This is a genomic window from Streptomyces sp. NPDC029014 (assembly GCF_055564695.1).
Genome location: NZ_JBVHVT010000009.1, coordinates 57,370 through 113,421, shown reverse-complemented (window position 1 = coordinate 113,421; position 56,052 = coordinate 57,370). Strand labels below are relative to the sequence as shown.

Genomic DNA, 56,052 nt, shown 5'->3' with positions numbered 1-56,052 from the left:
CACGTCCACCTCTCCTTCGTCGACGAAGGTGGCCCCCGTCAGGTCATCCCGCACGTCCCCGTTGTTGAGCAGCACACATCGGGCACCGGGGAAATGCTCGCGCAGGTAGGCCGCCGTGGCGGCCGGAGCGGTCAGGACGTCCTGCTCGGCGATGGGAAATCCCAGGTCGGACAGGCGCGCGGCGATGGAGGCGCGGGTCCGGGAGGTGGTGTTCGTCAGCAACACCAAGTCGATACCGGATGCGCGCAGCCTCTCCATGGCCGCCACCGCGCCGGGCAGAGCCTTCCAGGACACGGTGAGGACCCCGTCGATGTCGATGAGAACGGCTCGGATTCGCTTCATGGAGCCGACGGTAGCCCGGGGAACGGCCCGACAGGCCGCACTGCCCGCGGGTCCCGTCGTGCTCGATCACATGGAAGGTCACCGTCTGTCCCGTCAGCGGTGTGCCCGTCGCGGGGTTCTGTGTGCACACCCGCCGGTTGGACTCCTGCGGCATCATCCGCTCCTGCAACACGTCCTTGACGATGATGCTCCCGTTGCCGGGTAGGCCTGGCGTGCCACCTTCATGCCCTTGCCGATGAAGGCGCCACGCCCGATCGGGCACTGTGATGCACGTGGCGCACGGCACCCGTGCCGGACGGTGCCGGTGCCTTCGGGGTGCGGCCTCCTGGGGCTGCGGGCGCCCAGCGTGCCAGTACGAGACCGCGCCGCCGGGGCGGAGGGGTAGGCGAGATGCCCAACTCCCGCAGGCGGTCGCCGAGCCGGAACTCGATGTGGTCGGGTCGTCCGAACTTCCGTCGTACGCGTACGGCCACGGGCAACTTCCCCGCGTCTGCCCTGTACGGCCGGGCGGCGCGAGGCCGCATGTGCACCTGACGTGCCCGACGCGCCCCCGCGGTACTCCGCAGTCCCGGCCCGCTACGACAGTCGGCTGGTCCGCGGCCGACTCGGTGGCGCGGGCCGGGCGGTCCCGAGCGTGAGCTGGTAAGCCGTCACTTGTCACTCTCCTGTCACTCACCACAAGGAGGATGCTCCATGCCGGGCACGCCGACGTCCCGACGACTCAACCGCCTGTTCGCCGCCTGCCTGGGCGCGCTGCTCGCGGTCGCGATGCAGGCCGCTCCCGCCCGGGCCGACGTGGGGGACGTGACGGAGTACCCGATCACGACGCCCGAGAGCTTTCCCGCCGGGATCACGGCGGGTCCGGACCGGGCGATGTGGTTCACCGAGTCCGGTACCGACAAGATCGGACGTATCACGACGGGCGGCATTGTCACCGAGTACGCCGTTCCCACCGAGGCGAGCTTCCCCTTCGACATCACGCAGGGCCCCGACCGCGCGCTGTGGTTCACCGAGGGTGCTGCCGACAAGATCGGGCGGATCACGACCGCGGGCGCGGTCACGGAGTTCCCCTTGCCCGTACCGGGCAGCTTTCCCACAGGCATCACACTCGGTGCCGACCGTGCCCTGTGGTTCACCGAGAACGGTACGAACAAGATCGGGCGGATGCGGCCTGATGGCACCGTCACCGAGTACGCCATCCCCACACCGGACAGCTTCCCGTACCACATCGCGGCCGGCCCCGGCGGCGTGTGGTTCACGGAGTTGATCGCCGGCAAGATCGGCCGTGTCGACTCCTTCGGCAACGTGACCGAGTACCCGCTGCCCACCGGGTTCGAGTTCCCGTCCGACATCGCGGCCGGCCCCGGCGGGATGTGGTTCACCGCGTCCGACCAGATCGGGCGGATCACCCCATCGGGCTCCCTCACGCTCTTCCCCCGGCCGAACCCGGGCGGAGGCGCCGACGGAATCACCCGCGGCCCCGATGGGAACATGTGGTACGCCGACCAGTTCGGCCACATCGGGCGGATCACCCCGACGGGGGCCATCACCGAGTTCCCGGTACCGGGCGGCCCGGACAAAGTGCCCTTCAACATCGCGACCGGCCCTGACCGGAACGTCTGGTTCACCGAACTCCTCGGCAACGCCATCGGCCGCCTCGAAGCCCTCCCGGGCCGGGAGGGCAGACCGAACGCCGCCGCCCCGCAGTCGACCCCGACCGGTACGCGCCACGAGCGCCCCCGCCGCTTGTTGCCCTGCGGCACTGCGACACCCCCCAGGGCGGCCTCGTTCTGCCGCTGACGACACATCCGGGCCCGGCCCTCAGAACAGCCGTGCCGGGCCCGGAGGCCAGCGGCCCCAACGTAACGGTGAGAGTCCTTCTGCGGACCAGGACGGGTTGCCGCCAGGCTCGACGCCGGTGATCCGGCATGACTCGCACCACAACTGGCGCCCCGTCAGGGGCTGCCGTTCCCCCGGGACGTCTGCCGGACATCGGCACCGACCCGGCCCACCCACCGGTGTTCCGGACCGTCGAGGGCGGCGCCGACACCGTGGACCGAGCGTCCCTGTGGCCACGTCCCCATGGGTAGCCTGCACCGGTGCCCCGCCTCCACGCCGCGCGCGCCGCCCGAACCCCTACGGGCGCCGAGTGCTCAGCGCAACCGCGGTGTACGCGACCCGCGCGTCCCGATCGGTGTCGACGAGCGACACCATCACCGGATTGCTCCCGACCGGCGCCGAGGCCGTGGCCCGGACACGAAGTCGCTCCACCCACACCGCGTCCCGTGCGAGCCCGGTACCCCCACGTACGAGCGAGTAGGGCAGCACATCATTGGCCACCCGCAGCTCCGCGGCCCGCCACACCCCACTCCGCGCATCCCACCGCTCAAGCACGTACGCCGGCCCCGAACCGCCATCGGGCTCGCCCGGCACGGACTCCACCTGAAACACCAGCGCCAGGTGCCGATAGGCCACGGCGTTCCCATTACGCACCGTCACCGTGAACTCCTGGGCGCCGCCACCGCGAACCAACCGCACCCGACCCCCGTCGGCACCCACCCACATCCCCAGCCGCGTACCCGCCATCACCGCGGGGGAGGGATCAGCCGGCCGCCCGCCGCTCACAGAGGCCGGAGCCGAGCCCGCACCACCAGCTCCGCCGGCTCCTCCAGACGGCGTAGCCGAGGCGCCTCCACCCCCCGACGGAGCGGTGCCGGACGGCGTGACCTCCGGTGACGCTGCCCCCTGCGAGGCGACGACCCCCGTCGGCCCGTCCGCAGCCCCACCCGAAGCGGCACCCACCCCGGACGGCGACGGCCCACACCCCGCTACTACGGCGGCGATCACCGGCCCTGCGAGGGCACCACACCACCGCGACACACGGGACCGCAACGACGCGGCGTCTCTCTCCGACATGACGTGGGACCGTATCGACCCCCAGCCACCCTCCGGACGCGATCCGGTAACACTCGGGCATCACCTCCGCGCACGGTCGTCGAGGCCGACCGGCTCTTCGGCAGGGGGATGATGCCGGCCCAGGGGCGAACTGGTACCAGCAAGTCGAGTGCAAGTTTGCTGCAACTGGGCTTCGCAGACTGGGTGTCGTGTTGCCCTTACCGCTCTCGGAGAATCCATGCTGAACTGTTTCCTGGCCCCTCGCCGGGCCCTGGGCGTGCTCGCCGCGGTCCTCGCCGCTGGTATTGCCCTCACGGCGTCGCCGGCCCGGGCCCATCCCATCCCAAACCGCGACTACGTGAGCGAGATACGGCCGCTGCACACGTCTGGCAAGTGCCTGGAGATTGCCGACCGGCGCACCGACAACGCGGCGCCCGCCCGGCTCTGGGAGTGCACCGGGCAGCCGAACCAGCAGTGGCGGATGTCCGTGGACCGCACGTACCCGACCCGCTATTTCATCAAGAACGTCCACAGCGGCAAGTGTCTTCAGATCGGGAACCTGGCCAGAATCAACGGCGCGGGTGTCAATCAGTGGGACTGTAATGGCAGCCCGAACCAGCGTTGGGCCCGTACCGACCGCAACCCCGACGTGGTGGTCGGGGAACGGTTCGACGGCGGACCGCTCCTCTGCCTCGACGTCACCGACTGGCAGACCCACAACGGCGCGCGCGTACAGGTCTGGGACTGCAACCCCGCCGCCGCCAACCAGAGATGGATGTGGCATCTCAAGTTGTGACTCCGGGGTGACCTGTGCCCGCACTCGGCGTTCACGCCGCGGCAGCAACGGCTCCAGGCCACAACTGATCCGACACGATCGACGGTGACGCTCCCACGCAGGACCGAACGCTCAACTCGTGCCCCGGACAAGGCGACCGGGACCGATCCACCTCATTGTGTCAGCCGTTGTGAAACGTGGCCGGGACCTTGGCCCGCCGACCGTCCCCGGCGGACACCGAGATCACCGTGGTCAACGCAGAGCCGGACTTCGTCCAGCGGCTGCGTTTCGCCGCAGCTCTCGCGTGCGCCGAGGTCCGTGGGGTCGTGAGGGCCGCCCGGAGCGGGTGGTGACGTTCCGGCCGGCCTCTGGGGCTTCAGGCCGTCGGGCACTTGGCGCGGGCGGTGAGGCGTTCCCAGTTGCGGTGGCCGATGTCGGCCTTCTGCTCGTCGGTGAAGGGCGAGTTCTCCAGGAAGGAGCGGGCTTCGCCGTTGCTGGTGTCGACGTAGGAGAATCCGCCGGGGCGGAAGCCGTAGGTGAAGGGGTAGTCGGTGGAGTACAGCATGCGGTCGGTGCCCATCACTTCGGCGGTCCAGCGCAGGTACCGGGGGCTGTTGGTGCCGCTCCCAGCGACCCAGAAGTTCTGCTTGAAGTAGTCCGCCAGGGGCTGGCGCAGGCGGCCTGCTTCGCCGAAGAAGCCGGTGTGGTCGAGGTAGAACAGCGCCACCTCGCCCCAGTGCCCGGCGATCACCTGCAGGTCGGGGAACCGGTCGAAGACTCCCGAGAAGATCATGCGCAGGTACTGGACGCCGAGGTCGTAGTACCAGCCGAGCCCGGCTCCGGCCAGGACGGGGCCCATGGGCTCGGGGAGGTCGGAGTAGTAGGCGTCGATGACGGGCTGGACCGGTGTCTGCGGGTGGAAGTGCAGCGGCACGGCAAGACGCTCGGCCATCGCGTACAGCTCGTCGTTGTCCGGGTGGTCGGCCAGCTTGTCCCCGGTGCGGCCGTACAGCATGGCGCCGGGGAAGCCCAGCTCGCACACGGCGCGCTCCAGTTCGGCCGCGGCCGCGGCCGGCGACTGGGTGGGAATCGCGGCGAACGCCTGGAAGCGGTCGGGTCGGGAGGCGACGATGTCGGCGAGCTGGTCATTGGCCTCGCGCGCCACCGCGACGGCGTCGGCCTCGGGCAGGTCCTGCACGCCCGGAGACGACAGGGACAGCACGGCGACGTCGATGCCCTGGTCGTCCATGTGGGCCAGCCGCTGCTCGCCGACCTCGTGCAGGTTCTTCGCGATCGGGCTGTCCCCGAAGCCGCGCGAGAAGATCTGCGGCGATCCGGCCCGCTGGTACGCGTCGTAGACGGCCGGTACGACGACGGTCTCTTCCACCCCGATGATCCGCAAACGGTCGGACATGACGGTTCTCCTCGCACACCGATGTTTCCAGTGGAACTCATCCAACGTTACCACCGATAATTTCGACGGCAACATGAAATCGATAACAGCGATAGCGTCTCGGTCCCGATGACGCTACCGTTGCTTCCATGCCTGTTGAACCGAACCTCGCCCGGCGCGCCGCGGAGCCCGGCACTGCCGCGCGAGAGCAGACGCGCCGCCGGATCATCGAGGCCGCGACCGGCCTGCTGGAGCGCGGGGGCCGCGACGCGGTCACCACCCGGGCGGTCGCCGACGCCGCCGGACTGCAGCCGCCAGCCCTCTACCGGCTGTTCGGCGACAAGGAGGGGCTGCTGGACGCAGTGGCCGAGCACGGCTTCACCCGGTTCCTGGCAGCCAAGCAGCAGATCGAACCCGCACCGCATGATCCGGTCAAGGAACTACGCGACGGCTGGGACACCGTGGTCGAGTTCGGCCTGGCCAACCCCGCGCTGTACGCACTGATGTACGGCGAACCCGCCCGGTCCACGACCGTGTTCCGGATCGGCCTCGAACATCTCATGGACCGAATCCGCCGCATCGCCGCCGCGGGGCTCCTGCGCATGGAAGAGGGACTCGCCGCCCAGATCGTCCACGCCACCGCCAGCGGCGCCGTCCTGACCTGGCAGTCGGTCCCCGAGCCCGAGCGAGACCCCGCGCTCCTTGTCGCCCTGCGCGAATCGATGATCACCACCATCACCACCCAGGAGCCGGCTGTGGAGGAACCGGGGCCGGGCGGCGCTGCCCGTGCCCTGCGTGCAGCACTGCCCGGCCAGAACGCCCTCAGCCAGGCCGAACAGCAACTTCTGACGGAATGGCTCCGGCGACTGTCCGCATAACCGCCCCACGACCGGCCTCCAGTCCATGATCGTAGGCTTGGCATAGTGATTTTCAGCCATTTCCGAAATCAGGAACAGCAATGAGACTGCTGAGGTGAATCGGCACCGTTGCAGGGGCGACCTCCACTGACCTGTGCAGACTGGAGGTGTGCGCGAGATGCCCGTCGGTTGGACGGCGGAGCGCGAGCCCCTGCTCGCTGCAGCCGTCGTCGAGGCCGTCGATGCAACCGGCGCGTATGCGGCGAGTGTCTTCCTTCGCTCTCGCGACCGCCGGTCCATCGTGCTGACTGCGACGTACGGGACAACACCCTCCCTACTCGGTGGCTGGCGTCTCATTCCGGTGAGCAGTCCCATCCCCGTCGCCGTGGCATACAGCACCGGGCGCACCGTCCACCTGGCCGACGCGGACGAGACGATGCGCCGGTTTCCCCAGCTCGCCGTGGCGCTGCCGTACGCCTTCGGCTCCTGCTCCGTGCCGGTGGCCGCAGCAGGGGAGACTTTCGGATCGCTGGCGATCGTCTGGGCGACCTCACCCGGCAACGAGGGCGTTTCCAAGACTCGGCGCCGCAGGTTGCGCTCCATCGCCGGGCGGCTCGGCGACTCCCTGATGGCCCTGCGTGCCCGTACCGGCGATCCGGTGGAATGCGATCCGGGTACGGCTCCGGTCGAGATCCCGGCTCCCGTCGCCAGGGCTGTGCTGGTGGGCCTGTTCGACTGGGACCTGGCCTCCGGCACGTTCACCGTGGACGACGAGTTCTGCGCGGCCTTCGGTCTCGATCCCGGTGCATTCGACGGCCGAGCCGAAACGCTGGCTGCCTGCCTGCATCCCGGCGATTTCGCCGCGTTCCGGGCCCTTGCCCGGGAGGCATCCGGCGGAAGCCGGATCACGGCGCGCCGCCTTCGGATACGGGAGCGCGGGGGCAGCGAGCGCCACCACACGGTGGAGTTGTGGGCGCGCCGACTGGAGACCGATGACGCGGGGGCGCGCATCCACCTGATCGGTTCGGTCGTGGACGCCCGGGCGGGCCATGCGGCTCTGGTCGCGGTCGAGCGGTTGCGGGACGGGGTGTTCTCCCTCGCCCCTGACGGGCGGGTGACCTACGCCAACCCCAGCGCTCTGCGGCTGTTGGGCGTTTCCGGTGAGCAGGTGCTGGGCCGGGTTCTGTGGGACGTGGTGCCCTGGCTGTCGGACCTGGACGTCGAGTACCGGCACCGGTCCGCGATGATTTCCCAGACACCGTCGTCCTTCCTGGCACGCTGCTCGCCCGACCAGTGGCTCGCCTTCTCCCTCCACCCCCAGCGCGACGGGGTCACCGGGCGGGTGGTCCCCGACACCCGTCCCCCACCCGTGTCAGCAGTCGGCGTGGACGCGACCGCAGGGGCGCCGGGGCGGATGGGCGTCATGTACCACGTCCTGCAGTTGGGCAGTGCGCTGACTGAGGCGGTCACGGCACGGGAAGTCTGCCAAGTTCTGGCTGACCAGCTGCTGCCAGCGTTCGGGGGGCAGCAACTGGCGATCTACGTGGTCCGCGGCAAGACGATGCACCGGCTCTTTCACACCGGCCGCCATGAAGACTTCCTCGACTGGCTGGAGGGCGTGCCGCTGCATGCCCGCCTGCCCGGCACGGAGACGCTCACCTCCGGTGCGCCGCTCTTCATCGAGTCGCAGGAGGACCTCTCCCGGGGCTACCCCGGCATCCCCGTCGGAGAGGTGAGCTCCTGGGCGTATCTGCCACTGATCGCCTCCAGCCGCCCTGTCGGCACCTGCGTTCTGGGCTTCGACGAGGCCCACCGGTTCACGGAGAAGGACCGCGGCGTCCTCACCGCACTCGCCGGGCTGATTGCCCAGGCCCTGGAACGAGCGCGGCTCTACGACTCGGAGTTCGCCGTCGCGCGGGGCCTGCAGCAGACCCTCCTTCCCCACCGGCTGCCAGTGGTCCCGGGCATCCGTACCGTCGCGCGCTATCTGCCCGGCACCAGTGGAATGGACATCGGCGGCGACTGGTACGACGTCATCCCCGTCGAGAACGGGGTCGCTCTCGTCATCGGAGACGTGCAGGGGCACAGCATCGCCGCCGCGGCCACCATGGCCCAGCTGCGCAGCGCAGTAAGGGCTTTCACCGCTGTGGGCAACGCCCCCGGCGATGTGATGGCGGGCGTCAACCGGACCCTCATCGATCTCGACCCCGGGCTACTGGCCAGCTGCTGCTACGTGCGCCTCGAACCCCGCAGCCACCAAGCCCACGCCGTCACCGCCGGGCACCTTCCACCCCTGCTCCGCCGTCCCGACGGCCCGACCGGCGCCCTTGACCTCGACGTCGGCCCGCTCCTCGGTGTGGAGTCCACGAGCGCCTATCCCCCGACCCGGATCGCCCTACCACCGGGTTCTCTTTTCTGCCTCTACACCGACGGCCTGGTCGAGGAACCGGGAGCCGACATCGACGTGGGGATCGACCGCCTACGGACATCCCTGGCCCACGCCTACGCCGAATCCCTGGACGAACTTGCCGACCGGCTGCTGCACAACGCTCGGCGCTCCTCCTACCGTGCCGACGACATCGCTCTGCTCCTCACCGAGTACGGCTCCCGTCACGGCTAGTACTCCAGCACTAGTTTGTGCTTTGGCCTGGGGAAACGTCGAGCGGTGGGAGTGACAGGGCCTTCGAGCAGGCCCCCGACCAGGCACGGGAACGCCGTTCCCGTGGCGCCGATCTCCGCCTACTTCCCGTGGTCGCCGAGCAGGCCCGCAGCTTCCTGTGGGCTTCGACCATCTCTTCGGCCGCCTCAGCCAGCCTGACCAGCAGGGTGCGTCGGCCGGGCCGAGCGTGCTCCCCTGCACCGCGTGCGGACGGATCGTCCACGACCCGGTTCGGGGAGCAGCATGGAAGGGAACCCCGCGACTGGCCCGCCCGAGCCGGCCGCGCGGAGCAGGGAGCGTTGAGCCATGGCCGCACACGAGCCGCTGCATCACCAGGGCGATGGGACGGGGCCGTCGCCCCCGGGAGGGCTGCTCGATCTACTCAGCGTGGCCGCCATCGTGCTGGACACCCGAGGACGCATCGTGTTCTGGAGCCCCCAGGCCGAGGAGGTCTTCGGCTACACCGCCAAGGAGGCCCTGGGCCAGTACGCGGCCATGCTGGTCCGCGACGAACACAGGGACCTGGTGATCAGGTTGTTCGCCGAGGTGATGAGCACCGGGGCGAGCTGGGCCGGCGCCTTTCCCATCCGGCACAAGGACGGCAGCACACGCCTGGTGGAATTCCGCAACATGAGGCTGCTGGACGACCTCGGCGACACCTACGCCCTGGGCATCGCCGCCGACCGGAGCATGCTGCAGCAGGTCGAGACCGACCTGGCGCTCTCCCAGCGCCTGGTCTCGCAGGCCCCCATCGGCATCGCCCTCCTCGACACCGACCTGCGCTACCTGCTGATCAACCCGGCCCTGGAGCGCATCAACGGCATCCCGGCCGCCGATCACCTCGGCAAGCAACCCCACGACATCCTGACCTTCCTCGACGTCGGCACCATCGAGTCCGCGCTGCGCCAGGTGCTGCTCACCGGCACGCCCGTGATCGATCAGTACACCGTCGGCCGCACCCCCGCCGACGCCGACCACGATCACGCCTGGTCGGTGTCGTACTTTCGCATCGAAAGTTCAAGCGGCAGGGTGATCGGCGTGGCGAACTCGGTGGTCGACGTGAGCGAACGCCACCGGGCCACCACCGAAGCGGACCGGGCCCGGCGCCGCCTGGCCGTCATCGCAGACGCCTCCGCCCGCGTCGGCACCACCCTGGAGGTCGAGCACACCGCGAAGGAGCTGGTCGACGTCGCCGTGCCCGACCTCGCCGACATCGCGACGGTCGACGTCCTCGACGACGTCCTCGCCTTCCGCCCCACCACTCCCTCCCACGATCCGGGCCCGGAGATGTTCCGGGCTCTCGCGGTGGCCGCGGCCTACCCCACCCACGCCACCGCCGCCGCGCTGGCGGCCGGTGACCTCGCGGCGTACGGCGCCGACCGGCTGATCACCCGATGCGTCCACTCCGGAGCGCCCATCGTCGTCTCCCACGCCGACAGCGACGATCTGCAGCACATCGCCCGCGATGCCGAAGCTGCGGCCACCTTCGCCCAGGCCGGCGTCCACTCCTACCTCGCAGTGCCGCTGATCGCCCGCAACGAGGTCCTCGGCGTCCTCGACCTGCTCCGGGCACGAAACCCCCTGCCCTTTGACGAGGACGATGTCCTCCTCGCCGGGGAGATCGCCGCACGGGCCGCCGTCGCGATCGACAACGCTCGCTGGCACCAGAGCGTCCGCAATACCGCCGAAACCCTCCAGCGCAGCCTCCTGCCCGGCCATCCGCCCTCGCTCATCGGGCTGGACGTGGCCTCCCTCTACCAGGCCGCCGTGGCAACCCACGAGGTCGGAGGCGACTGGTACGACGTCATCCCACTCGCCGGTGACAAGACCGCCCTGGTGGTCGGCGACGTCATGGGCAACGGCATCGACGCCGCCGCCACCATGGGCCGCCTGCGCACCGCCACCTGCGCCTTCGCCGACCTCAACCTCGCACCCGACGAGGTCCTCCGCCATCTCGACAAGATCACCCAAGGGCTCGAGCACTACATCGCCACCTGCATCTACGCCGTCTACGACCCCCACGTTCACCGGTGCCACATCGCCAACGCCGGACACCTCCCGCCCGTCCTCGACGCGGCCGACGGCCGCCGCCGGCTGCTGGACCTCCCCACCGGCGCGCCGCTCGGCGTCGGCGGCGTCCCCTTCCACACCAACTTCTTCGAGCTACGGCCCGGCGACCGGCTCATCCTGTACACCGACGGCCTCGTCGAAACCCGCCAGCACTCCATCGACGATCGCCTGAACACGCTGCTGCGCACGCTCGACGAACCGCGCCGGCCCCTGGGAGACACCTGCCACTGGCTCCTGCACGCCCTGCGCCACCCCGACGACCACGACGACGTCGCCCTCCTCATCGCCGAAGCCACGCCCATGCCCGCCCGGCACAGGCCGCACGAGCACCCGGCCGAGTGAGCCGCTTGGCACGAGCCAAGTCCTTCCCACAGCTACCGGCGTCGGTAGGGCGACGCGTGCCTGGTCCGGCCCCCACGCCCGTCCAGTGCAGTCCACGTCTCCGGTACCCGCCCGACGTCGGAGCCGCGCAGGTCTCCCACAGGCCGGCACGGATTCCCACGAGGGTCCTTCCCGGGCCGTCAGGACCTTCGCCCTGCGGCCAGCTCGGTGTTCACGTCCAGACCCCAGCCGAGGCTGAAATGGCACCGGCCGCGAGATCGACCACAGGCCAGGTCGTCGGCGATGCGCGACCGTGCCGGCCCGCCGGTCGGCAAAGGCATCTGACCCTCACAGCGCGTGGAAATCCCGCGCGATCAGACCCGCCGCGGGCGGAAGGTCCGCTCCCGCCGCGGCCCCGTAGTGCGCGTACGACCGTGGCAGGCCCATGCAGCACTACTTCATCCGCTCCTCCCCGCTCGCAGCGCGAGATAGCGCTGCGCCCTGCCGCCGTTACTGACGATCAAGGCGCGTTGTCGTAGGGCTGACGATCGGTGATCGTCGCCGTATGCCGGGTGCATGACGTATCCGCAGGGTGGGGGACATCGCGAGGGCTACGGGGCAGCGTCCGGTCGGTCCAGCGGTGGCCGCAGGCTTGGAATGGGGCACCACCGGGTGGGTAGGCGTCGGACAAGCCGGCCGATCTGCCGGCTCGGCGGGCGCGAGGAGGTAGTCATGTCCGCACGTATTCCAGACCCAGAGCCGCGCAATGCCTTCCGACCCAACCCAGGGGTGCCGCCCGGCGAGACGCCGCCCGGTGAGTCGAGCACCGGGTCCGGCGCGGGCCCGTACCGTCCGCTCACGCGGGGCTGGGCCACGGGCCCCCTCGTGGTGATCTGCCTGGTGGCCTTGGCGTGCGCCCTGTTCTTCCTGGCCTACGCCGTCATGCTGAACGTCTGAGCGGGGCCGGCCCCGCGAAAGGGCTGAGAGCCCGGATCGCTGTGCTCCCGTGGGGAGGGGCAGGCCCGATGAGGCGCATCGCGACGATCGGCGTCTATGGTTTCACGGCCGATGCCTTCCTGGCGAAGCTCGCCGGTGGCGGGGTGGGGCTGCTGCTCGATCTCCGCCAGCGCCGCGGCGTTCGAGGCCACGACTATTCCTGGGCCAACTCGGCGCGCATCCAGCGCGCGCTCGCCGCCGCCGGCATCGACTACCGGCACGTGAGGGGGCTGGCACCGACGACGGAACTGCGTCAGCTCCAGTACCGCGAGGACGACCGCCAAGGCGTGGGCAAGCGCAACCGCATCGTCCTGGCGCCCGAGTACATCGAGCGCTACACCCGGGAAATCCTCGACCCCTTCGACCTGGACGCACTCGCGGCCGGTCTTCCGACCGGCGCGGTGACCGCCCTTTTCTGCGTCGAGCGCGATCCGGAGGCATGCCACCGTTCACTCGTGGCCGAGCGCCTGCGCGCCGAGCAGGGCCTGCTGGTCACGGACATCCGTCCGGAATGATGCGCTTTTCGCGCCGTGAGTCTTGGCTCCCGAGGATCCGACACCCGCGCCGACCTCGAGGGTGCCGCGGCGGCGCAGCACCCGCGCAGTTCGCCAGCCCGCCGAGCAGTTTCGCACCGGCAGACGCCCAGGATCCACGCGCTACGACGAGCGCGGCTACGTCTTCCTCGGCACCGCCACCGCGGCCGTCCTGGGCATCTGGCTCCGAACATGACCGACCGGACCTCCTAGGCTCTGCCCGTGTCCGACTACCAAGATCCTTTTGCCGCCTGCTACCCAGCCCTTCTGCCGTGGGCGCAGCCTTCCCGGCAGGACGGTCTTCACCGTGCTGTGAGGACTGCCGTGGAACGCTCGCTTGGAGTGCTGTGGGGAGACATCGACCCGGAGAAACCGGCGACTGATGCCGACGTCCATGCGATGGTCGCCGCCCGTGACGCCTATATCCAGGGTTGGTTCGATGCGGTGATCCGGCCCGCTGCCCACTATGCCCCGAACGCCTGGGGATGGCCGTCCTCGTTGGGTAAGTGGCTGGATGCCTCCAGCAGCCACGGCCGGGGCCGGGCCTTCCGTCACACCATCGCCGAGAACCTCGACTTCTTCGCCAGATTCGAGTTCTGGCCCACGCTGGAGATGGTGAGGTACGCCGAGTACGCCGCCCGGACGGCGACGGGAACCCCCCGGCAGCGGGCTGCCGATGCCACCGCTGAGGTTCTGCGGTGGGCGTGGGCCCGGCACGCCGACAGAACCGGCTGGGACGACGCCGAGTGGTATCAGTACATCGAGGTGAACGAGCTGATTGGCTGGACAACGGCAGCGCTGCAACTTCCCGGGGTGAGGCCGTCCAAGGCTGCCGACCGGGTGGAAGAGATCGCCGAGCAGGAGTGGGACGACTGGTCACAGTGGACGGCGGATGAACTGCCAGCACCGTTCATCGCCCAGGCGGCACAAGCCGTGGCGGACTGCGTGACGAGGGGTGCGGTTACGTCTTCCTCGGCACCACCACCGCAGCCGCCCTCGTCATCTGACTCCGAACATGATCGACCCGCCAAGTGTTAGGGCCTGTGTGATGTTGTGATCAGTCGGCGGTCTTCAGGAGGTCGTCGATCCAGATCATTGCGGCGCGGCAGTGGAGGCGCTGTGTCGGTACGGCGCGGAGTGGACGGCGACGAAGCTGCGGTGGGGCCTGGCCATGGACGAGCGGAGCGGGACCGGCTGCTGGACATCGCGGCCGGCTGCGGTGGCACCGAGGTGGAGTTCACGCCTGCCAGGTAGCCAGGGGCCGTGCGGAGGGCCGTCGCCGCGACCGGGTGGCGGCCCTCCGCTGTGGTCCGAGCAACGCAGATCAGGCGCCCTGCCGAAGCCAAGACGCTTCCGTAGCTGTTCCATTACAAACAGTTGCTATGTTCCGGGGATGATAGGGGAAGGTCCGTCTGTGGCGCCGATGGGTTGATGTCGCCGCTGCAGAGGGGCCGCTTCGGCGCTGGGGAATCAGGGGGGCCGGGATGAGTTCGATCAGAAGGTGGTGGAGCCGGCAGTCTGCGGTCATGCAGGCTACGCTCGTCAGCGTTGCGGGAACCCTCATCTTGGGGGTTCTCGGGCTGTGGTCCGGGGTCTTCAGTGGCAAGGACGAGCCCCACGATGCCAAGCCCGCGCCCTCGGCCTCGTCACCGCAGCCCAGCTCCTCCTCCAGCGTCCAGCCCACTGCAGGCCTGGAACAGGCCCTTCCCGAGTGCGGGGACAAGCCGGGTCATGATGTGACGATTGAGCCCAAGCAGCTGGAGGTCGCCTCGGACGGGTCCCTCGCTGCACGGGTCACCTGCAACCTTAGGGCGGGGTGGCATATGACCTGGATGGTGCAGCTCGACGGCGTCGGCAAGCCCGTGCCACACACCAACTACTACCCCAAGGATGATCTGGGGCGGCCCGGACCGTACACCTTCGACATTCACCTGTCGCAGTCCGACCCGGGCTCCGTTCGCACGATCTACGTCGTCCTCATGGACGACTTCTCCTACCGTCAGCTGAGTGAAAACCGGAACCCGGACGGATCGCTCCTGAAGCTGCCGAACGGCGCGCGCAAAGTCTCCAACTCTGTCCTGGTCAAGCGGTACTGACCTTCCCCCACACCTCAGCCGCCCGGCGCCGTCCACCGACACGGCATCCGGTGGTGGCCTGCGGGCGAACAGGGGGCAGTCACTCCTACTTGGGCGTCAGCGTGTCAGTCCGAACATCGACGCGGTAGTTTTCGGCCAGGTCCGTCAGGCGCTCGACTATCTGCTGAGGGGCGATTTCGGCGCTAACCTCCGGAAAATCCACCTCCGTAACGTGCTCGCCTGCCTGCGGCACGAGGCTCGCCACCGGTGCATCGGGCGGAGATGCTGCGAGGGCTGTGATAAACCCGTGGGCATCGTGAATTATGGAAATGCGCATGTCTATCCCTTCCGTGCTTGACTTCCCGTATGACCGCCCATACTGTCCACCTAGACTCGATCAAGGAATATTTCGGGTGAGGTAGACGGTGTAAGAATTCACATTCCCTTGGCCGGGCAGGCCGTCATTCCTCACCTTCGCCCAAAGGTAGGACTGGATGTTGGATATGTCGCCGAAGCCGATGTCTTTCTTGCCCATCGAAATGTCATCGACCGTGAGCCAGAAGAGGGTCTGTCGGAGAGTGGTGACTGGGTGTGCGGAAACGCTGAACGTTCCTTGGTTAAAATATGCATCGGGGCCCCATGTCAGCTCGGCCCGCGCCCCCACGGGTATGTTTTGGACAACGTAGTAGGAATTCGTCTGAGTTGCCATTGCTCCCTCCGGAATGTTTCGACCCTTCGCGTCGGGCGGCTGCCAGTGTGCGCCGGATCGCCTCAGAACCCCCATTTTTCCTTACTGCCGGACCTCGTGAGAATGAGCCGGGTGTGCAGATAATTCATTGCAATCTCGGCGTTCGCCCCCTTGCTTACGACGTTGATCCTGATCGGGTAATTCTGCAAGTCGATCACGCTGGCATAGTTTTCTTTACGATTCACCGACCGAGTCGTCGGACCGGTTTGCCCAAGGATTGCGTCGTAAATGATCGGCGGCAGGCTCGACGGGGACCGGGCGGACCGCGCTGAGACCCGCTTTGGATGTTCAGCCCCGAGGGCCTCCTCACCCCGCTCCGTCGACCTGGCGGAAATTAAACACCGGCATTGGCATGGCCGGCCGGCTTGCGACCGCTGCGGAGGCACCGGCGGGCGGGGTGGTACGAGGCGTCTGAGGGCCGGTGGCAGGGCGGGTCGGGGCAGCGGCCGTATTCCGCCCTCGTCGCTCCTTCACTGAAGGTTCAGGCGCACCGGGTGGTCCGGGTCCTCGGGACAGCGGAACACCCGGATTTCTCCGTACCGTCCTGCGTAGAGTCCAGGGTCTCCGCCGCTGTCCAGGGTGAGCAGCAGCCGCATCCGGGCCCCGCACCGGCACTCCAGCGGCGTGAAGTCGGTGAGGTGCCAGCTGGGCCAGCCGCCGGCCTTCCAGCCGGGCAGGCAGCCGAGCACCCGGTCGTAGTCGGCCCCTGAACCCGACCCATTGCTCGACGGACTCGTCCTGCTCCGGCAGGTCCAGAACCTCGACGGGGTCGAGCCGGCACGGCGCGGGCAGGTACACCTCCCCTTGGCTCCGTCGGGTACCGGCGGCACCCCGGCCGGGGTGCCGATCTCCGTCGAGGGCCGGTAGCGCAGCTCGGGCGGCGGTCGGCACCGACCAGGAGAACACCTGCGCCGGGGCCTCCCAGCCCAGCCACCGCACGTACCCGGGGCGGCCGTCCACAGCGTGGCGAGGACCGCGCCCTTGTCCAGTGAGGCGCGCACACGCTCGTGAACGAGGCGGGCCCGCGAGGCGACCGCCGCGCTCTTCTGGGGCGACGCAGCCGCAGCCCATGCTCGCGGCGGGCACCGGGCGGCCGCCGAACCACTGCGGCACCAGCGGACCCATGCCCCCGGTGACGACCCGGCCGCCGCGCTACCCGTCGGTCCGCGTACGGGCCCAGGCGCGCGATGTCGGGCACCGGCTGGCCGTAGGCGCGGCGGGCGAGAGCGTCGTACTCCTCACACCGGCTGTTGTCGGCCTCGGCGAACTCCACGTTCACAGTTCGGCTCCCCCTCTTCTAGTAGCAGGTGGCGCCGCGGACGACGGGTCGGCGGGGACGAAGAAGGTGCGGGGGTGCCGGTGGCGACCAGGTCGCCGCGCTGGTTGAACCCGTCGACCCGGAAGGCGACGTTGCCCTGGTCCGGGCGGCTGCCCGAGCGGCGGGCGGACAGGACAGTGCTGCGTGTGGACAGGGTGTCGCCGACGTGGACGGGCTTCTGCCAGCTGACCTTGTCCAGAGCGAGGTTGCCGGTGGTCATGCCGTTGGTGGAGCGGACCGTCGTGCCGAGCACGATGTTGAGGGTGAGCATCCCGCACACCAGGACCCGTGGGTGTCCGGTGCGGCGGCAGTACTCGGTGCGGAGCCGGGCGCGCGGGTCCCGCAAGGCATCCGCGCGCACCGGCGCCCACGAGCGTCCGGCGCGTCAGGACGTGATTGGCGGGCTGACCGGTGGCCGATCAGGCGGCGGATCTCCGGGACGGTCAGGTCGACCGGGTCTCCGCTTCGGGCCGGGCGGTTCGGATCCCCACCTCTGGTCGGCCTCGCGGCGTCGACTGCCGCGGCAAGGAACGCGTCGCGTCGGTGCATCGGTGCATCGCGTGCGGCGTTGCTCCGTTGGCTGTTGTGCGTCGCGCCCGTGTCACACCAGCGCCGCGCCGCCGTCTACCGCGAGCGTGGTGCCGGTGACGTAGGCGTTGGACAAGGCGAAGAGATAGGCCGCCGCGGCTTCCTCGGCAGTGCCGACGCGCCGCGTGAGCAGCTCGGCCCCGGCGTCCTGGAGGAAAGCCTCCGGGTCCGGGACACTGCCGTCCCACAGCTCGGTGCGGATCACACCGGGCTGGATCACGTTGACGCGCAGAGGGGCGAGTTCGACGGCGAGTGCCCGGGACAGGGCCTCGATGCCGCCGGTGATCCCTGCCGTGAGCGCGGTTCCGGACAGGGGCCGGATCGCGAGGACGCCGGAGCTGAAAGTGATCGAGCCGCCGTCGCGCAGTCGCGGTGCAGCGTACTTGGCGGAGAGGAACGCGCCCCAGAACCGGCGCTCGAAGACGGCCCTGGCCTCGTGCGGGGCGGTCTCGACCAACGGCTTGATCAGCAGAGATTCGCCCGCGGTGTAGACGAGATGGTCGAACTCCCCGACCTGCTCGAAGAACGCGGCGATGGCGTTGCCGTCGGCGACGTCCAGGCGGCGGCCTTCGGCCGGCTCGCCCAACCGCTTCGTCGCGGCGTCCACGCGGTCCTGATTGCTGGAGGCGACCACGACGTCCGCGCCAGCCGCCGCGGCCTGTCGGGCTACCGCGAAGCCGATGCCGGAGGTTCCACCGATGATCACGATCTTCTTGCCGGTCAGAGACATGGGATCCGTTCCTTCGTCGATGCAGTGCCGGGGCTCGGCAACCGCCATGGCAAGAACGTACGCCTCCACATCGAGACGGTGAATGACTTGAAGTCTCGATTCCCTGTCATATCGTCTCGCCTCGCAGGCGTTAGAGTGGCGCCATGGACATCCTGAGCGACACACTCGAAGTCCTGCGCACGGGACGCCCGATGGTGACTCGCACTGACGCGCACGCCCCGTGGGCCCTGAAGTTCCAACCCATCTCAGGAGCCGGATTCCACGTGGTCGTGGAAGGACACTGCCACCTGCTGCCACCGCACGGCCAACCGCTCGCGCTCGGACCCGGCGACATCGTGTTCCTCCTGCGCGGCAGCGGACACACCCTGTGCGACGTACCGGGCCGTGATCCGGTGGACTTCGTACCGGAGCGCGTGGACCGTTCCTCGCCGATCGGCCAGGTCACCGTGGACGGACCGGGGCCGCACACGGTGCTGGTGTGCGGCGCGTACGCAATCGACATCGATCGCCCGCACCCGCTGTTCAGCGATCTACCAGAGGTCATCCACCTTCCCGCGGTTCCGGGCCGCCACCCGGTGCTGCGCTCGGCGGTCGACCAACTGTGCGCCGAGTTCCACGCTCCGCAGCCGGGCTCGGACGCGGTCGTCACGGCGCTCATCGATCTGCTGCTGCTGTACATCCTCCGGTCGTGGTACGCCGAACTACCGAAGGAGCGGACCCGGGGTTGGACGGCCGCGCTGACCGACCCGGCAGTCGTCCCGGCCTTGAAGGCGATCCACGACGATCCCGGCCATCCCTGGACCGTGGAGTCGCTGGGCACCCGCGCCGGGCTGTCCCGCGCGGCGTTCGCCCGCCGCTTCGCCTCGGTGGTCGGCGAGCCGCCGTTGACCTACCTGACCAACTGGCGGATGGCCACCGCGGCGCGGTTGCTGCACCGATCAACGGCCCCGCTGAGCACCATCGCGCAGCGCACGGGGTACACGTCGGAGTTCGCCTTCGCCAAAGCCTTCAAACGACACTTCGGATCGCCGCCGGGGGCCTACCGCAAGCAGGTCAAGACGGCGGGTGACGAACCATGCGGACACAACTCACGGTGAGGGCGCGGACATCACCCGCAGCGGAGCGGGAAGCGGTGGCCGCTGCCGATCCCTCGCGGTGGCCCCGACACGGCGCCAGCGCAATCGCGGCGAGCGCCAGCGTGATGCCGTCGATCTTCAGCTCTGGCCTGGCGACGTGAACGATGCCGACCGCGACCGCGCCAAGCGAGAGGGCAAGGGCCATGGGCCGCTTGGCTCGTCGTGCAGGCGGGTCGACCGGGCTTCCGGCTCGGATTCCGACATGAGGGCCAGCATCCCAGAGCCCCGAACGACTCGGGCCGAATGGGTGGCGGCCCGCAGAAAGGCGGTGGCCTCCTGGGAAGAACGGAGCCGAACCGGGGGATCGGGGGCCGGATTCCGGAGATCCACTGCTCGAACCCGCCGATGCGGACGAAACCGCCTCCAGCTGAGGCCGCCCTGAGCGGAGGCCGCGCGAATTCATATGACAGCTGCGGCTCGCTTCGCGATCATTGGCCGATGGCCACCGAACCCGACCTTCTCAGCCTGAGCATCCTCTGCCCGCCACCCGGCGAGGGGTACCTGGAGGTCCGCCCGATCGTCGGTGGTCGGGATCTCCTGGCCGACCTGTCCCTCCGCAGCACGGAATCAGGCGGCCCCCGGTTCGTGGGATCAGCCCCCGGTATCTCCTGGGCCGGGGTGGGCCGTTGCATGCCACTGCAACGGCCCACGAGGTTCGGCTCGCTCGATCCGGGTGCGGCGAGGAGCGGTGCTGTCGTGCGTTGTACGTGACGGTCACGCGGGACGATGAACACGTCGTCTGGGCGGGCTGGCGCGACCCGGCGGAGCGGGGCTTCGACCTGCCGGAGTTTCGGTTCGCCGCGGATCAATACGAGGCCGAGGTCCTGCGCGCCGAAGAGGACCGCAGCTGGGAGTGGCCGGCCGCAGCGGTTGCGACGCTGCTCGAGGCGGCGCTGAGGGACGCGAGGACTGGCTCGCCAGGTGGGAGTGCGAGTGGGAAGCCGTCTGGGCCTCCCGCGGGGAACCCGACCGGATCGACGTCGTCCTGAGGCATCCCGCTGACCGGGACGAGACGGGTCTGCCCTGGGCCCAGTTCCTGATGCCCCTCCCGATCTCCGCAGACGACCCGTCGGACCAGGCCGAGCAGCTCGAAGCGCGGCTGACCGCAGGCGACCCCCGTGCCACCGCCGAGCTCTGCGGAGGGTTCGACCCCGAGCAACTGGGCTATCCGTGGCCGTAGCCGGCTTGAGCGGGTCGGCTGGCTGGTGCCGTGGGACCTGCCGGGACTCGGCCGCCGTCGAGAACTCGGAGGACGACGGTTGAACAAGGTCGCCCCTGTACCGCCTGGCGGGCCGCCCTGTTCATCCGCGAGTCGGCCCGCTTGCGGGTCAGTCTGTCGGATGGGCTCCGGGGGTGTGGCCGAAGGTGCGCCGGAAGACGTCGATGAACGCGCTGGCCGATGACCAGCCGCATCGGTGTGCCACCGCGGTCACCGGTTCCTTCTCAGCCAGGAGGACCAGCGCGCGCTGAAGCCGCAGCTGGGTGCGCCACTGGGGGAAGGTCATGCCGAGGTCGCTGCGGAACAGCCGGGACAGCGTGCGGTCACTCGCGCCGACCTGGCGGCCCAGCTCGGCGAGGGTGCGGGGGTCGGCCGGGTCGGCCAGGAGGATCTCGCACAGCGTGCGCAGCAGGGGCGTGGCTGCCGTGGGCAGGTGGAGCGGTTCCTGGGGGGAGGTCCGCAGCTGGTCGAGGAGGACCGCGCGCATCCGGGTCCGTTCCGGGCGGTCGTCGTCCGGGGTGTGGGTGTAGGCGATGATCAGTTCACGCAGCAGCGGGCCGACGGCCAGCACGGTTGGGGCGTCGAGACCGAGGGGGTTGTCGGTCGCGGGCAGTCCCACCAGATGCAGTTCGAGTTCCCCGTGGGCCCGGTGGGCATGGACGACGCCGGCTGGCACCCAGATGGCGCGGGTGCCCGGGGCGACCCATGAGCCCGCGCTGGTCGTGACGGCCAGCACTCCCCGGCCGGCGTAGACGATCTGGTGGTCGTCGTGCCGGTGGGCGTCGATCGCGCCACCGGACGCGAGACGCTGGGTGCGTGTCGGAGCGACCGGCTCATGGCGGATTTTCGTCATCATCCGGCAGTTTATCGGAAGTGCGACATGAGGGCCGTCCGGACCATGGTGGGGTGCGAAGGAATACATCGATCACTCTGCTGTCTGTCCGGCACGCCTGCGTCGACGTCTACCAGGGCGCTGTGGCGGCCCTGGTCCCCGTTCTCCATCGCCGAACGTGCCCACACCTACGCGGTCGCCCCGGGCATCGTGCTGGCCGCCTCGCTGTTGTCCTCAGTGGCGCAGCCAGTGGTCGGCGCGCTCACCGACCGCTGGGCCACGCCCCGGCTGCTGCCGGTCAGCACGCTGCTCGGCGGCGTCGGCATCGCGCTCAGCGGCTCTTACGCGCTCAGGCTCGTGTTCGTTGCGATCTCAGGCCATCGGCCGGCCCTCGCCGGTGCCGTGCCGTACCTGCCCGTGGTGCGCGCCCTGCAGCAGCGGCAGGCCGACGGACCCGGTACGACAGTGCCGGCCGGTAGCGGCGACATCGTCTCCTTCGTGAAGCAGTCCCTGGCCGTGGCCTTCCGGCCGATCGCGTTCGACGGACTGAGCACCTTCATCGCGCTGTACGGCCGCCAGCGTCTGGGCGGCAGCACGGCCGCCGGCCCCACGGCCCTGATCGTGCTCTACCTCGGCAGTGCGATCGGCTCGGTGCTGGGCGGATCCCTGGCGAGCCGTTGGAACCGGGTGACGTTCTCGCGCCGGTCATACCTGGTCACGGCCGTGGCCATCGCGGGGGTGGTGTGGGTGCCGGGCCCGGCCGTCGGCACCGCCAGCGGGATCACCCTTGGTCTGACCGTCAGCAACGGCGGCCTGGCCAGCCCCGTCACCGGCAGCCTCGCCGACGCCACGTCCCTGCAGACCGCTCCGGCGCCGCTCGTCCTGATGCCTCTGCTGCGCTGGCTGTTCTTCCGCAACCTGCCCGAACCGACCACACCGCATCCCGGGACCGCGCCGCAACCGAAGGACAGCGACGCCGGCGTCACACACGCGCCCGCCCAGCAGCCCGTCCCGTGCTGACCGCCAAAGGACGATCCGATGGACCTAGAGACCCTTCTCATTCACGCCGCCCGGCAGACCGCGACCGCCGCACATTCAGTGAACCCTCCGCTAGTGCGGACGTCGACGACCGTGTTCGACTCGTTCGATGCCTACAAGCAGGCACAGGGCGCACTGGTCTTCGACGGGCCGCGTTACGGCAGATCAGGCACGTCGACGACGTTCGAGCTGCAACGCGCCATGGCACAGCTCGCGAACACCGAAACGTGCATCGCGACCAGCAGCGGGCTGGCGGCGATCACCGCCGTGCTTGCCGCACACGCCGGTCCCGGACGCCACATCCTGGTGAGCGCGGGCGTGTACGGGCCCACGCGCGCCTTCTGCGACAACGAGCTGATCCCGTCCGGAACCGACGTGGAGTACTTCGCCCACGACGCCGACGTCCCGCCCCTGCTGCGCGACACCACGAGCCTCGTGTTCGTCGAGACGCCCGCGTCGCTGACGATGGAGATGTGGGACGTGCCCGCCATCAGCTCGGCGGCACACGACCGCGGTGTTCCTGTCGCCTGCGACGCCACCTGGGGAACACCGGTCTTCTTCGACGCACACGCGCTCGGAGTCGACATCTCCGTCCATGCCGCGACCAAATTCATCAACGGCCACTCCGATCTGCTGCTCGGACTCATCACCGGAACCTTCGACGCCCTGGCCGGCGTTCGTGCGTACTGCGACCGCGGCGGCACCCATGCCGCCCCGGACACCTGCTGGCTGACACTGCGCGGGCTGCGCACCCTGGCCGTGCGCATGGAACGCCACCAACGCTCAGCTCTCACCGTCGCGCAGTGGCTGCGGTCGCAGCCCGGTGTCCAGCGCGTCCTCTTCCCCGCCCTCGACACCGATCCCGGCCACAAACTGTGGCAATCACAGTTCACCGGCGCGGCAGGCCCGTTCACCGTCGAGCTGGCCCCGTGCAGCGAAGAAGCGTTCACCCGGTTCATCGACGCTCTCTCCCTGTTCAGCCTCGGCACGAGCTGGGGCGGGTTCGAGAGCCTGGTCATGCCCGCCGTGCCCCACCATCTACGCGCCCTGGTCACCCCGGCGAGTACGCCCCGACTGGTCCGCTTCCACATCGGACTGGAAAGCGCCCAAGACCTCTGCCACGACCTGGCCTCAGCACTTGCCGCCGTACAAGGTGACGGAGACACCGACAGCAATCTTCAGTGAAGATCGTTCTACGGGGGCCGCCCGGCCCCCTCACCGCCTTCGGCAACCCCATCAGAAACCTGAGCCGTTCAACAAGCCCGGATTTTTCGGAGCCGGATTTCATGAACCCCCTCGCCGGAGCTCCGGCATGTGCGCTCGTTTTGGTGCGGCGTACTCGGCGTCATCGCTGTGTGTTGTTGCCGGGTGTGGTTTGTGGCGGGTGTCCGGGCGGCCGTGCACCCGCAGTTCGAGACGGTCGCGGTCGTCGCGTGGCTGCTGGAGCACGACAAACTCGTGGATGCGCCAGAAGCCGGCCCGGGCGCCGTAGGTGAGCACAGACTTGACGTTCGGGTCCCGCCCGTCGGCCACCGGCGGGGCGCTGACGATCTCGTAGGGGTAGCCCTCGGAGGCCGGGTCGCCCTCCAGGACGTTCTGCTCGCCGCCCTCCTTGTAGTTGAGGACGAGGCTCACGGCGACCCAGGCGCCGCTGTGTCGGGCGGCTGGGCGCCGTTGCCGACGAGGTCGCGCTGGTGCTCGGGCACGGCGGCACCCTACCGGCGGGTGTGCCGTCCACCGCGGTGACGGGGCCGGGGCGGAACTCGGGCCTACTCACCCCGACGTCAAATTTACTGTTCGATCAACCGTTCTCGGTGGAAAGATGATCTTCATGACAACGACGCGTGTGATCATCCAGCGGAGCATCGGCGGCTCCGACGTGCTGGAACTCGCCGAGACACCCCTCCCTGTACCCGGCCCCGGCGAGGTGCTGGTCCGGGTGCGGGCCACCGGCATGAACCCGGCCGACTGGAAGGTCCGGGTCGGCAAGGTGGACTTCTTCGGGCCGCCGCCCTACGTCCTCGGCCACGAGTTCAGCGGCACCGTGGAACGGCTCGGCGAAGGCGTGGACCGCTTCGCAGAGGGTGAGGAGGTGTACGGCTGGACCGTGCCGCCGCACGGCAGCCACGCCGACCATGTCGTCGTCCCCGAGGACCGTATCGCGCCCAAGCCCCGCACCCTCGACCACGTCGGCGCCGCGGCCCTGCCCATCTCGGGCTTCACCGCCTACCAGGCCCTGATCACCCTCGCGGACGTGGGGCCCGGCCACCGGGTGCTGATCCACGGCGCGGCCGGCGGCGTCGGCCACCTCGCCGTCCAGATCGCCAAGGCCCGGGGCGCGTACGTCATCGGCACGGCGAGCGCCGCCAAGCACGCGTACCTGCGGGACCTCGGCGCCGACGAGCTGATCGACTACACGGTTGCGGACTTCGGCGCGCTCCGCGACATCGACGCCGTACTGGACACCATCAGCCACGAGTACGGGCCGCGCTCCCTCGGCACGCTCAAGCCGGGCGGCATTCTGGTGGACGTGGTCGGGGTCGGCGTCGACCGCACCGAGGTCACCGCCCGCGCCGCCGAACTGGGCGTGCGCTTCGTGGAGTTCTTCCTCGAGCCGACCCCTGCCGTACTGACCGACTTCGCCGCGCTGATCGACGGCCACGGCATCCGGCCCACCATCTCCGAGACCCTCCCGCTCACCGAGGCGGCGAAGGCGCACGAGCTCAGTGAGACCGGGCGGGTCCGGGGCAAGATCGTGCTGGTTCCGTAGGGTTCGTGCGGCCGGCGGCCGGGGGTGCGTATCCGGCTTCGGCCGTACGGGGCTACCGGGCGCGGGCGGCGTACGCGGGAGGGCGGTGACTGGTCGGGTCACCGCGAGCAGGACGGTGCCGAAGAAGGTGCCCATGAACTGGCACAAGAAGGACGGCTGACCTGGTGGACGCCATGCTCATAGCCGTAGCCCAGGTGCTCGGACAGCACGGCCAGGCGTGCGGGCTGGTTTCCTGGTCGCCCAGTACGTCCTCGTCACCTGCGCACCAGAGAACCGGAAGCCACACCCGGCCTTCCCGGGCCGCCCCAACAACTTACGGAGCACCGTGAAGCTGTCGTTCGAGAAGCCCCCGGCATACGATCTGGGGCCTGACGCCGACCTGGGCTCGTGGCTGGCGGAGTGGGGCGAGTACGCGGACCGGATCGTCCATCTCGGCCCCGACGACGGCCGCAGCCACGGGCAGCTGTGCTGGGACGTCCTGGTTCCCACGGGGCTACTCGCCCCGGACTGCGGCCATTGCGACCACGGTCACGGCGGCCCGCGCACCCCACACCAGATGGAAGCCGCGCTGGCCCGGAGGATTCCTGCGGACGAGGTGCTGCCCTGGACGGCAGCCACGCTGGTCCGCACCCTCGCTTACCGGGGTGGTGGTGCGGACGGGGCGATGCGCCGCCTGGCCGAGGCCATCGCCGGGGGGCTGGCGGAGCTGCTGGGGCCGGACGCCGACTGGCGTGCCAACGGCCACGCCGCTTACCGGGAGGCGGCCATCGGTAACGTCACGTGGACACCGGTCACCGAAGCCACCTTCGACGCGGCCGTCGTGGGAATCGGCAACGGCCGCGCCGTGGTCGTCGTCGCCACGGACGACGACTGAGGCGGCAAGGTACTCGGGCCTGACCAGCCTTGCTCAGCGGGTCTTCGTGGGGGAGCGCCGGGACGAGTCTTCGCGTAACGCGACCGCCCGAGCCCACCACGAGGCGGCTCGCCGCATGGTCGGTGACTGGGAGCCGCCGCCCGTCTTCCGGGTGGCTGCAATACCTCAACGGTGGGACATGGCGATGTGCCGGGACGAGCGCGCGGGGAACAGCCCCTGTGGTGCCGGCACTCGTCGGGTACGCGGTTGCGCTGCCAGGGGACCGCGCCGATGGTTCGTGCCGTCTGGCAGGTCTTGAAGGTCGGTGACAGAGCGACTGCGGCAGAGCCAGGTCGGTGTGGAGACCGCGGCCAGTGTCCTGGAAGCCCTGGCCGGCGCGCCCTCATGTGGTCGGGCGCGCCGCACTGGCGCGGTGTTTCGGACCCGGGGTCAGGGCTTCTTTCCTCGGGCCGCTGCCACGCCGGTCGGCCCGTCGCCCACGGTTGCCGTGATCCGTCGCCCGCGGCCTTGCCACGGTCTGGCACACCCCCACCACCGCTCCGCCAACCGCCCTGGCCGACCTGCTCGGCCGTGCCCGCGCCCGTATCCGTGGCCATCTCGCCCAGCCGACCAGCACGACGGAACTGGTCCAGCGGTTGGAAGTCATTCCCCTCACCTCTGCGGGCCGGAATCGTCCGCCGCAGTTCGTGGCGATCACCGTTGGGGCTCTGCGCAGTAGATCCGGTATCTACTGCGGCACCTACTTCGACCTTTCAGGGTGCAGGTGTTGGGCGGTCGAGCACGAGGGCGGCTTCGATGAGGAAGCCGTGGGGGAGGCTCAGATTCCGTGTGTCGACAGGCAGAACGGATGCCCTGCTGGATCCAGGAGTACCCGCCATGCGTCGGGGCGTGGTTGGAAGGACGGCAGGGTGGCGCCCAAGGCAAGCATCCGCTCCTGTGCAGCGTCCAGGTCGTCGACGCCCAGTTCCAAGTGGGCTTGTTTACCGAGGGTGGGATCGGGCCAGGTCGGGGGCCGGTAGTCGGCCTGGCGGACGAAGCCGAGCCCGGGCGCTCCGTCCCTGCCGAGCAGGATGAAGTCGTCGCTGCGGTACAGCACGGGCAAATCCAGGGCGTCGCCGTAGAAGCGCGCCAACTCGGATGGGTCAGGGCAGTCAAAGTCAAAGGAGAGGAGACGTATCTCGGGTGTGCTCATGGGACTGGACGGTAGGCCATGACCAGGACAGCAAGTGTCCTGGTCATGGCAGATACTGGTGGTTGTGATCAGGACCTCCTCCCGTCTGCTGCGCCTGGTGTCGCTGCTGTCCGCCCGCCCGGCGTGGACCTGTCGTGAACTGGCCGCCCGGCTGGCGGTCACCGACCGCACGGTCCGCCGTGACATTGCCCGGCTGCGGGACCTGGGCTACGGCGTCGAGTCCGAGCCCGGGCCATGGGGCGGATACCGGCTCAGTCCCGGCGCCCGGATGCCGCCGCTGGTGCTGGACGACGAGGAGGCCCTGGCCGTCGCCGTCGGACTGCGCGAGGCTGCCCTCAGCGGAGTCCTCGGCACCGGTCAAGCCGCTCTGTCCGCGCTGCTCAAGCTTCGCCAGAGCCTGCCGAAACACCTCGCGGGCCAACTGACCGCACTGGAGGGGACTCTTGATCACACTCCCCGCACCGGCGAACCGCAGATCGACATGCCTGTGCTGCTGGAACTGGCGCGGGCCTGCACCAGCGGGCTGCGCGCCACCCTGTCCTACCGAGACCACGCCGGCCGCCCCTCTGTCAGGGAGATAGACCCCTACCGCTTGGTCCACACCGGAATGCGCTGGTATCTGGTGGCCCGGGATGCGGCCAAGCAGGAGTGGCGCACGTTTCGCGCCGACCGAGTGATGGCCGTGCACCCCACCACCGAACCAGCCGACCTGACTGATCCACCCGAGGCAGCACAGCTGGTCTCCCGGGGCATCGCGAGCGTCAGCTACCCGGTGTACACGACGATCCGCCTTCCGCTGCCCCTGGACCGCGCGCTGGAGGCGGTTCCCCCCACCATCGGCACGCACAGCCCCGATGGCCCCGAAACCACCGTGGTCCGAATCGGCGGCAACAGCGTCGAGCAGCTGGCCTCCTACCTCCTCGGCCTGGACACCCCGCCGACTGTGCTGTCCCCAGAGGAGGTACGCGAAGCACTTGCTCGCCGGGCCCAAGCCCTCCTGACAGTCAACCGCTGACGGGGCAGCAGACGCCGACCCATACGTCGGCCTCCCGCCCATCCGGTCGAGCCGAACCGACCGGCTCAGGGCCAGTCGACGGCGAAGGCCCGCCCGGGGTTCCGCGTGAGGATGCGGTCCACCAGCTCCGCACCCAGGGCGGCCACCAGGCGGGGTCGCACCCGGCGCAGCAGGTACGGCATCCCGGGGCCGCCGTCGACCGACCGCGCCCCGGAGACGACGGTGTCCCCGCCGAGCAGCAGCCGATGCCCGAAGCCCGCCTCGGCCAGCGCCTTCACCGCGTCGGTCATCCGCCAGTCCGTGGCGTGATGGGCGAGTGAGGGCCCGTCGAACGCCAGATAGCAGCCCGCCTCCGCGGCCTGGCGCTGCACCGTGCCATCGGGTGAGCGGTTGAGGTGCCCGAGGACCACCCGGTGAGGTGGGACCTCCAGCTCGTCACACAGCAGGTCGAGTACGTCGAGTGCGCCCGTGCCGTGCTCCAGGTGGACGGCTATGGGGGCGCCGGTCTCGTGGTGGGCCTCGGCCGCGGCGGCCATCGTCCACTGTGCGTGCGCGTCGAGGGCGTGGAAGCCGCCCGCGACCTTGATGAGCCCGGCGCGGACGCCCGATGCGCCGATGCCTGTGGTCATTTCGGAGACGAAGACGTCGGCGAGCCCGCCGCGCACCGTGTCGAGGAACTCCGGGTCGTAGTGGGCGGCTTGATGCAGCCCGGTCGCGCACACCACGTGCACCCCGGCCGCGCGGGACAGCGGCGGCAGGTCCGCGGCCCGCCGTCCCATGCCGTACGGCGTCCACTGGATGACGCTCGCGCCGCCCGCGGCGCGGAACGCGGCCAGTTCGGAGCGTGCGGCCGGGACGTCGTCCAGTTCCTGGCCCGGGAGCTTCGGGCTGCGGATGAAGAGGTGGTCGTGGGCGTCGCATACGCCGAGGTCATCTGGGTGCACGTCTCCGAGGACTGTGCGGACGCGGTCTACCACTGTCGTCCGCGCGGCAGTTCGTGCCTCCCGGGCGCCGACACGTGCAGCACCTCGAAGACGTCGCCGGAGGCTTTGGGCGCGTGGTGGTCCCAGAGCGAGAAGTGGACCAGCTCCCAGCGGTGCGAGTCGACGGCGGCTGCGGCGAGTACGGCGCCGTCCTGCGCGGCCAGTCGCCCCGCTTCGCGCACCGCGTCCTCCATGAACTCGGCAAGCGGTACGGCTTCCGGGACCCGCTGTCGCCGGCGCACCGCGGCGACGGCGGGGGAGCCGGCCGCGGCGCCCTCCTCGTAGGCCAGGCCCGTCCACTGCCGCACGTCGGGCCGTCCGAAGTCATTGACGGGCCTCTGGAAGGCACCTCCCCACAGGAAGGTGTTCATCCCCTCCATGGTGTTCCAGAGGTAGAACGGCGCGTACTGGTTGACCGGCGAACCGTGGACCCCGCGCTCGCGCATCAGGTACGTCTTGAAGCCGAGGCCGTCCCAGTCGTCGAGGGCGTGCCCGAGGCGGGAAACACGGTCGCGGATGATGCCCATGTCGTAGTCGGCGGGCAGGGTCATCTCGTACTGCATGGCGTGCATCGTGAGCTCCTTGCTCAGGCGGGGTAGTGGCCCACGCGTTCGTGCCACTCGATGGTCGAACCGTCCTCTGCTGCCTCCACGACGGCGAGATGCGTCATGAAGGTGCCGGGAGCGGCGCCGTGCCAGTGCCGTTCGCCGGGCTCGATCCACACGGTGTCGCCGGCCCGGATCGCCGCGACGTCACCACCTTCGCGCTGGACCAAGCCCTCGCCCTCCAGGACGTGCAGGACCTGGCCGTGAGGATGGCGGTGCCAGGCGGTGTGCGCGCCGGGGGCGAAGTGCACGTTGAACATCCGCAACCGGGACGGTGACTCCGGGGCGGCTATCTCGTCCAGCCACACCGTGCCCGTGAAGTGCTCCACCGGGCCCTGCAGGGTGTCGGGTCGCTTTGTCGTGATGTGCATACGGGAACTCCTCAGGATGTCGGTCGAAGAAGGGAGAGCAGACCGCGTACCCCCGAGTCGAAGGCCGCGGGCGAGCCCGATGCGCGGGCCAGGACGTAACCCCCTTGCACCGTGGCGAGGACCGTCGCGGCGATTTCCCGCGCGTCGAGGGAACGGGCGAACTGGCCCTGTTCCTGACCCTCTTCGACGATGAGGGCGAGCTGGTCACGCAGCCAGGCGATCGTCTCGTCCACCGGAGCCCGCAGACCCTCGTTCGCGACCACGTCCGGGTCCATCGTCAGGCGGCCCACGGGGCAGCCGCGCAACACGTCGCGTTCGCGCTCCAGATAGGCCCGGATCCGCTCGTACGGCGTCCCGGGCCCATCCAGCACGCTCTGCACGGAGGCGCGCAGCTCCTCGGCGGTGCGGCGGATCGCGGCCAGCGCGAGGTCCGGCTTGCCCTGGAAGTAGTGGTACATGCTGCCCTGCCCCGCGCCCGCGCGCTCCAGGATCGCCTTGGGGCTGGTGCCCACGTAACCGCGTTCCCAGAGCAGTTCGCGGGTGGATTCGATCAGTCGGTCCTGAGTGCTCATGCAGATACTGTACATACTAGTAGGTACAGAAGGCGAGCAGGTGTGGGTTCGGGCGAGGCAGGCCCTGGGCGGTCACGCTGACGTAGCCGGTCCCGATTCGTAGAAGGTGCCGACGCGGAGCATCGCGAAGAGCACGTCGGCGCGTCGTTTCGCGACGCAGAGACGGGAGGGGGTGGGCTGTGGATATCGCCTGGCCAGCCGGGGGGGGCCCCCCCCCCCCCCCGGGCACCCCCCCGAGAGAAACCCCCTCCCTGGGTCCCACAAAGAGAGAGCAGGTGTCCCCCCCCCACCCCCCCTCCCTCACCACCAGAGGCGCCCTCCCCTCCCCCCCCCCCCCCCCCCCCCCCCCCCCCCCCCCCCCCCCCCCCCCCCCCCCCCCCCCCCGGCGAGATAGCCGCCTGTTGTGGGCCCCGACGGGAGGGCGCAGGTGTACCGACCGGACCGCGTCGTCGTGCCGGGGGTCACGTACTGGTCGGTACGCCCGCGTTCGCGAGGATGTCACTGGCGGGCAGGGCGGTGCTCTGCGCTGCGGTGAGCCCGGAGGCCGTGAGGTGCGCGTCAACGATGCGCAGGCCGGCTGCGTATCCGGCGGCATCGGGCAGCCCGACGGGTTCGCTGCCCATGCGTCGGGCGGTGGCGTCGCCGTACACGTACGGGGGCAGGTTCCACATCCCGGCCACGTCGATCGCCGCTGTGACCTTGGCCTGCGCCTGCTCCAGTTCCCGGCCGGACAGCGTCGTCGCCCAAGGCCCCATCGCGTCTTCACCGGCCAGCTCGCGTACGAACGCCTCGGCCAGCCCCTCGGCCACTACCTGCTCCCCGACCGTGACGGTGGCCGGGTCCCAGACCACGTTGGCATAGCGCACGTTGTGGTGGAGCTCGTGCGCGGCGGCGTAACCGATCTTGGCGAGGCTGGTCTCGGTGGGCCACATCGTCAGCTGGATCGCCCCTGGAATGCCACCCATGCCGAAGTAGCCCCCGTTACGGACCGTCAGCAGCTCGTCGTCCGGGTTACCCAGCGCAAGGACGACGTGCACGGTCTCGGCGGCCTGGATCCCGGGCACCGCTGCGCTCAGCCGCCTCCACGCCGCGGCGAGGCAGTCTTCCATCCGGTTCCACACCTGCGCGTCCTGCATCTGCCGCAGGGCTGGCAGGTAGCGCGCATCCTCCGTGTCGAGCCGGAAGCCACTGCCTGCTCGGTGCATCTGGACCATGTCCAGGTCACCGATTGCGGACATGGCGCTTTGCAGGGGACTGAGCATCTCGTGTAGGGCGTCGGGCCGTTCCTCCAGCGGGCGCTGCAGGAGATCGAGCGTGGCGGACGCCGTGTCATGAACAATGATCTTCATGACATGGGACGGTAGGACCTGCCCCTACGTGAGGATCAAGCAGCGGGGATGGTAGTCACCATCCGCTCGGGGTGGACCCGGCACGTGCGAACGATGCCCGTCGCCGGCGCCTGACCGGCGTGGACGAGATGATCATCTCGCCGTCCCTGAAGCGCCTGACTGAAGGGCCTGAACACCGGTGAGGTCCAGGCCCGCCTCGCGGTGATGCTGATTCCGGCCGACACGGCTGGCTGGCCCCGACCGGATCGGTGGAGATCGACCACAAGCGGCAAGGCGGCGTCACCCACGGTCCCGCTGTACTCCGTCGAGGTCGTCGCACTGCTCCCCGTCGTCCGCCCCCTGGTCGGCTGGCGGGCGGTGTACGAGCCCGCGCGGGCGCCCGGTCCCCGCTCGCGGCCCCGGACCCGGTTGTCCCGGGCCGGGACGGGGTGCTGCTGGCGTAGGTGGCGTCGATGGCTCGGGTGGGCCGGGCCGCGGTGGCGTGCAGGCGTCGCCGGTACGCCGACTTCCCCGTCCCGGCCGGTGGCACGGACGTGAGCCCGCAGTTCGACCGGCCGGCGGTGGTCGTGCGGCTGCTCGCCCACGACAGGATCGAGGTGCCTGTGGCCATGCCGGCGGCCTCGCTGGTTGTGGTCGGCGCCCAGTGCAGTATGTCCCGGTTCCGGCTCGATGACCCGCACCTGGTCTTGGCCGACGATGCCGAGGGGGGACCGGTTGTCCGCCTGGTCCACTGATGCGGACGCCGACGAGCTGGCCGCCCTGACGGCGGGGAGTTCGGGGCGTCGGTGGTCCGGCTGACGGCGCCCGGAACGGCGCCGTTGGCGGCGCCCCGACTGCGGGGACGAGAGACCGCTGGTGTCGAACTCGACCGGGCACGGCTGGGTGGAGGTGTGCCGTGACTGCGCGTGGGTGCTGGCGCCATGCCCGTGCGGGCAGCGGCACCGGTTCGTCCCGGAGACGCCGTTCAGTAGGGATCTGGCAGCGGGCGCACATGAGCGATGACGCATGCCGAACCCACATCGGCCTGCGGCCTAGCTGCTTGGATGCGGCACGGGGGGCTCGAGTGTGGCTGATCAGCTGGGTGGCGCGCCCTTCAGATCGTTGCCTGCCGCGCGAGTGATCGTTGCCCGGCGCTCCTCGTAGCGAAGAGATATCACGGACGCTGCTGGGGGGCGCCGGCTGGTCACCACACGTCGACGGACCAGACGTCGCCCCTCTGATGTCCGTCTGGATCTGGGTCGCCCGACCCGTACGGGTCGGGGTCAGCGACGACGTGGATACGGGCGGCGGACGCGGATACGCGGTAGCAGTCCATGTCACTCGACGTGTGGTGCTTGTCGAGTTCGATCGTGTGGCCCAGGGCCAGGATGGCGGTCTGCAGTTCCTTGAACGGGACCCTGGGCGCGAATTCCCCGTATTCCCGCGAGAGCGGGGACGGCACGGTGCTCGGGGACCGGTCGTAGAGCAGTCGTTGGATCTTCACGCCGAAGCCGAAGCACGACATCTGCCCTTGCCGCCCTGGCTGGTCCGGCGAGAAGTTGATTTCCACGAGCCCGTAGTCCCGTCGCAGTAGGCCACCACTGGGAACATCGAGGCATGTCGCCCCCAGAGCGGCTTCCCAGACTTCTGGGTCGGCACCGAGGCCAACTCCCAGGACCTCACCGCAAACGGCGGCGTGAGCGTAGAAGTCCAAAGCGGACACCGCCAACTCCTTCAACTATCCGGACAGGGCACCACTTGCTGATCTCCGCACAGGAAAGGCGGACCAGGGCCCAGTATCCGGTGATCGTACAGAGCAGCCTGTCAGGGCAGTCGCCGGGTGCGTTCGTCGCCGTCGTCGAAGTCCCAGGCGGGATGCCTCTTTCAGATCAGCCGTGGTCTCCCCAATCCTCCTGGCAGAACCGGGCTCCGCTCACCATGACCCGTCAGTTAAGCAGGAACCCGCGCGCGCCTCCGCCTTCGACGTCCTTCAGATCGACGGCCAGGAGCTGCTGCACGTCCCCATACGGCGAGCGGCGCGCCCAGTTGGAGCAGTCTCACCGACCACTGCCTGAGTGCCCCGTGGACGCTCTGCCCGGAATCGGCTGACGTGACGACGGCGCGTGAGTGGCTGACCTCCTGGACGCAGGTGGCCGGCGTCGAAGGGCTGGTGATCCGGGGGAGCGGGCAGCGGTTCACCTGCCGGCGGCCCGCGCGCTCTACAAGGTCCGCCGCCGGGACTCCACCGGGGCCGTGATCGGCGCGATCACGGGCACCGTGCGACGACCGCAGACGCTCGTGCTGGCCGCCTCGACACGGCCGGGGCGCTGCGGCGGGCCGCAGTACGCCGCTTCGGCCAGATGCGGCGCGCGACCTGGCCGAGCGGCTGGCGCCGGCACGGCCCGGGCATCCGTGGGAGGGCGTGCGGTTCACGACCTCATGGGGGTCTCGCACCCCGCTTTACGTCGTGCTGGTCGATCCCGTGCTGGTCGCCGAGATCATGGTGGACACGGCACTGGAGCGCGGATCCTGGCGGCACCCGGTGCGCTTCGCCCGGCTCTGGCTGGACGTCGCCGTCATCGATGTCCCGTCCTTCGGGGCAGGTGCCCAGCCTGGGCAAGGGCCAGGACATCCCCGTTCCCGGGTGGCCGTACTCGATCGTCTGCGCGCTGGAGCCCGGCCGCAGCTCGTGGACCGCCCTGCTGGACGCGCTCCGTCTGGCCCCCGGAGATGACACCGCCACGGTCACGGCCCGGCAGTTGCGCGACCTGATCGAGCGGCTCATTGCCGCCGGGCAGTGGCAGGCCGGCGACCCGGACGTCCTCGTCATTGCGGACGCCGGATACGACGCTCCCCGCTTGGCCCACCTCCTGCGGGACCTGCCGGTCCAGGTCCTGGCCCGGATGCGGTCGGACCGGGTCCTGCGCAGAGCCGCACCGCCGCAGCAGCCCCACACCGTGGGCCGACCGCCACGGCACGGCGGCGAGTTCGTCTTCGGTCCGGGTACTGGCCGCCCTCCAGGGTCTTGGCGTTGGCCTGCAGGCTGAATCCTTCTTCCCGCAGCAGTCCGGCGACGGTGTCCGCGCTGACCTTGTGGCCGGCCCGGATCAGTTCCCGCGCGAGGGTGCGGGTGGACTTCACCGTCCACCGCAGCGGCGACATCGGATCCCCGCGCTCGTCCGGCTCCACCAGCGCCAGCAGCGCGGGCCGCAGCCCAGGGTTGAGATCCGCGACGCGTTTGCGTCCACCGCCCGGCCGCCGCACCCGCCCCAGGGGCTCCTCACCCGCCTTGAGCTCGAACACGCCCTTGCGGACCTTCGTCTCACTCACCCCAGCCGCCCGGGCCACGGCCCGGACGCCGCCATGCCCGAGCACCTGGGCCTCCGCGGCCATCAGCAGCCGCCGCTGCCGCTCGTCCAAGTGTGGGAACAGCATCGTGAACTTCATGGTGAGTTGGCTGCGGATCTCGTTCGGGATGCTCATACCACACCAACGAGCCTCAGAACGGGAAGCAACACCTTGATTCCCTGCAAACCCTTAGCGAGTACCTGTGGGCAAGCCATGAGAAGGGAGTTCGCACGATCAGCTTCCTCTTATTTCGCTTTTACGTGCTGTGGCACGGAACCCCAGCCTACGTCGCGCGTCTACCCCGGTTTGACGGGGTGTCGAATACGGAAGGGAGCGAAAAGAAGAGGTGGAACGGGAGCGCGCTCCGTCCCGGGTCGGGCGGGGCGTGGCGAAGGCTCCCCGGCGGGGCTCCGACCAACCGCCGAGGACCCGCATCTGTACAAACGTACGCACCACACGCCCGACTGACCGATCGACCAGCACGCCTGGCCGCTCCTCCACTGTCCGGGGGATTGCCCTACCCGCCACCCGGCGGTTGGCAGGATCGCCGAGCGCCGCTTTCGCGGAAATGCTGGGACGGGCCGGGGAGCCGTCCCCGGCGAAGCGATCCAGCGGCCTCCGGCGCTTTCCGGAAGCCCGCTCCAGTGCAGGGGAGATGGTGGCACGTGCGTGATCAGACGGAGGAGCGGTTCCGCCCCTCGGGACGGCGGCGGAGGCTACGGCGCGGTGTTGTGACGGGAGCGGTCGCAGTGGTCGTGGGCGTGTTCCTGGCGGCGGCCGCAGTACCGCCTGCCGCGGCAGCGCCTACCGCCGACCGGGACGGCAGCCTGCAGCAGGCTCTGAACGCACTCGTGCGCTCGGACGGCATGCCCGCCGCCCTGGCCAGTGTCTCGGACGGCAAGGGGCGCACCCGTACCTACGCCGCGGGCGTCGGCGACATCGCCACCGGTGCCGAGGCGCCCCGCGACGGTCAGGTCCGCATCGGCAGCAACACCAAGACGTTCACGGCCGTGGTCGTGCTGCAGCTCGTCGCCGAGGGCAAGGTGAAGCTCGACGACCACGTCGATGCCTACCTGCCGGGTCTCGTGCACGGGGACGGCATCGACGGTGGCCGCATCACCGTCCGCCAACTCCTCCAGCACACCAGCGGGCTCCCCAACTACGTCGACTACCTGAGCGACGACATCCGTCACTACGAGCCCCGCGAACTCCTCGACCTCGCCCTCCGGCACAAGGCCGACTTCGAACCCGGCGAGGGCTGGAAGTACAGCAACACCAACTACCTGGTCGCCGGACTCCTCGTGCAGGAGGTCACCGGACGCCCCCTCGCCGTGGAGATCGACCAACGCGTCATCCGGCGTGCCGGGCTGCGTCACACCTACTTCCCCGCCCCCGGTGAGTTGCTGATCCGCGAGCGCCACCCCAAGGGCTACCACCGGGATTCCGCGGGCTCGCCCTTCGTCGACGCCACCGAATGGGACCCCTCCTGGGCCTGGGCGGCGGGGCAACTGGTGTCCACCAACTCCGACCTCAACCGCTTCTACTCCGAGCTCCTGCGCGGCCGCCTCGTTGCGAAGCCACAGCTCGACCAGATGCGCACCACGGTCCGCGCCGGCTACCCCTTCGCCGACGGCGCCCGCTACGGCCTCGGCCTGGTCAGCACACCGCTCTCCTGCAACGACGAGGTGTACTGGGGGCACGGCGGCAGCATGACGGGTTACGAGACCCGGGGCGGCGTCACCGAGGACGGCCACGCCGTCAACGTCGCCGTCACCACGCAGCCGGGGAAGGCGACGCAGAAGCACATGGAGGAGCTCGTGAACGAGGCCCTCTGCTCCACCGCACGACCGGGCAACGGCAAGGACAACGGCACGGGCAATGGCAATGGCAATGGCAATGGCTAAGAGGGCATCTGGTCCGGCCAATGGGTGTCGACCGGGGTATGCGTGCTCAGCGTGCCCATCGCAGTGATGGCTGTGGTCTGCCGCAGCCGAAGGTCACCCTCGGACGGCGGCTTGCCCACCCCGGCCGGTTCCGCCGCCGGTGGAGGAAGGTGCGGCGGGACGTGTGGGGTCCGGTCGGTGCCGTGGTGACCACGGCCACCGGCTGAGCCGCTGGCCGACCGGTCCGATCCTCCAAGGGGCGAGGCGGCTCCGGAAGCGTCCACGCACCGGGCCCGGGGAGAGCGCCCCCGCGCAGCCGTTCGTCGGCCGTTCGGCTGACGCGTCTCCGCCCGGACTCTGAGCGTGGTTCGGCGATCCTCGCCGCCCGCCGTGTCGCCGACATGGGCCCGGGGACATCGAGGCCGGACGACAGCGCGAATGCACCGCCCGGATGATCCGCCTCGCCGAACTCATGACCACCGGCCACCGGCCGACGGCGAACCGGTGCAGAACGAGATCGACGCCCAGTACCGGGCCCTGATCGCCCTGCGCCCGGCGTCCGCGGAGGAGTACCGGGCGCTCGGCCGCTCGGCCGCTCCTGCGTCGACAACCCGGCCTGGCACGGCGCTTACGAGGCCGTCGCTCCCGTCCTGGCGGAGTTCCAGCGCGACGCCGTCGACGCACACGTCACCAACCGCCTCACCTGAACGGCGGGCAGGGCCGCCCTGGCACGGTCGGCCCTGCCGAAAACGAATCGAGCATCGGAGACTGCCCGAGGCCCGCGAGGACCGGATGACCGGCACGTACCCGCTTCGGTGCGGCCAAGGGCTACGACGACCCTGTGATCCCGGCCCCGGAACTGCCCCCGACGCACCTGAAGCCGTGGGGAAGCCTGCGCTGACCGGCTATTTTGTGAGGAAGCAGGTCGGGCCTTACCGGAGGGGGTGTCGAGACTGGGACCGTTCAGCACGAAGAGCGGGGGCGGGGGAGACGTGCTGCGGTCCTCCGATGAAGCGGGTGAGGTGCGGTGTCGCATCGAAACCCGCACGGCCCGTCGGAGCCCGAAGCCATGACCGGGTCGACCCAGGATCCCCATGTCCTCCGGGAACCCCATCCGGCTCATGCGCCCGCCACGCGGTCCGCATGCCCGGTACAGTCCCTGCCCGCCGGTTCGGGCGAGCGTGCCAAGTACCTGGTCACCGGGTACGCGGAGGCCCGGGAGGCCCTCAGCGACGCCCGCCTCTCGAAGGACACGAACGTCTTCTTCGCGGGCAAGGAATCACGGCGGCGCCTGCATCCGGCGGTGGCCCACACCATGCTGGCGAGCGACCCGCCCGGGCACACCCGGCTGCGGAAGCTGGTGACCAAGGCGTTCACGACCGGGGCCGTCAGGGAACTGCGTCCCTTCATCGCCCGGGTCACCGACCAGCTGCTGGACCAGTGGCCCGTGGGCGAACCGCTCGACTTCGTGGCGCGGTTGGCGGCGCCGCTGCCCGTCATGGTGATCTGCCAACTGCTCGGAGTGCCGCAGGCCGACCGGTCCGTGGTCCAGCGCTGGTCCGCAGAGCTGTTCGCGGCGGGAGAGCCCGACGTCATCGACGCGGCCTCACACGCGATCGCCGGTTACATGACGGACCTCATCGCCGCCAAGCGCCTGGACCCCGGCAGCTCGCTCCTGGACCGGCTCATCTCGGCCCGGGACGGAGCGGACCGCCTGAGCGAGGAGGAACTGGTCTCCCTGGCCGTGCTGCTGCTCGTCGCCGGACACGAGACCACCACCAACGCCCTCGGTAACGCCCTCTTGGCGCTGCTCCAGCACCCGGCCCTGGTGGAACGCCTCCAGGACAGTCCGGACGAAGTCCCTGCCGTGCTGGACGAACTGCTCCGCTTCGACTCGGCGGTGAGCATGGCCACCTTCCGGTTCACCACGGAGGCCATCACGCTCGGCGGCACCGATATCCCGGCCGGTGCCCCGGTCCTGGTCGCGTTGGGCGCAGCCAACCGCGACCCGGCCCGGTTCCCGGCGCCGGACCACCTCGACCCGGACCGGGACGCCGCTGCTCATCTCGCGTTCGGTCACGGTATCCACCGCTGCGTCGGCGCCCCCTTGGCCATGGCGGAGATGGAGATCGCTCTGCGAGCGGTGCTGCTTCGGCACCCGGGAATCCGCCTCGCCGTACCGCCCGACCGACTGGAGTGGCGCCGTACCCGCCTCGTCCGCGGGCTGGTCGCGCTCCCCGTCCTGGCCTAACGATGACGGCTGTGCTGTGTGACTCGCGCCGATGTCGGACGTCGCGCTCCCAACTGATTCGATGCGGTGCTGGTGGGAGCCGGTTACGGTTCCAGGCCGTGGAGTGTTTGGGGAGCGGGCAGAAGAACGCGGAGATCGCCGTCGCCCTTCGGGGCGGGGTGCCGAGTCGGTCGAGCGGTCTACGCCGGGCACGACGGGTGTCGAGGGCGGACACGGCCTGCTACCCGAGTCGGGCGAGCGCTCCCGGCGATCTACGCGATCGGCGAGCACCGCGACGTCGACTGGCCCACCGTGTTCCAGTTGCCATGTATGCCCTGACCTCAACTCGCAGCAGGGCATCTGGCCACGGTCGACCGCGACATCGGTAACCGTGCCGCAGCCGCCCTCGCGGCCGGATGCCCCGAGCCGTGGAACGCAGGCTCAAGGGGATCCGGTACGGCCCGGAGTTCGTCGACGGCCGCCTCGCCGGGACGGGGCTCACATTCGCTCGAACACCCGAGACTGGCTTCCGGTTTTCACGGCGAAACGGCGACCACCGCTGGTTCGGGCGGGTAGAGGTCGAGCACGATGTCCAGTCCGGTCGCACCGACATCAGCGAGCAGCTGGGCGGGCAGGACGCAGCTCCCCTGACCGTTCTCGCTGCTGAAGCCGAGAAGCAGCTCCAGGTCGCAGTCGACGGACAGGCTCGCCAGTTCCTCTCGTCTCCCGTCAACGAGCTCGACCAGCGCTCGCACATGGTCCGTGAGATCGCTGTCATCAGGGAGCCCGCTTCGCTTGATCCAGACGCTGGTCTCCCGTCGAGCACTGCTCGGATTACAAGGAGTCATCAGGCTGTCCCGCTCGAACTGCTGGTCCGCCGTGAGCCCCAGGCGGCCCGAGATCTCGCCGGCGCCGACCCTCCGGCTTGTGATCCGAATCGATCCGGCCGACCACTTCGTGCCCGGCGCTGCCGCCTCTGTCATCAGGTCTTCTCGCACATCCTTACGGTTGCAGGACGGTCTACGGGACGCGATGACATTTCCTCGGGGATGGAGGCCAGCGGGGCCGACACCATCGGTTCGGGTTCGGGGGCTTCCTGAGGGCGCGCCGGCTCGGCCTGGTGAGCGGGGCTGTCCAGGACGGTTCCGACGGCGTGACCACTCCAGCCATGATCTATCATTTCGCCCGCGACCGGTAGCTGGGCGAAGGCCGTCAGCCGTCAACCGATCCCGGTGACTACCGAGGCCAGAGACAGGAGCAACGCGCCCAGCGCCCCCGCGGAGCCGTAGAGCCTCACCTCACGCCGGCCATCGTGTCGGCGGACATAGTGCGTGGTGGCGGCGGCGAAGGCCAGGCCACCGGCCATGAACCACGGCCCCCACAGATAGAGGTACCAGAGGGTCAACCCCACCAGACCAGGCGCCACAGCGCGCACCCCGGCCTCGACCAGCACTCCGTGGACCACGAACAGTGATCCGTGCCAGACGAGCAGCACTGCTGCGCCCCCACCACAGAACACCGTCAATCGACCGGCCCACTTGCCGCGCCGGCGCGTCAGGCCGATGCCGATCACTGCCCCGAAGAGCTTCAGAAGACCGGTCACCCACAAGACGGCCAGGAACCACGTCACCCGGTCATGAGCGAGCTTCACCAGTGACGGAGCCACCGCCGCCTGCACACCGAGGGTGCCTCCCGTTGCCCAGACGAAACTGGGTACCGCGAACAGGAACCCCCATGCCGCAACAGCGAACCCGGGCCACTTGCCCGGACGGGGGCGGGGCGTCCGGCACAGGACCGGACGCACTGCATCGTCCGAAGAATGCTTGATCGTCACAGCTCCACCGTCGCCCAACCTCGACGACAGGACGTCGTCCGCGCGAACGATCACGCTCCCCCGTGCGGGGGAGACACTTGTGATCGCGTCCACCGACGACCCGTCGGCCCCTGACGCCGCCCGCAGCCGACTGGAACGCCTCACTCACCACGACTTCATAGCGTGGGCGCCTCGAGTGCCGTCATCGTTCGACCCGGATTCCATCCGCGCCACCCTGACCCGGGGGTCCGTGACGTGGCCACCTGGATACCGCCGGTCGGCCGACCGGCCCGATCGGACCTGGTCGTGCGCAGTGCCGGTGAGCAGAGTTGGTCAGGTGCCCGGAGAAGGGGGGCGTACGGCGCCGCAGGACGGCCTGATCGGGCGGTTCGGAACCTCGGTGACCCCGTTCGGCTGGACGGCTCGGGTCCTCACTCTCAGCGCAGTTACTCGGCCAGCCTGATGATGATGCCCTCCGGGCCGCGGAGGCAGCAGATCAGATAGCTGTCCTCGAACGGGCTCCGTGGCCCCGTACGAGGTGTTCACCAGCGCGGGCCACGAGGTCGTCGTGGCCACCCCGGGCGGCGTCGTACCGACCGTGGATCGGGCCAGCCTCGCCCCGGAGTGCAACGGCGGCCAGGAGGGCGCGGACCGGATGGCCGCCGCCCTGGGCTCGATCGCCCCGCTTCAGCAGCCGGTGAAGTGAGAGGAGACCGACCTCGGTGACTACGACGCGGTCTTCTACCCCGGCGGGCACGGCCCCATGGAGGACCTGGCACTCGACGCCGTCTCGGGCCGGCTGCTGGCCGCGGCACTCGCCTCCGGCAAGCCGCTCGGCGTGGTCTGCCATGCCCCGGCCGCACTGCTGGCCGCGCGGAACGCCGACGGCAGCTCGCCGGTCACCGGGCGCCGGCTGACCGGTTTCACCAACGCCGAGGAGACCCAGGCGGGCCTGGCTGACCGCGCCAAGTGGCGCTACAGGACCGGCTGGTGGAGCTCGGAGCGGACTTCCAGGAGGACGAGCCGTGGGCGCCCCACGTCGTGGTCGACGGCAACCTGGTCACCGGCCAGAACCCTGCCTCCTCGGCCCCGCTCGCGCAGGAGCTCCTCACGAAGCTGGCCTGAGCCCGTAATGGGCTGCCCGGCCGCTCGCGGGCGGTCCGGGCCGCGTCGCCACTCGCCTTCGAGGACGCTGAACGGTTCGAGCCTCGCCAACCGTCCCGGATCAACGCGCTGAACGGTGACGTCTGCTTCCGGTCCACCTCGGCGGCGACGTCAAGGTCCCCGACGCCCGGCGGGAGCAGGCGGCCGTGTCGGCCCGTCGCCGGGACGTGCCGGCTGTGCTCGACCGGCATGTGCCGCTCGGCCAGGACTGGGCAGCGGTACCTCTCGGTGTGCGGCGTTCGGACGATGACCAGGCGACCGGGGGGCCCGGGGGGTTGTCCCCGCTGGGTTCGGTGGGGGCGGACGCTCAGCCTGCGAGGGTGACGAGCCGTGCATGCTCCAGCTGTGCTGTCTGCGTGGCCTTGAGGTGTACGTGGGCAGTGTCGAGACGCTGCAGCAGGGCGGCGTACCCGTCCGCGTAGGGCTGCTTTCGTCCGGTGGCGCCGGGCGGGTCCCAGAAGATGAGCGTCTTTTCGTTCTTGCGCGTGCCGTCCGGGGACGCGAAGGACAGTTCGTACACCACCAGGCGCGGTTCGTTCGCGGGCAGAGCCCCCAACAGCTCCTCGTGGGTCAGATTCCCCTCCACCTCCGGCACCAGGACATGGGAGGAGGCCGCGTAGCGGAGGATCACCGTGTTGATATCCCGTCTGTCCTGGATGTGCTGAAACGCGTCAAGACTGCCTTCCGAAAAGCCGATCGGGCTGCTCACAGTGGCCTCATCTCGGTCGTGACCGGTACCCGTGGTTCAACGATGCAGCCCCCGCTGACGGTGCGCCTGCGTCGGCCTGGGGCGCCCCGTGTTCTGCGGTCCTGCTTCGGCCCCGCCAGCGGAGTGCCGCGGGGCTGCTGGTGCGGGCTGTGGGTCGTGGCCGGTGCGCGCGGGTGCGGTGTGGAGTTGGCGGAGAGGGTGAGGGCTGCGGGAACGAATCGAACTGCGTCCTCGTCTGTTGTCGGTGTGGCGGTCCGCGGACGGCACGCGCTGTGGGGTAGGTCTGGTGCTGCTGCCCGCGCCTGGGCGGCGGCGCGGACGGAAGCGGGTGGAGTGCGTATGGCCAGTGGCACGGTGAAGTGGTTCAGCGCGGAGAAGGGCTTCGGGTTCATCGCCCAGGACGACGGGGGCCCGGACGTGTTCGCGCACTACTCCGGGATCGACGGTGCCGGCTACCGGGAGTTGCGCGAGGGCGAGCAGGTCACCTTTGACGTCACCCACTCCTCGCGCGGCCTCCAGGCCGAGAACATCACCCGCCCCTGACCACAGGGCCACCTGCGACGAACCCTCCTTCTGCGGCCCGCGGGACGACGCCGCCACTGTCCGCGACGTGCACACCCGTCGACGACGGACGGCTCAGCACAGGCACGGCCACCCGGGTGGTCATGGGTGGCGCGTTGGCCTCGGGCTCAACAAGACGGCCCACTGTGAGTGAATTCCCGCCTGCCCCGTGCGGCCTGGCCGGGGACGGCTCCCTGGCGCCGTGCTCGTGGTGGCCTCCAGGGGGGTGGAGGCGAACGGGGGATGTGTCGCTCGGGGCGGTGAGGACCAGCGGCTTGGGGTGTCAGCTGAGTTGGAACAGGCTGCGTGCACCGGTGATGTCGAGCAGGCGCAGGGCTTGGCTGTTCAGTCCCCGCAGTTCCAGGTTCCCGTTTTCCTGCTGGGCTCTCTGGCGCAGGGACAGCAGCACGTTCAGGCCGCTGGAGTCCATGAACGGGACTCCGGAAAGGTCCAGGCTGAGGGTGCGGCCGTTCAGGAGGACGGGGCCGGCGACCTCGGTGATGTGGGGGCTGGTGCTGATGTCGAGTTCACCGGCCACCACGATCACCGTGAACTCGGCGTGACTGGCAACGCTGATGTCAAAGGCTGTCCGCATGATCAGTCCTGCCCTCGGGGGTCAAGCCCATCACGGTCGCTTCCGCTCACGGGAAGAAGACCGTCATACGCGCGGGCTCACACAGGTCGCGCGCAGCCGAGCGAGACCACCCGTACCGTCCACCGGCCACATTTCGGTGACCACCCGGCAGCGCGGGGTCTCCCACCAGACCAGGCTGGTTCACCCTTGAGCCTCGCACGCCCCGGCCGGGAACGCCACCACGCCTCCGCGGCATGGAGGGGACAACGGGCATGCGTAACGGTGCGCTCAGCGCCTCGGTGGAGGGAACAGGCGGGCACGCGGGGCGCACGGCCGCACTCTCGGAGCGTCCCCCTCAACTCCTCCAAGCCCTGCACGCCGAGCGAAGCGTTGGAGACGCGACCCGGCCCACGCCTCCGCCGAAGGGGCGCTGTGCGGGTCCCCTCATGCGGTGACAGCCCGGGCACGGTCCTGCCAGCGGCGTGGCGGTGCGCGTCCGCCCGGCGTGGGCGGGACTGCGCGGGGTGGCCGGCCGTGGTGGCATCGGTGGGATGAAGATCCTTTCGCTTGTGACGAATCAGCGTTGCTGGCCCGCTCGGGAACGGCGGACCGGGCCGCGGCCAGGTCCGCAGTGGCCTCCCGAGCCGCAGACGGCGCGTCCCTGGCGCTGCAGCTGGACATGTTCGGCCTGTGGCCGGCGGATCACACCCCGGAGCCGGGCCGGCAGTGATCGACTCGGCGCCGGAGACAGCAGCTGCGCCGCTCGCGCCCCCGGCCCACTCCCTGGGTCTCTTCTCTCCTCGTCCGGTCACGACAGGGACGACATCGGCAGCAGTTTCATCGTGGCCGCGCCTCGCCTTCCGGGACATGGGCTTCGCGGACGGCGGGCCTCGGCGGGGGTGGCCGTGCGCGGTCGGGCCGGGCCTCGGCCCTTGCTGGGTGCCGGCCGGGGCGGGGCGGTCACCGACCAGCCCGCCGGGTAGCCGGTCACCTCCGCGCCATCGTCGTCGTAGTCGTCGAGGACCTCGTGCTCGGGGCCGGAGCGGCGGAGGAGGAGTTCGTCGCGGCGGGCGGCACCGAAGTGACGGGCGCGGGCCGGGCGGCGGACCGCCGAGGCGTCGGCGCGGTGTGAAGGGGATCGGTGGCGATCCGCATCAGGAACGGTACGGCGGGAGCGGCAGTGGCCCGGCTTTCGTCGGCGCACATGCCAAGCAGCACACCCATCGGGTCACGTGCGCACCCGCCTCCAGTGAGTGCGCGGCAGGGGAACGGCCTCCCAGGCCCTTCCCCCGTGAGGGAAGTTCCCCGAGGGAAGGTCGTCGAGGACGGCTCCGTCGAAGGTGCGGGGCTCGATGGCCGCCGCCACGGCCCGGCTCTCGAACGGGCCTCCCGCGAACGAGGCGAGATCCGCCCCGTCTCCCAGAGCCCGGCACAAGGCGAACGTCGGATCGGCCCGCCAGTCCCACGACCCCACACCGTCCCGCCGTCGAATGCACAAAGACGCGGCAAGCACGAAGTCTCCCGGCGACCGGCGATCTTCGCCGAAGTCATCCGCGCGCGACCAGCATGGGCATCCCGGGACATCACGCACATGAGACTCGTGACCTGCAACTCCACCATGCACAGCGCTCGATGACCCGAACAACAGTCCCCGGGCTACTTGCCATTCAGGTGTGTGGTCAGGCGTGACAGCAGAGGCAGCGCCGCCTCAAGCGTCTTTCGTTCATCGGAACTGAGGACATCGTGGATCGCGGCGCCGAGCCAGTCCGCACGCCTTCGGCGCTCCTCGGCCAGACGGCCACTTCCCGTCGGCGTGATGTGAAGCAACAGCTTGCGCCCGTCGCTGGGGTGCGCCTCGGCACGCACAAGGCCCTGAGCCAGGAGTTCTTTGACCGCCTTGGCAGCCGACTGGTGACTGACTCCCCGCTGTTGTGCGATTTCGGCGGTGGTCAGCGGGCCACTGCGGTCCAGGTAGCCCAGGACGGCGGCCTCGCCGGGCGGCATCTTGTCGGCGGCGCGCACGGTGCGTACGAGCCGTCCGATGGTCAGGCGAAGTTCCTCAGCCAGCTCGCTCTCGTCCATGACGCCAGCCTACCCACACGATCAACCAAACTGTACAACTTGACTCCACTGTTTGCTGTGGCGCTACGGGGGCACCCACCGGCCCTCGTCGTGTCGAGGGGTGGGCGCGGCCGAGTCGAGTCGCGGTCATCACGGCTCGATATCTACAACCATTCTGTACAGTCTGGTTGTAGATATTCGGTCGACGGTTCGGAAAGGACCCGCAGTGAAGCTCACCAAGCATGCGCATGCCTGCGTCACGCTCGAGAAGGACGGAACCCGCCTGGTCGTCGACCCCGGCATCTTCACCCCGGACGCGGCAGAGGCCGTCACCCGGGCTCACGCCGTCCTGATCACCCACGAACACTTCGACCACTTCGACGAAAAGCTCGTCGCCGCCGCTCTCGAAGCCCAGCCCGGGCTGCAGGTCTACGGCACAGCCACGGTCGCAGCCACCCTCGGCAGCCGCGATGGCCGCGTCCACGCCGTCGCCGCGGGCGACACCTTCAGCGTCGGTTCGATCACCGCCACCGTCCACGGCCACCGCCACGCGCTGATCCACGCCGACATCCCGTGCCCCGACAACGTCGGCTACCTCCTCGACGACGGAGCCGTCTACCACCCCGGCGACGCCTACTTCGCGCCCGACGCTCCCGTACGGACCCTCCTGCTGCCGACCAGCGGCCCATGGACAAAGCTCGGCGAAGCCGCCGACTACGTCCGCACCGTCAAGCCCGAGCGCGTCTTCCAGATCCACGAACTCATGCTCAGCGATCTCGGCCAGCACTCCACCGCCAATCTCCTCGGCGAGAAGGGCCTGACCGGCACCCCGATCGACCGCCTCGAGCCCGGCACCACCGTCCAGCTGTAACACCTCGTTCCCAACGGATGCGGAGCCGGCGCCAGCCGTGGGCCAGGCGATGGCTTCCACAACCCACCGGTGGACGCCGAAGCCGAAGCCCTGCGGGATGCCGCGGCGGGCGATCGCAGGTTTGACGCCGGTCGCCCAGACCAGGCGGCGGTACTTGTCGTGGCCGCGGTCGGCCAGGAGTGTGTCCGGCCGGCTGCGGGCACGTCCGACCCGGCCGCAGCCTGGAGGACGAGCAGTCCGTGGACGACGGAGGCGAAGCCCGTGGGGCCGAACCAGCCGCCACCAGCTTCTGCCTGGCGCTCGAAGCCTGTGCCGATCAGCGACACCAGGAGGGAGGCAGGGCGGATCAGCACGATCGCCAGGATGACCGCCACGTACCCGCCCAGCGACAGGTACCCGAACAGCAGCAGCAGGTCGGTCCGGCAGCGGCGATGAGAAGCAGAACCACCGGCAGGGCGAGACCGTCGTTGATGCCGCTCTCGACGTTCAGCAGGTGCCGCAGCCTGGCCGGCACTTCCTTGCGGCCACGATCGCGGAGGCGAAGACGGGGTCCGTGGGCGCGAGGACCGCGCCCACGAGGAAGGACGCCGTCCAGTCCAGGGCCGCCAGGTAGTGGGTGATCAGCGCCGTGCTGGCCATAGACGAGCGCCCGGATTCCTGCGGTCGCCGACGTAGCGGATCTGCCTGCCCGGCCGAGGCCGAGTGGGCGAAGCCGTCGGGGTGGGCCCTGGTTGGACGGGTGAGGGGCGCGGAAGGGATGGGCCGCGGCGTCGGCTTCGGCGGCGCGTTCCTCTTCAAGGAGCGCATAGTGACGTTCTCTTTGCTGACCAGAGGTCAAGCTGGCCGGTCCGTTCCCGGCGGCCGTCTGCGTAGGGCGGGCCGGCGGGGTCGCATCCTGACAGCCGCCATCTGTGTGGTCTGCTCGGCCGGCATTGGCCCTGTCGCCGTCTCCGGCACGGCTCACGCGCAGGGCGAATGCATCACCACCGGCATGACCACCACGTGCACCTACACCGAGACCGGAGAGCACAGCCTGCTCCTTCCCAACGGTGTGGGCACGGTCGACGTGACCGCGGTCGGCGCTGCGGGAGCGGCCGGCAACAGGCCGGGCAGCGGAGCCGGCGGCAATGGGGCGCAGGTCACGGCGACCGGTGTTCCCGTTGCAGCGGGCAGCACCCTGTACGTCGAAGTCGGCGGCACCGGCACCGGCACGGGCACGGGCGGCTTCAACGGAGGCGGCGCGGGCGGAGTCCGCGGGGCTTCCGCGGGTGGCGGCGGCGGAGGTGCGAGCGACGTGCGCACCGCTCCCAACAGCACGCCACTGAGTACGAGCGACACGCGTCTCGTCGTCGCCGCGGGCGGTGGAGGAGGCGGGTCGACGGGCACCGCCGGAGGCGGAGGCGGAGGAACGGGAGCGGGCCCCGGCGGTCTTGGCGGCGCCAGTTTCGGCCCGGCTCCAAGTGGTGTCCCTGGGGCCGCGGGCGGTGGCTTCGGCATCGGCGGCGGCGACGGAGGAGCCGGTGCCACCACGCCGGCAGGCCCGGGCCCGGGTGGGGGCGGCTTGGGTGGAGCCGCTGCTGCGAATGTCGCCGGCGGCGGCGGGGGTGGCGGCGGAGGCGCGGCCGTCTTCTCAGGCGCGGGCGGTGGTGGCGGTGGCGGGAACACCGGTGGCACCGGAGGCGGGGACGGCGGGTCGCCCGGCAGCGCTGGAGCGGGAGCTCTCGGGGTCGGCGGCGAGGGTACTGCTGTGGGCCTTACCGGCGGTGGCGGGGGCGGTGGCTACTACGGTGGTGGCGGCGGCGCGAGTTCCCCCGACGCTGCTGCAGGGGGTGGAGCGGGGGCGTCGTTCGTGGTGCCGGCAGGCGTCACACGGACCGCAGCTCCCGCCACCGTGGCCACCGCGAGCGTCACCATCACCTTCACCGTGCCTGTCGTGCCCGCGACCTGTGCCACCAGCCCCGCCGTCCTGCAGGCCCAGGGCTTCAACGTCATCACCGGCAACGACCAGAACAACATCCTGGCCGGCACCGCGGGGCGGGACGCGATCTTCGGGCAGGCCGGCAGCGACCTCATCGACGGCCGCGGCGGCGATGACCTGCTGTGCGGGGGCGACGGCAGCGACTTCCTGCAAGGCGCCGACGGCAGCGACAACCTCTTCGGCGAGAACGGCAACGACGCCCTGGACGGTGGCACCGGCACCAACTCGAACAACGGCGGCCCCGGCGCCGACGCCTGCTACCGCCCCGCCACCGGCCCCGGCGCCACACAGTGCAACCCCTGACCCACCAGACGCCGCGAGAACCCAGAGGACGCGGTGGCATCGATCGCGGCGAAGGGCGTGCCGACGCGGCCCCAGCGGCGCAGCACCCGGCGGGACACGGCACTGAGTCACCCGGCCACCTGCCGGGACACGGCCGACGTGAACGTCGTGGAGGCGTTGGGGGAGGAGCGATCGTGCAGGGACCAACGCCCGAACACGGAGGCCTCGCATGATTCAGCCGATACCCCGCCCGCTGTCGTGGTGGGTGCGATCGGTGATGCGTTGAGGCTCCAGGCCGGAGCGCCAGAGCCGGTCCTGGAAGGCAGCTTCGGCGACGACGGTTGTGCCCGCTCGCAGCACCACGCCGATGACGCGCACCCGTGGTGGTCATCGTGCCGATGACCGCCACCTCTGCGTCTGTTCTGCCGGCACGGGGATCGGCCACTGACCGGCACGCGAGCACGGGCCGTCGCCCCATGACGGCCCGCATCGCCGGGCGACGGCCCCCGCCGCGCATGGACCGTGGACACCCAGTCAGCGCTGGCGGGTGAGGATCCCGGTTGCCAGTCCGGTCTGGTAGCGCACCCGGTCGTCGTCCAGCAGGGTGAGCGTCTGCTCGCCTATGCTCTTGCACCTGCCGCTGGGGATGCTCTCGGTGACCACCGTGTCGAGTTCGATCGTGCTGGAGTCGGCGGCCACGAGGGTGCCCGTTCCTCTGCACTGGATCGCGCTGCCGGTCGCGGTGCTGGTGGTGCGAGTGGTGACCATCTCGTCACCGACCTTCCCCTGCCGGATGGTCATGCGCCGACGGTGTTCCCCAGTGTCGTCACTGATGGATCCCTCCCACACACCCAGGAAGACCGCCGGCACGGCGCCCGTGGAAGAAGAGGACACCGTGGGCGCCTGGTCCGGTGCCTGGCCGAGTGCCGGGGATTGCGGTGGGGTGGTGCGCGGGCTCTCGGCCGGTGGAGGGGAGGAGCCCGGCGTCTTGGCGGAGGTGGTCCATGCCGTGGCTGCGATGCCCAGGACCGGTATCACGATGCCGATGACCCACCAGGCCCATCCGGGTGGACCGCTCCCCGGGCTGCCTGACCGCGAGGGCTCTTGCTCGACTTGCGCCGTCTCCTCGTCACGAGCGTGGCTCACTGCTTCGACTACCCCTCCCACAAAGGACTCTGAGCAAGGCTAGCCAGGGACGCGCAGTCCCCGGCCCGAAGGGACGGATCCGGCTCGGCGAGGCAGCGGGGTCCGCCGTCGTCGAGAAGACGGCGCCGGACCGAGCCCTCAGACGCCGGGGATCTCGCGGGCCGCGAAGGCCGCACGGACCTGCCGCGCGGCCGCGGCGCCGTACATCCGCTCCGCGGTCGCGACCGTCGTCCGGGCCGCGTCCGCGAAACCGGTGCCGGGGGCGAAGCCGAACTGCGCGTTCACGATGATCCGGTCGGCGGTGCGGGCCCCGAGCGCGCCACGGATGTCGAACAGGGCCCGGGACCAGATCTCGCCGTCCGCGTGGACCTCGCCGACGCGGTCCGCGTAGACCTTGGTGCCGTCGATCCGGCGCAGGCAGTGCGGGGCGGCGCTGTAGCCGGTCGAGTCCCAGTCGGCGACGCAGCCCAGGTCGGTCCGGCGGGTCCATCCGTACCGGGCGCCGGCGTGCTCGCCGACCGCGACGGCCAGGTAGTCGCCGAAGGCCTCGCCGATCGCGCCGGCCTCGGGTGAGGCGCCGAACCCGGGCACTTGGGCCTCGTGCACCGAGTGGCCGTACTCGTGGACGATCACCTCGGCGTCCTCGGCGTCGTCGACCCCGCCCTTGCCGAAGCGGATCTCGTCCTTCTTGTCGGTGAAGAAGGAGTTGTCTGCGCCCCACTGGTTGATGCGCACGGGCTGCACCCGGTCGTTGGCGCCCGGCAGCTCGCTGCCGAAGCCCAGGGACTGGAGGTACTCCTGCGCCTCGTTGACCCAGAAGTAGGCCATGACCTGCTCAAACCGGTCGTCGTGCCGGGTGTACCCGGCGGCCTCGCCGACCTTGGCCGACGCGCCGGTGTCCGAGCGCACGGAGGCCCAGCGGCCGTGGAGCCCGTCGCCGGCGTCCAGGTTGCGCAGCGCGGCCAGAGCGTACGCGGTGGCGGGGACGGCGGAATCGGCGTCCTTGCCGTCGGTCAGTGCCTGGTCGCCCGTGGCCTGGACGGGGTTGACCATGAAGATCCGGCCCTGCGGCGCGGTGGCGCCGGCCGTCGGGGCCGAGGACTGTGCGGTGGCCGGGCCGGCGAGCGAGAAGAGCGCCACGGTGGCGGTGGCCGCGGCGAGCATGCCGCGGGGTGTGCGGCGGGTCATGGACATCCTCCTGTGGTGGGAAGGCGTGGGTGGGGCGGGTGTGATCCTCGCCCACCCGGCCCCGGCTTGAACAGACCCTGACAGGGTCCAAACCACCCCACCTGCCGGTCCGGCTGCCGGGGTGATGGGCCACCGCGGGCGAACGGGCGGCTCGGGAGGTAATCGCCGCCCTCACCTGAGCCGGCGGACGACGGAACGGGCGGCAAGCGTGACTCGGGCATGACGGAGGCCTTCACGGCCGTGGCCGCGCGCGGGCAGGCGACGGCGGGAGCGATCGGCGGGTCGAAGGGACTCCCCCTTATCGTCGATGTGACGAAATTGGTGGTATGGTCGGCTCATGAACGAAACCAGAGACGAGAACACCGACGCAGCCCACCCCGTCAATGCCGATGCGGACGCCGAACTCGCATGGAAGGCAGCCGAGTTGGCCACCGGATGGGTTTCGGCGAGCACACGCTTGACGGAGAGTCAGGGATGGACGCTCGTCGGTCTTCAGCACATGGGCTCTGGACAGGGGGAGATGTACGCCTGGGGCAAGCTGGGTGCCTGGCAGCGGCAGCTGACCGAGGCGCTGGCCGCGGACGACGGAAGCGAGGAGAGCCGCCATCGCGTCACGGAGGCGAAGCGGGCCGCCACCTCGGCCATGCGCGACATGCTGCTCGCCGGAATTCCCGCAGGGGTGGCGACCAACCGGATCTGGCGCGACGGGCTGGGACCCGATCCGCGCGAGGAGCTGCGTCGCTTCGTCGAAACGCACACGGGGGCGAGCCGCCCGAGCTGACCGGATCGACGAAGCCGGCCGCTGTCAGTGGCGGGCGCGAGGATGGGGACGTACCGCTGAACCGGCCACCTTCTGAGGGGTTCTCCATGTCCGTTTCCGTTTCCGGGCCCGCAGCCGACGCCGCGGCCGTCCCCTTCCCCACCGGCTGGTGCGCCACGGACCTGGGGAGCCTGCGACCGTGCGCATCCACCTACGAGGTGTACCCCCTGGAGAGCCTGCCGCCGCTGGAGGCCGCGCACCTCGACGACGGGTACGACTGGCTGGGCGGGGCGGGCGGGCCGCGATCCGAGCACACGGAGCATCTCGCGTCCCTGGAGCGGGAACTGGCCGGAGCCGGACTGGCGCTCCCCGAGGGCTTCGCCGCCTTCTACGGCAGCGAGCACCTCTGCCACGCCTTCGACGAGGTCTCGGTGACGGCCTGCTGGAGCCATCTCTCCGGCCCTCTGCGCAGCCCGGTCGAGGAGGGCGCCCGCCTCGTACGCTTCCTGCGCGACCAGCAGGACTGCGTCGTCTGGTACCTCTACCTGCGCCCCTCCGGCGAGGCGTTCGTGGTCCTCTCGCACCTCGAACTGGAGTCCGCCGGCTGGTGGGCGCAGGGGGAGCCGACCGAGGAGGTCAAAGCCGCGGTGGCCTCCTCGCTGATGCGGTGCGCCGACACGTTCGAGGAGTTCGCGTACCGCTTCGTCGTGGAGAACGAGCTGTGGATGCAGATGCACTCGGCAGGTGCCGAGAGCCCGCTCGCCCCCCGCCTCCAGGCGTACGCCGACCACTACGCGTCCGCCGCATCCTGACCCCGGCGGCTCCCTCCGCAGACCTGGGAGGCTGTCCCGTGCCGGGGCCCTCAGGGCCGGCGTCCGGCCCACGCCACGAGCCGGTCGATGGCCGGGGCATCGGGGCCCACGGCCACCACTTCCCCGAAGGGGATCAGTCCGCCGCGGGTTTCGGCCGGCAGCGCGCCACGTACGACGCCGATCACACGCTCGATGAGAGCTGGGTCCCAGTCCGGGGCCTGTCCGGTCGCCCTGGCCAGGTCCCAGGTGTGCACCGTGAGTTCGTGGGTGTAGACGGCCGCGGCGGCCGCGCCCGGCAGGACACCCATCGGCAGGCGCAGCTGCCGGCCGAGGATGCCCGGATCCGCCCACACCTCCGCGACCTCGCGGGCGCCCGGCACCCAGGCCGCCGCCCATGCGCCGTTGGCGACCTCGTCGGCGAAGGACGGCACGCTGAACGGGTCCTCGCCGCGCCCGATCACCGAGATCCGGCGGACGACGGCGACGAGGTGGCTCGACAGCCGCCGTACGTCGAACTCCTCACAGGGGGTCGGGGCGTCGTACTGCTCGGGCCGGACGGCGGCCAGCGTACGGCCCGCCAGCTCGACGGCCGCGGCGAGATCGGTCCGGGGATCGAACGAGGAGGGGGCGGCGACGGCACCGGTGGAGTCGGACGGGGTCTCGATGAGCTGCTCGGTCTTGTTCATGGGTTCATCCTGCAAACAAAAGTGGCCACCTTCTGGCCAGTTTTCCGAAGAGAATGTAAAGACGACGACGCGGCACCCACGAAGGAGGAAAAGGGGCACATGAGAGCCGACCGGCTGGTGGCGACCCTGCTCTTCCTCCAAGAACGCGGCCGCGTCACCGTCCCCGAAGTGGCCGCCGAACTGGAGGTGTCCGAGCGCACCGCGCGCCGAGACCTGGAGGCCCTGGCCGCGGCCGGCATCCCCGTCTACTCGCAGCGCGGCCGCGGCGGCGGCTGGTCCCTCGTCGGCGGGGCCCGTACCAACCTCACCGGACTGACTGCCGACGAGACCCGGGCGCTCTTCCTCGCCACCGGCCCCCTGTCAGCCACCCCTGAACTGCGTACCACGCTGCGCAAGCTGGTCCGGGCCCTGCCGCCGACCATGCGGGCGCAGGCCGAAGCCGCGACTCGCGCAGGGGTCGTCGACGCCACGGACTGGTCCCGCAACGCCGTCACCGCCGATGCCGCCCACCGCTCCGCGCTCCAGGGCGCCGTCGTGGACGGGATCCGCGTCCGCCTCGGGTACGCGGCCGTCGGTAAACCAGCCGGCGAACGCACCGTCGACCCCCTCGGGCTCGTGGCCAAGGCGGGCGTGGACTACCTGGTCGCCGGTACGGACAAGGGCCTGCGCACCTTCCGGCTCAGCCGGGTCACCTCCGTCGAGCCGACCGGCGAACCGGTGACCCGGCCGCCCGACTTCGACCTCGCCACGGCGTGGCGGACGCTGTCCGGAGCCTTCCAGGACGGCATGCACGCGGTGACCGCCCGGGCCCGCGTCCACCCCGACACGCTGGCCCTGCTGCAACGGTTCCTGGGCGGCCGCGTGCGCGTCGGCGGCCCGCTGCCCGACGGCTGGACCGAGGTATGGGTCGACGGCCCGGCCGCCAAGGCCCTGGCAGGACATCTGGCCGGGCTGGGAGCGGGGCTGGAGGTACTGGAGCCGCCGGAGGTACGGCAGTGGCTGGCCCGGATCGCCGCCGAACTCACGGGGATGTACGCGGGGGAGGAACCACACGCACACCACGTCCCGTAGCCGATGGCCTGACGCTGACCGGCGGGTCGTTGACGCCGAGATCTCGGGGGAGCCGTGCCGAGTTCGTCCACCGATTCCGGACCGAGCGGCCCCCTGCCCAACTTCCGTGACACACGGGAAGGTGCCTGTGCAAACGCGCCGTCACCCCCGCCTCGCAAGGCCACGGCGTCGGCACCCCGCCTCCACCACCAGCTGGTGACCGCCATCGCACCCGAGTGGTCCTCCCTCCTGGCCCACCCCGACAACCCCCACGGGCGCGCACTGTACGACCGCCTCGCCTGACCCGGATCTCGCCCTTGCTGGCCAGAAGCCCCAGCAGGCCGGTTGGCACTCCGTGCGGGTGCGCCGGTTGGTGGTCTCCTTGGGCACCCCGTTCCCTACGGTCCTGCCCCACCGAGCCGCCCCGGCCGCCCGGTCGCTGCGCGCTTCCACGCACGGGCGCGATGCCCACGCTCCACGGCCGACCACCTGCTGCTGCTCATGCAGGGCCAGCGCCTGGACGGCACGTCGGGCTCGACCCACAGGCGGGCGACGTTCGAGGACACCGTCGCAGCGTCCGCGCGCTCCCCGCGCACCGCGGGGGCGTGCTCGCTGCCACCGATCGAGGCGGTCACGAGGTGAGGATGCCGTCGAAGACCCCGTCGGCGAGGCGCCTGACCTGCCCCCGACAGCAACCGCGG

51 protein-coding genes and 6 pseudogenes (1 of these 57 only partly in view) are annotated in these 56,052 nt (G+C 70.3%); 28 read left to right on the top strand and 29 right to left on the bottom strand.

Features of this window, described 5'->3' with window-relative positions; translation table 11 throughout:
- On the bottom strand, positions 1–342 hold the 5' portion of the coding sequence (locus ACZ4VL_RS07350; RefSeq protein ID WP_468196918.1) for a TIGR01458 family HAD-type hydrolase. Its footprint begins 441 nt before the window's first position; 342 of the gene's 783 nt are visible here — the first part of the coding sequence; the start codon lies at positions 340–342; its stop codon lies off the left edge, out of view.
- Between the two features lie 693 nt (positions 343–1,035).
- On the opposite strand from ACZ4VL_RS07350, the gene ACZ4VL_RS07345 reads away from it, so the two are divergent.
- Positions 1,036–2,142 carry a Vgb family protein gene (locus ACZ4VL_RS07345; RefSeq protein ID WP_468196916.1) on the top strand — a complete coding sequence of 369 codons (1,107 nt, stop codon included), beginning with the start codon at positions 1,036–1,038 and terminating at the stop codon, positions 2,140–2,142.
- 336 nt (positions 2,143–2,478) lie between these two features.
- On the opposite strand, the gene ACZ4VL_RS07340 is transcribed toward ACZ4VL_RS07345, so the two are convergent.
- On the bottom strand, positions 2,479–2,841 hold the full coding sequence (locus tag ACZ4VL_RS07340) for a hypothetical protein (protein ID WP_468196914.1): 363 nt from the start codon (positions 2,839–2,841) through the stop codon (positions 2,479–2,481).
- A gap of 634 nt (positions 2,842–3,475) precedes the next feature.
- On the opposite strand from ACZ4VL_RS07340, the gene ACZ4VL_RS07335 reads away from it, so the two are divergent.
- Positions 3,476–4,033 carry an RICIN domain-containing protein gene (locus ACZ4VL_RS07335; protein ID WP_468196911.1) on the top strand — a complete coding sequence of 186 codons (558 nt, stop codon included), beginning with the start codon at positions 3,476–3,478 and terminating at the stop codon, positions 4,031–4,033.
- Between the two features lie 355 nt (positions 4,034–4,388).
- Here ACZ4VL_RS07335 and ACZ4VL_RS07330 read toward each other — a convergent pair whose 3' ends face one another.
- A complete protein-coding gene (locus ACZ4VL_RS07330; RefSeq protein ID WP_468196909.1) occupies positions 4,389–5,426 on the bottom strand; it encodes an amidohydrolase family protein in 1,038 nt (345 codons plus the stop codon).
- A 128-nt stretch (positions 5,427–5,554) separates the two neighbouring features.
- Between ACZ4VL_RS07330 and ACZ4VL_RS07325 the strand changes: the two genes are divergently transcribed.
- The 7 genes from ACZ4VL_RS07325 (at position 5,555) to ACZ4VL_RS07295 (ending at position 14,937) form a co-directional block, all read left to right on the top strand.
- Positions 5,555–6,283 carry a TetR/AcrR family transcriptional regulator gene (locus ACZ4VL_RS07325; protein ID WP_468196907.1) on the top strand — a complete coding sequence of 243 codons (729 nt, stop codon included), beginning with the start codon at positions 5,555–5,557 and terminating at the stop codon, positions 6,281–6,283.
- Between the two features lie 364 nt (positions 6,284–6,647).
- On the top strand, positions 6,648–8,882 hold the full coding sequence (locus tag ACZ4VL_RS07320) for a SpoIIE family protein phosphatase (protein ID WP_468196905.1): 2,235 nt from the start codon (positions 6,648–6,650) through the stop codon (positions 8,880–8,882).
- Positions 8,883–9,227: 345 nt separating this feature from the next.
- Positions 9,228–11,333: a SpoIIE family protein phosphatase gene (locus ACZ4VL_RS07315; protein ID WP_468196902.1), complete on the top strand. Its 2,106-nt coding sequence runs from the start codon at positions 9,228–9,230 to the stop codon at positions 11,331–11,333.
- Between the two features lie 711 nt (positions 11,334–12,044).
- Positions 12,045–12,269, top strand: coding sequence for a DUF6480 family protein (locus tag ACZ4VL_RS07310; RefSeq protein WP_468196900.1), 225 nt, complete (start codon positions 12,045–12,047; stop codon positions 12,267–12,269).
- Positions 12,270–12,337: 68 nt separating this feature from the next.
- Complete coding sequence (locus ACZ4VL_RS07305) at positions 12,338–12,823, top strand: DUF488 domain-containing protein (protein WP_468196898.1); 486 nt, start codon at positions 12,338–12,340, stop codon at positions 12,821–12,823.
- 240 nt (positions 12,824–13,063) lie between these two features.
- Positions 13,064–13,879 carry a hypothetical protein gene (locus tag ACZ4VL_RS07300; RefSeq protein ID WP_468196896.1) on the top strand — a complete coding sequence of 272 codons (816 nt, stop codon included), beginning with the start codon at positions 13,064–13,066 and terminating at the stop codon, positions 13,877–13,879.
- A 488-nt stretch (positions 13,880–14,367) separates the two neighbouring features.
- Positions 14,368–14,937: a hypothetical protein gene (locus ACZ4VL_RS07295; RefSeq protein ID WP_468196894.1), complete on the top strand. Its 570-nt coding sequence runs from the start codon at positions 14,368–14,370 to the stop codon at positions 14,935–14,937.
- A gap of 85 nt (positions 14,938–15,022) precedes the next feature.
- On the opposite strand, the gene ACZ4VL_RS07290 is transcribed toward ACZ4VL_RS07295, so the two are convergent.
- The 3 genes from ACZ4VL_RS07290 to ACZ4VL_RS07280 all read right to left on the bottom strand — a co-directional run bounded on the left by ACZ4VL_RS07290 (position 15,023) and on the right by ACZ4VL_RS07280 (position 16,353).
- Entirely contained in the window at positions 15,023–15,253 is a 231-nt protein-coding gene (locus ACZ4VL_RS07290) for a hypothetical protein (RefSeq protein WP_468196892.1), read from the bottom strand.
- Positions 15,254–15,313: 60 nt separating this feature from the next.
- Positions 15,314–15,625, bottom strand: a complete 312-nt coding sequence (locus tag ACZ4VL_RS07285; protein ID WP_468196891.1) for a hypothetical protein — start codon at positions 15,623–15,625, stop codon at positions 15,314–15,316.
- A gap of 509 nt (positions 15,626–16,134) precedes the next feature.
- Positions 16,135–16,353, bottom strand: a complete 219-nt coding sequence (locus ACZ4VL_RS07280; RefSeq protein ID WP_468196889.1) for a hypothetical protein — start codon at positions 16,351–16,353, stop codon at positions 16,135–16,137.
- A 31-nt stretch (positions 16,354–16,384) separates the two neighbouring features.
- Between ACZ4VL_RS07280 and ACZ4VL_RS07275 the strand changes: the two genes are divergently transcribed.
- Positions 16,385–16,531, top strand: coding sequence for a hypothetical protein (locus ACZ4VL_RS07275; protein ID WP_468196886.1), 147 nt, complete (start codon positions 16,385–16,387; stop codon positions 16,529–16,531).
- A 371-nt stretch (positions 16,532–16,902) separates the two neighbouring features.
- Here the strand turns inward: ACZ4VL_RS07275 and ACZ4VL_RS07270 are convergent, their stop codons facing one another.
- Both ACZ4VL_RS07270 and ACZ4VL_RS07265 read right to left on the bottom strand, forming a co-directional pair.
- Positions 16,903–17,343, bottom strand: coding sequence for a MaoC/PaaZ C-terminal domain-containing protein (locus tag ACZ4VL_RS07270; protein WP_468196883.1), 441 nt, complete (start codon positions 17,341–17,343; stop codon positions 16,903–16,905).
- A gap of 240 nt (positions 17,344–17,583) precedes the next feature.
- Complete coding sequence (locus ACZ4VL_RS07265) at positions 17,584–18,300, bottom strand: SDR family oxidoreductase (RefSeq protein ID WP_468196881.1); 717 nt, start codon at positions 18,298–18,300, stop codon at positions 17,584–17,586.
- 143 nt (positions 18,301–18,443) lie between these two features.
- On the opposite strand from ACZ4VL_RS07265, the gene ACZ4VL_RS07260 reads away from it, so the two are divergent.
- Together ACZ4VL_RS07260 and ACZ4VL_RS07255 are read left to right on the top strand one after the other, a co-directional pair.
- Positions 18,444–19,397 carry an AraC family transcriptional regulator gene (locus ACZ4VL_RS07260; RefSeq protein WP_468196878.1) on the top strand — a complete coding sequence of 318 codons (954 nt, stop codon included), beginning with the start codon at positions 18,444–18,446 and terminating at the stop codon, positions 19,395–19,397.
- An 892-nt stretch (positions 19,398–20,289) separates the two neighbouring features.
- Positions 20,290–20,616 (top strand): hypothetical protein, encoded by a 327-nt coding sequence (locus ACZ4VL_RS07255; RefSeq protein ID WP_468196876.1) that lies wholly within the window; start codon positions 20,290–20,292, stop codon positions 20,614–20,616.
- A 148-nt stretch (positions 20,617–20,764) separates the two neighbouring features.
- On the opposite strand, the gene ACZ4VL_RS07250 is transcribed toward ACZ4VL_RS07255, so the two are convergent.
- Entirely contained in the window at positions 20,765–21,508 is a 744-nt protein-coding gene (locus tag ACZ4VL_RS07250) for an AraC family transcriptional regulator (protein WP_468196967.1), read from the bottom strand.
- Between the two features lie 53 nt (positions 21,509–21,561).
- Here ACZ4VL_RS07250 and ACZ4VL_RS07245 point away from each other — a divergent pair.
- Positions 21,562–22,507 (top strand): annotated as a pseudogene (locus ACZ4VL_RS07245) (MFS transporter).
- An 18-nt stretch (positions 22,508–22,525) separates the two neighbouring features.
- Positions 22,526–23,710 (top strand): trans-sulfuration enzyme family protein, encoded by a 1,185-nt coding sequence (locus tag ACZ4VL_RS07240; protein WP_468196874.1) that lies wholly within the window; start codon positions 22,526–22,528, stop codon positions 23,708–23,710.
- Between the two features lie 99 nt (positions 23,711–23,809).
- On the opposite strand, the gene ACZ4VL_RS07235 is transcribed toward ACZ4VL_RS07240, so the two are convergent.
- Complete coding sequence (locus tag ACZ4VL_RS07235) at positions 23,810–24,160, bottom strand: hypothetical protein (RefSeq protein WP_468196871.1); 351 nt, start codon at positions 24,158–24,160, stop codon at positions 23,810–23,812.
- Between the two features lie 196 nt (positions 24,161–24,356).
- Between ACZ4VL_RS07235 and ACZ4VL_RS07230 the strand changes: the two genes are divergently transcribed.
- Positions 24,357–25,295 (top strand): NADP-dependent oxidoreductase, encoded by a 939-nt coding sequence (locus ACZ4VL_RS07230; protein WP_468196868.1) that lies wholly within the window; start codon positions 24,357–24,359, stop codon positions 25,293–25,295.
- A gap of 325 nt (positions 25,296–25,620) precedes the next feature.
- Positions 25,621–26,169 (top strand): hypothetical protein, encoded by a 549-nt coding sequence (locus tag ACZ4VL_RS07225; protein ID WP_468196866.1) that lies wholly within the window; start codon positions 25,621–25,623, stop codon positions 26,167–26,169.
- An 817-nt stretch (positions 26,170–26,986) separates the two neighbouring features.
- Here the strand turns inward: ACZ4VL_RS07225 and ACZ4VL_RS07220 are convergent.
- Positions 26,987–27,361 (bottom strand): VOC family protein, encoded by a 375-nt coding sequence (locus ACZ4VL_RS07220; protein ID WP_468196864.1) that lies wholly within the window; start codon positions 27,359–27,361, stop codon positions 26,987–26,989.
- 64 nt (positions 27,362–27,425) lie between these two features.
- Here ACZ4VL_RS07220 and ACZ4VL_RS07215 point away from each other — a divergent pair, with 64 nt between their 5' ends.
- A complete protein-coding gene (locus ACZ4VL_RS07215; RefSeq protein ID WP_468196862.1) occupies positions 27,426–28,376 on the top strand; it encodes a helix-turn-helix transcriptional regulator in 951 nt (316 codons plus the stop codon).
- Positions 28,377–28,441: 65 nt separating this feature from the next.
- Here ACZ4VL_RS07215 and ACZ4VL_RS07210 read toward each other — a convergent pair whose 3' ends face one another.
- The 5 genes from ACZ4VL_RS07210 to ACZ4VL_RS07190 form a co-directional block, all read right to left on the bottom strand.
- Entirely contained in the window at positions 28,442–29,353 is a 912-nt protein-coding gene (locus ACZ4VL_RS07210; RefSeq protein WP_468196860.1) for a phosphotriesterase family protein, read from the bottom strand.
- Positions 29,347–29,931 (bottom strand): DUF4865 family protein, encoded by a 585-nt coding sequence (locus ACZ4VL_RS07205; RefSeq protein ID WP_468196858.1) that lies wholly within the window; start codon positions 29,929–29,931, stop codon positions 29,347–29,349. Before ACZ4VL_RS07205 ends, ACZ4VL_RS07210 begins: the two co-directional genes overlap by 7 nt.
- Positions 29,932–29,945: 14 nt before the next feature.
- Complete coding sequence (locus ACZ4VL_RS07200; RefSeq protein WP_468196856.1) at positions 29,946–30,335, bottom strand: (R)-mandelonitrile lyase; 390 nt, start codon at positions 30,333–30,335, stop codon at positions 29,946–29,948.
- An 11-nt stretch (positions 30,336–30,346) separates the two neighbouring features.
- On the bottom strand, positions 30,347–30,922 hold the full coding sequence (locus ACZ4VL_RS07195; RefSeq protein ID WP_468196855.1) for a TetR/AcrR family transcriptional regulator: 576 nt from the start codon (positions 30,920–30,922) through the stop codon (positions 30,347–30,349).
- 446 nt (positions 30,923–31,368) lie between these two features.
- Positions 31,369–32,256 (bottom strand): DUF2268 domain-containing putative Zn-dependent protease, encoded by an 888-nt coding sequence (locus ACZ4VL_RS07190; RefSeq protein WP_468196853.1) that lies wholly within the window; start codon positions 32,254–32,256, stop codon positions 31,369–31,371.
- A gap of 452 nt (positions 32,257–32,708) precedes the next feature.
- On the opposite strand from ACZ4VL_RS07190, the gene ACZ4VL_RS07185 reads away from it, so the two are divergent.
- Positions 32,709–32,990, top strand: a complete 282-nt coding sequence (locus ACZ4VL_RS07185; protein ID WP_468196850.1) for a hypothetical protein — start codon at positions 32,709–32,711, stop codon at positions 32,988–32,990.
- Between the two features lie 449 nt (positions 32,991–33,439).
- Here the strand turns inward: ACZ4VL_RS07185 and ACZ4VL_RS07180 are convergent, their stop codons facing one another.
- A complete protein-coding gene (locus ACZ4VL_RS07180; RefSeq protein ID WP_468196848.1) occupies positions 33,440–33,739 on the bottom strand; it encodes a hypothetical protein in 300 nt (99 codons plus the stop codon).
- Positions 33,740–34,850: 1,111 nt separating this feature from the next.
- Between ACZ4VL_RS07180 and ACZ4VL_RS07175 the strand changes: the two are divergent.
- A pseudogene (locus ACZ4VL_RS07175) lies at positions 34,851–35,273 on the top strand (transposase); the annotation flags it as partial.
- Here the strand turns inward: ACZ4VL_RS07175 and ACZ4VL_RS07170 are convergent.
- Positions 35,230–35,718 (bottom strand): annotated as a pseudogene (locus ACZ4VL_RS07170) (ISAzo13-like element transposase-related protein); the annotation flags it as partial. The pseudogenes ACZ4VL_RS07175 and ACZ4VL_RS07170 sit on opposite strands and share 44 nt — an antisense overlap.
- A gap of 596 nt (positions 35,719–36,314) precedes the next feature.
- Between ACZ4VL_RS07170 and ACZ4VL_RS07165 the strand changes: the two are divergent.
- Positions 36,315–37,487: a serine hydrolase domain-containing protein gene (locus ACZ4VL_RS07165; protein ID WP_468196846.1), complete on the top strand. Its 1,173-nt coding sequence runs from the start codon at positions 36,315–36,317 to the stop codon at positions 37,485–37,487.
- Between the two features lie 1,048 nt (positions 37,488–38,535).
- A complete protein-coding gene (locus ACZ4VL_RS07160) occupies positions 38,536–39,717 on the top strand; it encodes a cytochrome P450 family protein (RefSeq protein ID WP_468196844.1) in 1,182 nt (393 codons plus the stop codon).
- 515 nt (positions 39,718–40,232) lie between these two features.
- Here the strand turns inward: ACZ4VL_RS07160 and ACZ4VL_RS07155 are convergent.
- Together ACZ4VL_RS07155 and ACZ4VL_RS07150 are read right to left on the bottom strand one after the other, a co-directional pair.
- Positions 40,233–40,679: a DUF4279 domain-containing protein gene (locus ACZ4VL_RS07155; protein ID WP_468196841.1), complete on the bottom strand. Its 447-nt coding sequence runs from the start codon at positions 40,677–40,679 to the stop codon at positions 40,233–40,235.
- A 236-nt stretch (positions 40,680–40,915) separates the two neighbouring features.
- Positions 40,916–41,530 (bottom strand): DUF3995 domain-containing protein, encoded by a 615-nt coding sequence (locus ACZ4VL_RS07150; protein WP_468196838.1) that lies wholly within the window; start codon positions 41,528–41,530, stop codon positions 40,916–40,918.
- Between the two features lie 499 nt (positions 41,531–42,029).
- Here ACZ4VL_RS07150 and ACZ4VL_RS07145 point away from each other — a divergent pair.
- Positions 42,030–42,634 (top strand): annotated as a pseudogene (locus ACZ4VL_RS07145) (type 1 glutamine amidotransferase domain-containing protein); the annotation flags it as partial.
- 346 nt (positions 42,635–42,980) lie between these two features.
- Here ACZ4VL_RS07145 and ACZ4VL_RS07140 read toward each other — a convergent pair.
- On the bottom strand, positions 42,981–43,382 hold the full coding sequence (locus tag ACZ4VL_RS07140) for a cofilin family protein (protein ID WP_468196836.1): 402 nt from the start codon (positions 43,380–43,382) through the stop codon (positions 42,981–42,983).
- Between the two features lie 339 nt (positions 43,383–43,721).
- Here ACZ4VL_RS07140 and ACZ4VL_RS07135 point away from each other — a divergent pair, with 339 nt between their 5' ends.
- Positions 43,722–43,925, top strand: a complete 204-nt coding sequence (locus ACZ4VL_RS07135; protein ID WP_468196834.1) for a cold-shock protein — start codon at positions 43,722–43,724, stop codon at positions 43,923–43,925.
- Between the two features lie 301 nt (positions 43,926–44,226).
- Here the strand turns inward: ACZ4VL_RS07135 and ACZ4VL_RS07130 are convergent, their stop codons facing one another.
- Positions 44,227–44,538 (bottom strand): STAS domain-containing protein, encoded by a 312-nt coding sequence (locus tag ACZ4VL_RS07130; RefSeq protein ID WP_468196832.1) that lies wholly within the window; start codon positions 44,536–44,538, stop codon positions 44,227–44,229.
- Between the two features lie 1,635 nt (positions 44,539–46,173).
- Positions 46,174–46,599: a MarR family winged helix-turn-helix transcriptional regulator gene (locus tag ACZ4VL_RS07125; protein WP_468196829.1), complete on the bottom strand. Its 426-nt coding sequence runs from the start codon at positions 46,597–46,599 to the stop codon at positions 46,174–46,176.
- A gap of 205 nt (positions 46,600–46,804) precedes the next feature.
- Between ACZ4VL_RS07125 and ACZ4VL_RS07120 the strand changes: the two genes are divergently transcribed.
- A complete protein-coding gene (locus tag ACZ4VL_RS07120; RefSeq protein WP_468196828.1) occupies positions 46,805–47,449 on the top strand; it encodes an MBL fold metallo-hydrolase in 645 nt (214 codons plus the stop codon).
- Positions 47,450–47,453: 4 nt separating this feature from the next.
- Here the strand turns inward: ACZ4VL_RS07120 and ACZ4VL_RS07115 are convergent.
- Both ACZ4VL_RS07115 and ACZ4VL_RS07110 read right to left on the bottom strand, forming a co-directional pair.
- Positions 47,454–47,683, bottom strand: a pseudogene (locus ACZ4VL_RS07115) (IS5/IS1182 family transposase); the annotation flags it as partial.
- Positions 47,668–48,076: pseudogene (locus tag ACZ4VL_RS07110) on the bottom strand (cation:proton antiporter domain-containing protein); the annotation flags it as partial. The pseudogenes ACZ4VL_RS07115 and ACZ4VL_RS07110, both read right to left, overlap by 16 nt.
- 1,306 nt (positions 48,077–49,382) lie before the next feature.
- Here ACZ4VL_RS07110 and ACZ4VL_RS07105 point away from each other — a divergent pair.
- On the top strand, positions 49,383–49,730 hold the full coding sequence (locus ACZ4VL_RS07105; RefSeq protein ID WP_468196826.1) for a calcium-binding protein: 348 nt from the start codon (positions 49,383–49,385) through the stop codon (positions 49,728–49,730).
- A 213-nt stretch (positions 49,731–49,943) separates the two neighbouring features.
- Here the strand turns inward: ACZ4VL_RS07105 and ACZ4VL_RS07100 are convergent, their stop codons facing one another.
- The 3 genes from ACZ4VL_RS07100 to ACZ4VL_RS07090 form a co-directional block, all read right to left on the bottom strand.
- On the bottom strand, positions 49,944–50,087 hold the full coding sequence (locus tag ACZ4VL_RS07100; protein ID WP_468196824.1) for a hypothetical protein: 144 nt from the start codon (positions 50,085–50,087) through the stop codon (positions 49,944–49,946).
- Positions 50,088–50,243: 156 nt separating this feature from the next.
- On the bottom strand, positions 50,244–50,510 hold the full coding sequence (locus ACZ4VL_RS07095) for a hypothetical protein (RefSeq protein ID WP_468196821.1): 267 nt from the start codon (positions 50,508–50,510) through the stop codon (positions 50,244–50,246).
- A 483-nt stretch (positions 50,511–50,993) separates the two neighbouring features.
- Positions 50,994–52,043: a M4 family metallopeptidase gene (locus ACZ4VL_RS07090; RefSeq protein WP_468196818.1), complete on the bottom strand. Its 1,050-nt coding sequence runs from the start codon at positions 52,041–52,043 to the stop codon at positions 50,994–50,996.
- 337 nt (positions 52,044–52,380) lie between these two features.
- On the opposite strand from ACZ4VL_RS07090, the gene ACZ4VL_RS07085 reads away from it, so the two are divergent.
- Both ACZ4VL_RS07085 and ACZ4VL_RS07080 read left to right on the top strand, forming a co-directional pair.
- Positions 52,381–52,824 (top strand): hypothetical protein, encoded by a 444-nt coding sequence (locus ACZ4VL_RS07085; protein WP_468196816.1) that lies wholly within the window; start codon positions 52,381–52,383, stop codon positions 52,822–52,824.
- Positions 52,825–52,910: 86 nt separating this feature from the next.
- The gene (locus ACZ4VL_RS07080; RefSeq protein ID WP_468196814.1) at positions 52,911–53,615 is read left to right on the top strand and encodes a hypothetical protein; all 705 of its coding nucleotides are present in this window, start codon (positions 52,911–52,913) and stop codon (positions 53,613–53,615) included.
- A 50-nt stretch (positions 53,616–53,665) separates the two neighbouring features.
- Here ACZ4VL_RS07080 and ACZ4VL_RS07075 read toward each other — a convergent pair whose 3' ends face one another.
- A complete protein-coding gene (locus tag ACZ4VL_RS07075; protein WP_468196811.1) occupies positions 53,666–54,301 on the bottom strand; it encodes a TIGR03086 family metal-binding protein in 636 nt (211 codons plus the stop codon).
- 99 nt (positions 54,302–54,400) lie between these two features.
- Here ACZ4VL_RS07075 and ACZ4VL_RS07070 point away from each other — a divergent pair, with 99 nt between their 5' ends.
- Positions 54,401–55,372, top strand: a complete 972-nt coding sequence (locus ACZ4VL_RS07070; protein WP_468196809.1) for a helix-turn-helix transcriptional regulator — start codon at positions 54,401–54,403, stop codon at positions 55,370–55,372.
- The last annotated feature ends 680 nt before the right edge of the window (positions 55,373–56,052 follow it).

Coding starts and splice junctions, on each gene's coding strand:
- ACZ4VL_RS07305 (WP_468196898.1), top strand. CDS start 12,338: ATGAGGCGCATCGCGACGATCGGCGTCTATGGTTTCACGGCCGATGCC.
- ACZ4VL_RS07135 (WP_468196834.1), top strand. CDS start 43,722: ATGGCCAGTGGCACGGTGAAGTGGTTCAGCGCGGAGAAGGGCTTCGGG.
- ACZ4VL_RS07335 (WP_468196911.1), top strand. CDS start 3,476: ATGCTGAACTGTTTCCTGGCCCCTCGCCGGGCCCTGGGCGTGCTCGCC.
- ACZ4VL_RS07265 (WP_468196881.1), bottom strand. CDS start 18,300: ATGTCTCTGACCGGCAAGAAGATCGTGATCATCGGTGGAACCTCCGGC.
- ACZ4VL_RS07070 (WP_468196809.1), top strand. CDS start 54,401: ATGAGAGCCGACCGGCTGGTGGCGACCCTGCTCTTCCTCCAAGAACGC.
- ACZ4VL_RS07315 (WP_468196902.1), top strand. CDS start 9,228: ATGGCCGCACACGAGCCGCTGCATCACCAGGGCGATGGGACGGGGCCG.
- ACZ4VL_RS07195 (WP_468196855.1), bottom strand. CDS start 30,922: ATGTACAGTATCTGCATGAGCACTCAGGACCGACTGATCGAATCCACC.
- ACZ4VL_RS07125 (WP_468196829.1), bottom strand. CDS start 46,599: ATGGACGAGAGCGAGCTGGCTGAGGAACTTCGCCTGACCATCGGACGG.
- ACZ4VL_RS07330 (WP_468196909.1), bottom strand. CDS start 5,426: ATGTCCGACCGTTTGCGGATCATCGGGGTGGAAGAGACCGTCGTCGTA.
- ACZ4VL_RS07185 (WP_468196850.1), top strand. CDS start 32,709: ATGGCTCGGGTGGGCCGGGCCGCGGTGGCGTGCAGGCGTCGCCGGTAC.
- ACZ4VL_RS07155 (WP_468196841.1), bottom strand. CDS start 40,679: ATGACAGAGGCGGCAGCGCCGGGCACGAAGTGGTCGGCCGGATCGATT.
- ACZ4VL_RS07075 (WP_468196811.1), bottom strand. CDS start 54,301: ATGAACAAGACCGAGCAGCTCATCGAGACCCCGTCCGACTCCACCGGT.
- ACZ4VL_RS07260 (WP_468196878.1), top strand. CDS start 18,444: ATGGACATCCTGAGCGACACACTCGAAGTCCTGCGCACGGGACGCCCG.
- ACZ4VL_RS07240 (WP_468196874.1), top strand. CDS start 22,526: ATGGACCTAGAGACCCTTCTCATTCACGCCGCCCGGCAGACCGCGACC.
- ACZ4VL_RS07220 (WP_468196864.1), bottom strand. CDS start 27,361: ATGAGCACACCCGAGATACGTCTCCTCTCCTTTGACTTTGACTGCCCT.
- ACZ4VL_RS07250 (WP_468196967.1), bottom strand. CDS start 21,508: ATGACGAAAATCCGCCATGAGCCGGTCGCTCCGACACGCACCCAGCGT.
- ACZ4VL_RS07085 (WP_468196816.1), top strand. CDS start 52,381: ATGAACGAAACCAGAGACGAGAACACCGACGCAGCCCACCCCGTCAAT.
- ACZ4VL_RS07130 (WP_468196832.1), bottom strand. CDS start 44,538: ATGCGGACAGCCTTTGACATCAGCGTTGCCAGTCACGCCGAGTTCACG.
- ACZ4VL_RS07190 (WP_468196853.1), bottom strand. CDS start 32,256: ATGAAGATCATTGTTCATGACACGGCGTCCGCCACGCTCGATCTCCTG.
- ACZ4VL_RS07090 (WP_468196818.1), bottom strand. CDS start 52,043: ATGACCCGCCGCACACCCCGCGGCATGCTCGCCGCGGCCACCGCCACC.
- ACZ4VL_RS07205 (WP_468196858.1), bottom strand. CDS start 29,931: ATGCACGCCATGCAGTACGAGATGACCCTGCCCGCCGACTACGACATG.
- ACZ4VL_RS07325 (WP_468196907.1), top strand. CDS start 5,555: ATGCCTGTTGAACCGAACCTCGCCCGGCGCGCCGCGGAGCCCGGCACT.
- ACZ4VL_RS07230 (WP_468196868.1), top strand. CDS start 24,357: ATGACAACGACGCGTGTGATCATCCAGCGGAGCATCGGCGGCTCCGAC.
- ACZ4VL_RS07285 (WP_468196891.1), bottom strand. CDS start 15,625: ATGGCAACTCAGACGAATTCCTACTACGTTGTCCAAAACATACCCGTG.
- ACZ4VL_RS07295 (WP_468196894.1), top strand. CDS start 14,368: ATGCAGGCTACGCTCGTCAGCGTTGCGGGAACCCTCATCTTGGGGGTT.
- ACZ4VL_RS07290 (WP_468196892.1), bottom strand. CDS start 15,253: ATGCGCATTTCCATAATTCACGATGCCCACGGGTTTATCACAGCCCTC.
- ACZ4VL_RS07310 (WP_468196900.1), top strand. CDS start 12,045: ATGTCCGCACGTATTCCAGACCCAGAGCCGCGCAATGCCTTCCGACCC.
- ACZ4VL_RS07345 (WP_468196916.1), top strand. CDS start 1,036: ATGCCGGGCACGCCGACGTCCCGACGACTCAACCGCCTGTTCGCCGCC.
- ACZ4VL_RS07095 (WP_468196821.1), bottom strand. CDS start 50,510: ATGACCATCCGGCAGGGGAAGGTCGGTGACGAGATGGTCACCACTCGC.
- ACZ4VL_RS07160 (WP_468196844.1), top strand. CDS start 38,536: ATGACCGGGTCGACCCAGGATCCCCATGTCCTCCGGGAACCCCATCCG.
- ACZ4VL_RS07080 (WP_468196814.1), top strand. CDS start 52,911: ATGTCCGTTTCCGTTTCCGGGCCCGCAGCCGACGCCGCGGCCGTCCCC.
- ACZ4VL_RS07200 (WP_468196856.1), bottom strand. CDS start 30,335: ATGCACATCACGACAAAGCGACCCGACACCCTGCAGGGCCCGGTGGAG.